General features: G+C 44.4%; 62 protein-coding genes, 5 tRNA genes and 1 other annotated feature (1 of these 68 running past the window's edge). Of the genes, 64 read left to right on the top strand and 3 right to left on the bottom strand.

Going from position 1 to position 57671, the window contains the following annotated elements:
• The 50 genes from Q5873_RS07855 to queF form a co-directional block, all read left to right on the top strand.
• Positions 1–147, top strand: partial view of an amidohydrolase family protein gene (locus Q5873_RS07855; RefSeq protein WP_303060264.1) — the final stretch only. Its footprint begins 654 nt before the window's first position; 147 of the gene's 801 nt are visible here — the last part of the coding sequence; the start codon falls outside the window, past its left edge; its stop codon occupies positions 145–147.
• A 137-nt stretch (positions 148–284) separates the two neighbouring features.
• Positions 285–2567: a hydratase gene (locus tag Q5873_RS07850; protein ID WP_303060262.1), complete on the top strand. Its 2283-nt coding sequence runs from the start codon at positions 285–287 to the stop codon at positions 2565–2567.
• A 593-nt stretch (positions 2568–3160) separates the two neighbouring features.
• Positions 3161–4576 (top strand): aspartate ammonia-lyase, encoded by a 1416-nt coding sequence (locus Q5873_RS07845; RefSeq protein ID WP_205088424.1) that lies wholly within the window; start codon positions 3161–3163, stop codon positions 4574–4576.
• 369 nt (positions 4577–4945) lie between these two features.
• Positions 4946–9118, top strand: a complete 4173-nt coding sequence (rpoB, locus tag Q5873_RS07840) for a DNA-directed RNA polymerase subunit beta (protein ID WP_303060260.1) — start codon at positions 4946–4948, stop codon at positions 9116–9118.
• A 34-nt stretch (positions 9119–9152) separates the two neighbouring features.
• Positions 9153–13364 (top strand): DNA-directed RNA polymerase subunit beta', encoded by a 4212-nt coding sequence (rpoC, locus tag Q5873_RS07835; RefSeq protein ID WP_303060258.1) that lies wholly within the window; start codon positions 9153–9155, stop codon positions 13362–13364.
• Positions 13365–13808: 444 nt separating this feature from the next.
• On the top strand, positions 13809–14054 hold the full coding sequence (locus Q5873_RS07830) for a ribosomal L7Ae/L30e/S12e/Gadd45 family protein (RefSeq protein ID WP_028255442.1): 246 nt from the start codon (positions 13809–13811) through the stop codon (positions 14052–14054).
• A 76-nt stretch (positions 14055–14130) separates the two neighbouring features.
• On the top strand, positions 14131–14505 hold the full coding sequence (rpsL, locus tag Q5873_RS07825) for a 30S ribosomal protein S12 (RefSeq protein WP_028255443.1): 375 nt from the start codon (positions 14131–14133) through the stop codon (positions 14503–14505).
• Positions 14506–14547: 42 nt separating this feature from the next.
• A complete protein-coding gene (gene rpsG, locus Q5873_RS07820; protein WP_028255444.1) occupies positions 14548–15018 on the top strand; it encodes a 30S ribosomal protein S7 in 471 nt (156 codons plus the stop codon).
• Between the two features lie 24 nt (positions 15019–15042).
• Entirely contained in the window at positions 15043–17118 is a 2076-nt protein-coding gene (gene fusA / locus Q5873_RS07815; RefSeq protein ID WP_028255445.1) for an elongation factor G, read from the top strand.
• A 57-nt stretch (positions 17119–17175) separates the two neighbouring features.
• Positions 17176–18363, top strand: coding sequence for an elongation factor Tu (tuf, locus tag Q5873_RS07810; protein WP_288759711.1), 1188 nt, complete (start codon positions 17176–17178; stop codon positions 18361–18363).
• Positions 18364–18529: 166 nt separating this feature from the next.
• Positions 18530–18841 carry a 30S ribosomal protein S10 gene (rpsJ, locus tag Q5873_RS07805; protein ID WP_028254690.1) on the top strand — a complete coding sequence of 104 codons (312 nt, stop codon included), beginning with the start codon at positions 18530–18532 and terminating at the stop codon, positions 18839–18841.
• Positions 18842–18856: 15 nt separating this feature from the next.
• Positions 18857–19498: a 50S ribosomal protein L3 gene (gene rplC / locus Q5873_RS07800; protein ID WP_205088360.1), complete on the top strand. Its 642-nt coding sequence runs from the start codon at positions 18857–18859 to the stop codon at positions 19496–19498.
• Between the two features lie 25 nt (positions 19499–19523).
• A complete protein-coding gene (gene rplD, locus Q5873_RS07795) occupies positions 19524–20147 on the top strand; it encodes a 50S ribosomal protein L4 (RefSeq protein WP_028254688.1) in 624 nt (207 codons plus the stop codon).
• A complete protein-coding gene (rplW, locus tag Q5873_RS07790; protein WP_028254687.1) occupies positions 20147–20431 on the top strand; it encodes a 50S ribosomal protein L23 in 285 nt (94 codons plus the stop codon). Before rplD ends, rplW begins: the two co-directional genes overlap by 1 nt.
• A 23-nt stretch (positions 20432–20454) precedes the next feature.
• Positions 20455–21285: a 50S ribosomal protein L2 gene (gene rplB / locus Q5873_RS07785; protein WP_028254686.1), complete on the top strand. Its 831-nt coding sequence runs from the start codon at positions 20455–20457 to the stop codon at positions 21283–21285.
• Between the two features lie 23 nt (positions 21286–21308).
• On the top strand, positions 21309–21590 hold the full coding sequence (gene rpsS, locus Q5873_RS07780; protein ID WP_028254685.1) for a 30S ribosomal protein S19: 282 nt from the start codon (positions 21309–21311) through the stop codon (positions 21588–21590).
• A gap of 16 nt (positions 21591–21606) precedes the next feature.
• The gene (gene rplV / locus Q5873_RS07775; RefSeq protein WP_028254684.1) at positions 21607–21942 is read left to right on the top strand and encodes a 50S ribosomal protein L22; all 336 of its coding nucleotides are present in this window, start codon (positions 21607–21609) and stop codon (positions 21940–21942) included.
• Between the two features lie 18 nt (positions 21943–21960).
• Positions 21961–22629: a 30S ribosomal protein S3 gene (gene rpsC, locus Q5873_RS07770; protein WP_288189984.1), complete on the top strand. Its 669-nt coding sequence runs from the start codon at positions 21961–21963 to the stop codon at positions 22627–22629.
• The gene (gene rplP, locus Q5873_RS07765; RefSeq protein ID WP_028254682.1) at positions 22629–23066 is read left to right on the top strand and encodes a 50S ribosomal protein L16; all 438 of its coding nucleotides are present in this window, start codon (positions 22629–22631) and stop codon (positions 23064–23066) included. Before rpsC ends, rplP begins: the two co-directional genes overlap by 1 nt.
• Positions 23056–23256 carry a 50S ribosomal protein L29 gene (rpmC, locus tag Q5873_RS07760; protein ID WP_028254681.1) on the top strand — a complete coding sequence of 67 codons (201 nt, stop codon included), beginning with the start codon at positions 23056–23058 and terminating at the stop codon, positions 23254–23256. Before rplP ends, rpmC begins: the two co-directional genes overlap by 11 nt.
• Positions 23257–23295: 39 nt before the next feature.
• Positions 23296–23556: a 30S ribosomal protein S17 gene (gene rpsQ, locus Q5873_RS07755; protein ID WP_028254680.1), complete on the top strand. Its 261-nt coding sequence runs from the start codon at positions 23296–23298 to the stop codon at positions 23554–23556.
• A 24-nt stretch (positions 23557–23580) separates the two neighbouring features.
• Positions 23581–23949 carry a 50S ribosomal protein L14 gene (rplN, locus tag Q5873_RS07750; protein WP_006555663.1) on the top strand — a complete coding sequence of 123 codons (369 nt, stop codon included), beginning with the start codon at positions 23581–23583 and terminating at the stop codon, positions 23947–23949.
• A gap of 17 nt (positions 23950–23966) precedes the next feature.
• A complete protein-coding gene (gene rplX / locus Q5873_RS07745) occupies positions 23967–24293 on the top strand; it encodes a 50S ribosomal protein L24 (RefSeq protein WP_028254679.1) in 327 nt (108 codons plus the stop codon).
• Between the two features lie 24 nt (positions 24294–24317).
• The gene (gene rplE / locus Q5873_RS07740; protein WP_028254678.1) at positions 24318–24857 is read left to right on the top strand and encodes a 50S ribosomal protein L5; all 540 of its coding nucleotides are present in this window, start codon (positions 24318–24320) and stop codon (positions 24855–24857) included.
• 17 nt (positions 24858–24874) lie between these two features.
• Entirely contained in the window at positions 24875–25144 is a 270-nt protein-coding gene (gene rpsN, locus Q5873_RS07735) for a 30S ribosomal protein S14 (RefSeq protein ID WP_028254677.1), read from the top strand.
• Positions 25145–25170: 26 nt separating this feature from the next.
• Positions 25171–25569, top strand: a complete 399-nt coding sequence (rpsH, locus tag Q5873_RS07730) for a 30S ribosomal protein S8 (RefSeq protein WP_028254676.1) — start codon at positions 25171–25173, stop codon at positions 25567–25569.
• A gap of 24 nt (positions 25570–25593) precedes the next feature.
• Entirely contained in the window at positions 25594–26139 is a 546-nt protein-coding gene (gene rplF / locus Q5873_RS07725) for a 50S ribosomal protein L6 (RefSeq protein ID WP_028254675.1), read from the top strand.
• Positions 26140–26170: 31 nt separating this feature from the next.
• Positions 26171–26533, top strand: coding sequence for a 50S ribosomal protein L18 (gene rplR, locus Q5873_RS07720; RefSeq protein WP_028254674.1), 363 nt, complete (start codon positions 26171–26173; stop codon positions 26531–26533).
• A gap of 18 nt (positions 26534–26551) precedes the next feature.
• Positions 26552–27052: a 30S ribosomal protein S5 gene (gene rpsE, locus Q5873_RS07715; RefSeq protein ID WP_288189983.1), complete on the top strand. Its 501-nt coding sequence runs from the start codon at positions 26552–26554 to the stop codon at positions 27050–27052.
• Positions 27053–27067: 15 nt separating this feature from the next.
• Entirely contained in the window at positions 27068–27247 is a 180-nt protein-coding gene (rpmD, locus tag Q5873_RS07710; protein ID WP_028254672.1) for a 50S ribosomal protein L30, read from the top strand.
• A gap of 22 nt (positions 27248–27269) precedes the next feature.
• Positions 27270–27710 (top strand): 50S ribosomal protein L15, encoded by a 441-nt coding sequence (rplO, locus tag Q5873_RS07705; RefSeq protein WP_028254671.1) that lies wholly within the window; start codon positions 27270–27272, stop codon positions 27708–27710.
• Position 27711: 1 nt separating this feature from the next.
• Positions 27712–28974 (top strand): preprotein translocase subunit SecY, encoded by a 1263-nt coding sequence (gene secY, locus Q5873_RS07700; RefSeq protein WP_288301525.1) that lies wholly within the window; start codon positions 27712–27714, stop codon positions 28972–28974.
• 12 nt (positions 28975–28986) lie between these two features.
• Positions 28987–29550: an adenylate kinase gene (locus Q5873_RS07695; protein ID WP_028254669.1), complete on the top strand. Its 564-nt coding sequence runs from the start codon at positions 28987–28989 to the stop codon at positions 29548–29550.
• 3 nt (positions 29551–29553) lie between these two features.
• Entirely contained in the window at positions 29554–30324 is a 771-nt protein-coding gene (gene map, locus Q5873_RS07690) for a type I methionyl aminopeptidase (protein ID WP_205088364.1), read from the top strand.
• 24 nt (positions 30325–30348) lie between these two features.
• Positions 30349–30567: a translation initiation factor IF-1 gene (gene infA, locus Q5873_RS07685; RefSeq protein WP_004695147.1), complete on the top strand. Its 219-nt coding sequence runs from the start codon at positions 30349–30351 to the stop codon at positions 30565–30567.
• Positions 30568–30591: 24 nt separating this feature from the next.
• Positions 30592–30705, top strand: coding sequence for a 50S ribosomal protein L36 (rpmJ, locus tag Q5873_RS07680; RefSeq protein WP_007391661.1), 114 nt, complete (start codon positions 30592–30594; stop codon positions 30703–30705).
• 22 nt (positions 30706–30727) lie between these two features.
• Positions 30728–31096 (top strand): 30S ribosomal protein S13, encoded by a 369-nt coding sequence (gene rpsM / locus Q5873_RS07675; RefSeq protein WP_028254667.1) that lies wholly within the window; start codon positions 30728–30730, stop codon positions 31094–31096.
• 17 nt (positions 31097–31113) lie between these two features.
• Positions 31114–31503 carry a 30S ribosomal protein S11 gene (rpsK, locus tag Q5873_RS07670; RefSeq protein ID WP_028254666.1) on the top strand — a complete coding sequence of 130 codons (390 nt, stop codon included), beginning with the start codon at positions 31114–31116 and terminating at the stop codon, positions 31501–31503.
• A gap of 82 nt (positions 31504–31585) precedes the next feature.
• Complete coding sequence (locus Q5873_RS07665; RefSeq protein ID WP_028254665.1) at positions 31586–32587, top strand: DNA-directed RNA polymerase subunit alpha; 1002 nt, start codon at positions 31586–31588, stop codon at positions 32585–32587.
• A gap of 14 nt (positions 32588–32601) precedes the next feature.
• Positions 32602–32937 carry a 50S ribosomal protein L17 gene (gene rplQ, locus Q5873_RS07660; protein WP_028254664.1) on the top strand — a complete coding sequence of 112 codons (336 nt, stop codon included), beginning with the start codon at positions 32602–32604 and terminating at the stop codon, positions 32935–32937.
• 413 nt (positions 32938–33350) lie between these two features.
• Positions 33351–34175 (top strand): energy-coupling factor transporter ATPase, encoded by an 825-nt coding sequence (locus tag Q5873_RS07655; protein WP_303060268.1) that lies wholly within the window; start codon positions 33351–33353, stop codon positions 34173–34175.
• Positions 34166–35041: an energy-coupling factor transporter ATPase gene (locus tag Q5873_RS07650; RefSeq protein WP_303060233.1), complete on the top strand. Its 876-nt coding sequence runs from the start codon at positions 34166–34168 to the stop codon at positions 35039–35041. Before Q5873_RS07655 ends, Q5873_RS07650 begins: the two co-directional genes overlap by 10 nt.
• Positions 35031–35831, top strand: coding sequence for an energy-coupling factor transporter transmembrane component T family protein (locus Q5873_RS07645; RefSeq protein ID WP_288301527.1), 801 nt, complete (start codon positions 35031–35033; stop codon positions 35829–35831). The genes Q5873_RS07650 and Q5873_RS07645 overlap by 11 nt, the downstream gene beginning before the upstream one ends.
• Positions 35828–36598, top strand: coding sequence for a tRNA pseudouridine(38-40) synthase TruA (gene truA, locus Q5873_RS07640; RefSeq protein WP_028254660.1), 771 nt, complete (start codon positions 35828–35830; stop codon positions 36596–36598). Before Q5873_RS07645 ends, truA begins: the two co-directional genes overlap by 4 nt.
• Before the next feature lie 36 nt (positions 36599–36634).
• Entirely contained in the window at positions 36635–37030 is a 396-nt protein-coding gene (locus Q5873_RS07635; protein WP_303060230.1) for a hypothetical protein, read from the top strand.
• Between the two features lie 150 nt (positions 37031–37180).
• Entirely contained in the window at positions 37181–37753 is a 573-nt protein-coding gene (locus tag Q5873_RS07630; protein ID WP_303060228.1) for a nitroreductase family protein, read from the top strand.
• A gap of 480 nt (positions 37754–38233) precedes the next feature.
• Complete coding sequence (locus Q5873_RS07625; protein WP_338117104.1) at positions 38234–39985, top strand: 2-oxoacid:acceptor oxidoreductase subunit alpha; 1752 nt, start codon at positions 38234–38236, stop codon at positions 39983–39985.
• Between the two features lies 1 nt (position 39986).
• Positions 39987–40865, top strand: coding sequence for a 2-oxoacid:ferredoxin oxidoreductase subunit beta (locus Q5873_RS07620; protein WP_028254657.1), 879 nt, complete (start codon positions 39987–39989; stop codon positions 40863–40865).
• Positions 40866–41051: 186 nt separating this feature from the next.
• On the top strand, positions 41052–41645 hold the full coding sequence (locus Q5873_RS07615) for a QueT transporter family protein (protein ID WP_303060225.1): 594 nt from the start codon (positions 41052–41054) through the stop codon (positions 41643–41645).
• Positions 41632–42129 (top strand): preQ(1) synthase, encoded by a 498-nt coding sequence (queF, locus tag Q5873_RS07610; RefSeq protein ID WP_276627072.1) that lies wholly within the window; start codon positions 41632–41634, stop codon positions 42127–42129. The genes Q5873_RS07615 and queF overlap by 14 nt, the downstream gene beginning before the upstream one ends.
• 210 nt (positions 42130–42339) lie before the next feature.
• Here the strand turns inward: queF and Q5873_RS07605 are convergent, their stop codons facing one another.
• Positions 42340–43353 carry a histidine racemase CntK family protein gene (locus Q5873_RS07605; RefSeq protein ID WP_303060224.1) on the bottom strand — a complete coding sequence of 338 codons (1014 nt, stop codon included), beginning with the start codon at positions 43351–43353 and terminating at the stop codon, positions 42340–42342.
• A gap of 277 nt (positions 43354–43630) precedes the next feature.
• On the opposite strand from Q5873_RS07605, the gene Q5873_RS07600 reads away from it, so the two are divergent.
• On the top strand, positions 43631–44734 hold the full coding sequence (locus Q5873_RS07600) for a DUF362 domain-containing protein (RefSeq protein WP_288301537.1): 1104 nt from the start codon (positions 43631–43633) through the stop codon (positions 44732–44734).
• A gap of 58 nt (positions 44735–44792) precedes the next feature.
• Entirely contained in the window at positions 44793–45227 is a 435-nt protein-coding gene (locus tag Q5873_RS07595) for a hypothetical protein (protein WP_276627063.1), read from the top strand.
• 211 nt (positions 45228–45438) lie between these two features.
• On the opposite strand, the gene rpsD is transcribed toward Q5873_RS07595, so the two are convergent.
• On the bottom strand, positions 45439–46026 hold the full coding sequence (gene rpsD / locus Q5873_RS07590; RefSeq protein ID WP_028254651.1) for a 30S ribosomal protein S4: 588 nt from the start codon (positions 46024–46026) through the stop codon (positions 45439–45441).
• Positions 46027–46387: 361 nt separating this feature from the next.
• On the opposite strand from rpsD, the gene Q5873_RS07585 reads away from it, so the two are divergent.
• The 10 genes from Q5873_RS07585 (at position 46388) to Q5873_RS07540 (ending at position 53593) form a co-directional block, all read left to right on the top strand.
• On the top strand, positions 46388–47281 hold the full coding sequence (locus Q5873_RS07585) for a LysR family transcriptional regulator (RefSeq protein ID WP_288189971.1): 894 nt from the start codon (positions 46388–46390) through the stop codon (positions 47279–47281).
• Positions 47282–47500: 219 nt separating this feature from the next.
• Complete coding sequence (locus Q5873_RS07580) at positions 47501–48772, top strand: MFS transporter (protein WP_303060221.1); 1272 nt, start codon at positions 47501–47503, stop codon at positions 48770–48772.
• A gap of 68 nt (positions 48773–48840) precedes the next feature.
• Positions 48841–49052: a binding site (T-box leader), on the top strand.
• Between the two features lie 157 nt (positions 49053–49209).
• Positions 49210–50622 (top strand): sodium:solute symporter family protein, encoded by a 1413-nt coding sequence (locus Q5873_RS07575; protein WP_205088372.1) that lies wholly within the window; start codon positions 49210–49212, stop codon positions 50620–50622.
• Between the two features lie 190 nt (positions 50623–50812).
• Positions 50813–50889, top strand: a tRNA-Pro gene (locus tag Q5873_RS07570).
• Positions 50890–50962: 73 nt separating this feature from the next.
• Positions 50963–51039: transfer RNA gene (locus Q5873_RS07565), tRNA-Pro, on the top strand.
• 5 nt (positions 51040–51044) lie between these two features.
• Positions 51045–51118: transfer RNA gene (locus Q5873_RS07560), tRNA-Gly, on the top strand.
• Positions 51119–51199: 81 nt separating this feature from the next.
• Positions 51200–51276, top strand: a tRNA-Arg gene (locus Q5873_RS07555).
• Positions 51277–51281: 5 nt separating this feature from the next.
• A tRNA-Val gene (locus tag Q5873_RS07550) sits at positions 51282–51357 on the top strand.
• Between the two features lie 90 nt (positions 51358–51447).
• Positions 51448–52800: an MATE family efflux transporter gene (locus Q5873_RS07545; protein ID WP_303060219.1), complete on the top strand. Its 1353-nt coding sequence runs from the start codon at positions 51448–51450 to the stop codon at positions 52798–52800.
• A 250-nt stretch (positions 52801–53050) separates the two neighbouring features.
• Positions 53051–53593 (top strand): hypothetical protein, encoded by a 543-nt coding sequence (locus tag Q5873_RS07540; protein ID WP_028254647.1) that lies wholly within the window; start codon positions 53051–53053, stop codon positions 53591–53593.
• Positions 53594–53789: 196 nt separating this feature from the next.
• Here Q5873_RS07540 and rocF read toward each other — a convergent pair whose 3' ends face one another.
• Positions 53790–54710, bottom strand: coding sequence for an arginase (gene rocF / locus Q5873_RS07535; protein WP_303060217.1), 921 nt, complete (start codon positions 54708–54710; stop codon positions 53790–53792).
• Between the two features lie 326 nt (positions 54711–55036).
• Between rocF and Q5873_RS07530 the strand changes: the two genes are divergently transcribed.
• Positions 55037–56587: a nitrite/sulfite reductase gene (locus Q5873_RS07530; RefSeq protein ID WP_303060215.1), complete on the top strand. Its 1551-nt coding sequence runs from the start codon at positions 55037–55039 to the stop codon at positions 56585–56587.
• Between the two features lie 24 nt (positions 56588–56611).
• Positions 56612–57313 (top strand): DUF554 domain-containing protein, encoded by a 702-nt coding sequence (locus Q5873_RS07525; protein WP_303060213.1) that lies wholly within the window; start codon positions 56612–56614, stop codon positions 57311–57313.
• Positions 57314–57671 lie beyond the last annotated feature (358 nt).

Below are 57671 nucleotides of genomic sequence, written 5' to 3'. Positions count from 1 at the left end.
TTATTATGGGGAAGTGATTGGCCACATACGCAAAATGAAAGCACTATGACATATGATCGTGCTTACGAAGCAATGAACGAGCTTATAGGAAGTGATATACGCGAAGATATTTTATCTACTTCTGTTGATGAGCTTATCTATCTATAACGATAAATAAAACCTATGATAGATACTAAGAATTAACTGTTTGTACTTATGACGAAGCGGCGCTAGGATATAGACAAGACATGGATATTGCGTTTTATTACGAAGGTAAGGTTAAACAGTAAACGGAGGGTGTACAGATGGTAACATTACTTTCAGACGGAGTCTTTCTTCGCAACGGAGAAGAATTAATAGAAGCTAAGAGCGTGCAGGCTCATGATGCGGGCTGGGATGCCAAGGAAGCCGCCAAACAGACGATGGCGTATCGGATTTTAAAAGCGCATCAGCAAGCGGATGGCATGGAGAATCTTAAATTAAAATTCGATGCATTGGCCTCGCATGATATCACGTATGTAGGTATTATTCAGACAGCGATTGCCAGTGGCTTAAATGAATTTCCTATCCCCTATATTTTGACAAATTGTCATAATAGCTTGGCTGCTGTAGGTGGCACGATTAACGAAGACGATCATGTATTCGGGTTGTCGGCGGTGAAGCGTTTTGGTGGCACGTATGTACCTCCGCATATGGCAGTTATTCATCAATACATGCGTGAAATGATGGCCGGTGGCGGTAAGATGATTCTTGGTTCCGATAGCCACACCCGCTATGGTGCGTTGGGGACAATTGCTATTGGCGAAGGCGGACCGGAGCTTGTTAAACAATTACTGGGTCGCACCTATGATATTAAACGCCCCGGTGTTATCGCTATTTATTTGAAAGGCAAACCGGGCCATGGTATTGGACCGCAGGATGTAGCGTTGGCCATTGAAAAAGCTGTCTTTGCTAACGGCTTTGTAAAAAATAAAATTATGGAATTTGTCGGTCCCGGTGTGAGCGAGTTGTCCGTTGATTTCCGTAACGGTGTGGATGTAATGAGTACGGAAACGACCTGTCTTTCCACCGTATGGCGCACGGATGACAAAGTGAAAAACTTCCTCGCCTTACACGGTAGACCAGATGCATTTAAAGAAATGAACCCCGGAGAGGTAGCTTACTATGACGGCGCTGTTGTGGTAGATATGTCCAAACTGGAATCGATGATTGCCATGCCGTTCCATCCGAGCAATGTATATACAATTAAAGAAGTAAATGAAGGCGGTAAGGAATTGCTTCGCCATATTGAAGAGCAAGCCGTTAATCAGTTAGATAATACGTCGTTAACATTGGGCTTGGCCGACAAGTATTACGATGGTAAGATGCATTGTGACCAAGGCATTATTGTCGGTTGCTCCGGCGGTTTGTACGAAAACCTGGTAGCAGCAGCCAATATTGTCGGCGGTAAAAGTGTGGGAAACGGACGATTTGCTTTTAGCGTGTATCCGTCCAGCCAGCCGATTTATTTAGAGCTTATGAAGAACGGTGCATTGGTTGATTTGATGGAAGCCGGAGCCATTGTACGCACGGCCTTCTGCGGACCTTGCTTCGGTGCCGGAGATACGCCGAATAACGAAGGCTTCAGTGTACGTCATGCGACACGTAATTTCCCGAATCGTGAAGGTTCGAAACCGGGGAACGGTCAGATTTCTTCCGTCGGCCTTATGGATGCTCGTTCCGTGGCAGCTACGGCGATTAATGGTGGTGCGCTTACCCCCGCTACGGAAGTAGCTTATGATGAAAGCGTACCGGAATACCATTTCGACGGTAAACCATACGAACATAAAGTATACAGCGGTTTTGGTCATGCGGACGCGAAGGAAGAATTGGTATATGCACCGTCCATAAAACCATGGCCGTCTATTAAGGCATTGAATGATAATATTGTACTAAAAGTAGCGGCGTACATTGATGATCCGGTAACGACAACGGATGAATTAATTCCGTCCGGTGAAACCTCTTCCTATCGGTCCGATCCGTATGCATTGTCTGAATTTGCTTTAAGCCGTAAGGTACCGGAATATGTTGGCCGTGCCAAAGAGGTACGCGCCATGGAAAAAGCGCGTCAAGAAGGTAAGTTAACTGAACTGGCAGATCTGTATGAAGCAGTAACAACGGCGATGCAGTTACAAGTAACACCGGAAGAATTTTGGAGCCATGCTTCCATCGGCAGTGTTATCTATGCGAATAAACCCGGTGACGGCTCCGCCCGTGAACAGGCCGCTTCCTGTCAACGTGTACTCGGTGGGGCTGCCAATATTGCCCGTGAATATGCGACGAAGCGCTATCGCAGTAATGTAATGAACTGGGGGATGCTACCGTTCCTTATCGATGAGACCGACAAAAATGCATTCGGTGTAGGTGATTATATTTGGGTGCCGAATGTACGAAAGATATTAGAATCCGGTGAAGATACGTATACGGCGTACGTCATCGATGCGAAGGGCCACACAAAAGAGATTACTTTGCATTTAGGTGAATTGGAAGCAGAGGAAAGACAGATTATGGCAGCCGGTTGCTTGATCAATCATTATGCCAACGCATAAGAGATAACGAGTTGAACTGTTGATAAGAAATAATAATTTAATAGATGTGACAAATTCATTGCACCGAATTCTCCTTGGTTCTCTGTAATGTGTTTGTATATAGAAGCTATATGGGTAGGATAGCTATGAAGGCCGGCAAGGGATTTAATCCCTTGCCGATTTTTGTATTTATAGTTATAGTTACATGAAGAATGCAGATGCGGTGAGAAAAATCGATAATATGTATCTCTCTTAACAAGTAAATTTATAATATGTGACTGGTAGTGGAAATTTGTAGTGTCCATTTTCTATAGACAACAGCAAACGAGGAAATGAATTTTTAGTAAGCCACTTGTATTTTTCTTTGATGCCGGAAAGGCATTCATTACGGATACAAGATACATAAGGCGTGACGCTTTATAAGTGGATTGAATTTAGTAAAAATAAGGATTTGTATCACTAAACGATATAAGTAAAATGGAAGCAAACTCTTTCTTTGTATTGTGTATACATGATATAATGATGCCATCTTAGAATACTAGTATTTGTATTAGGTATAGAACAGTAGAGAAGATGTACAGTGAGTACGGACGTAATAGAAAGAGGTTGACAGTATGCGTAAAGAACATGATTTTTTAGGCGAACTTGAAGTATCCGATGAATTATATTATGGTGTACAGACCCTGCGTGCCTTGGAAAATTTTAATATTACAGGTAAACGTTTGGATCGTGATTTTATTCGCTCCATGGCTATGGTAAAAAAAGCCTGCGCTTTGGCAAATATGAAAACGGGCCGCTTGGATGCCACGATTGGCAAAGCTATTGTACGAGCTGCCGATGAAATTATTGCCGGTGGCTTTGTGGATCAGTTCCCGGTAGATCCGATTCAGGGTGGGGCCGGTACATCCTTTAATATGAATATGAATGAAGTATTGGCTAACCGCGGTTTGGAAATTTTGGGCAAACCGAAGGGAAGCTATGATATTATTTCGCCTAATAATCACTGCAACATGGCACAGTCTACGAACGACTCCTTCCCGACAGCTATTAAGGTTTGCGCTATTTTGAAGAGCAAACCGTTATTGGCCGCATTGCAGCGTTTAGTTGATGAATTGGAACGCAAAGCGGAAGAATATAAAGAAATTCTAAAAATGGGTCGTACTCATTTACAGGATGCCGTACCGATTACATTAGGTCAGGAAATGGGAGCCTATGCTTCCGGGGTACGCCGTGGTATTCGTCGTATTCAGTCGGCTATTGCGGAAGCTCATATTGTAAACATGGGAGCTACTGCAGTTGGTACCGGTCTTAATGCGGAACCGTCGTACATTAAAGATGTTGTTGATGAATTGTCGGCTGTTGTTGGCGAAGAATTCCATACGGCAGATAATCTTATTGATGCTACGAACAATACGGATATTTTTGCCGATATTTCCGGTGGTTTGAAAGTTACAGCTTTGGTTTTGATTAAGATGGCTAACGACTTCCGTCTTATGGCATCGGGCCCACGTTGCGGTATTGGCGAATTGAAATTGCCCCCGCGCCAACCGGGTTCTTCTATCATGCCGGGCAAAGTTAATCCGGTTATTGCCGAAGTATTGAATCAAGTTTGCTACCAAGTAGTGGCCGATGATTTGGCAGTTACCTTAGGTGTAGAAAATGGTCAGTTTGAATTAAACGTAATGGAACCGGTTATTGCGTATAACCTTTTCAACTCCATGTGCTATCTTAAGAATGGTGTAAACACCTTTGTTGATAAATTGCTCATTGATTTACAGGTTGATCGCGAACAGTGTCAGCACTGGTTGGATCGAAGTGTTGGCATTGTAACTGCATTGTTGCCGCATGTTGGCTATGAAAATGCATCAATGTTAGCAAAAGAAGCCTACTCTACCGGTCGAGCTATTAAGGAAATTATTCTTGAAAAGGGATTGTTGTCCGAAGCCGATATGAACCACATCTTATCGCCGGCAGAAATGACGAAGCCGGGGATCGCCGGTGCGGATATTTTGAAGACACATGGCAACTAATATAAAGGTTTATATATAATATAATACATATAATATAAAAGCTCGGCGCAAAGGAGTAAAGTATAGCTTCCGTTGCGTTGGGCTTTTTTATACAAGTTCCTTTACAAAAGAAAAATATAATGGTATAATACTTAATTGCAAATGCACATGGTTTCGTGTGCGATGAATAGTAAGCTATAACATAGTTCGTGATAAGGGGAAATCTTCCAAGGTTGTGCTGATACATGTAAAGCAAGGTTCAAAAAAGAGAGAGGGCCTTGCTTATTTTGTCATTGTATGAGCAGGAAAACTGAGACCTGGATTATTGTCGTTTGTCATACCGTTATAGAATAGATGGTAAGCCAATGAATATGAGAGGTGAAAGCTAGTATGTTCAAACCTGAACAGGTAGGTAAGAGAACTCGTTACACGTACGCTAAGATTGACGAAGTCTTAGAAATGCCACATTTGTTGGACGTGCAGCGCAAGTCGTACGAGTGGTTTTTGGAGAGTGGTTTACAGAATATTTTTGACGATATTTCTCCGATTAAAGATAATTCAGGAAATTTAGTGCTTTCCTTTGAAGGCTTTAGCTTAGGTGAGCCTAAATATGATATTAATGAGTGCAAGAATCGTGATGCTACGTATGCGGCACCGCTTCGTGTCAATGTACGGTTAGTGAATAATGACCCGGAACATAGCGATATTAAGGAACAGGAAGTATTCATGGGTGACTTCCCGTTGATGACTGAAACCGGTACATTTATTATCAACGGTGCGGAACGTGTTATCGTATCTCAGTTGGTACGCTCCCCGGGTGTGTACTATGGTAAAAACATTGATACTATGGGGAACCGTTTGTATGATTCTACGGTTATTCCTAACCGCGGTGCATGGATAGAATTGGAAACGGATGCTAACGAAGTTGTGGCTGTTCGCATTGACCGCAATCGTAAGCTGCCGGCTACCGTGTTGGTACGTGCCCTCGGTTGGAGTACGAACGAATCTATTTTGGAATTGTTCTGGAATGGTCAAACCGATGAAGACGGGCATCCCGTATATGATGAACGCTTGATTCGTACCTTGGAAAAGGATACTACGGAATCCAGCGAAGAAGCATTGGTAGAAATTTACAAGAAGTTGCGTCCAGGTGAACCGCCGACAGTAGAAAGTGCACGTAACCTGTTCGATAATTTGTTCTTTGATCCGCGTCGCTATGATTTGGCACGCGTAGGTCGCTATAAACTAAATAAAAAATTAGGCTGGCGCCAACGTATTTTCGGTACAGTGTTGGCAGAACCGATTGTGAATACGGAAACCGGTGAAGTTGTACTTGATGCCGGTACATATATGGGTGAAGAACAAATTGAGGTAGTAGCCCAGAGCGGTGTATTTGCCGGTGAAGGTACTGCTGAATTTTTCGTAGAAAATCCGGAAGGTACCGTATCTAAGGTTATTTGCAATAACAGTAATCTTGAGTATGATCATCGCACGGTAACTCGTGAAGATATGTTAGCCAATATCAGTTACTTACTTAATTTGATGGATGGTCTTGGACATACCGATGATATTGACCATTTGGGTAATCGTCGTCTTCGTTGTGTAGGCGAATTACTTCAGAATCAGTTCCGTATTGGTTTGACCCGTATGGAACGTGTGGTTAAAGAACGCATGACAATTCAGGACGATGCGATGATTACACCGCAGGCATTAATTAATATTCGTCCGGTTGTGGCAGCGGTAAAAGAATTCTTTGGATCCTCCCAGTTATCTCAGTTCATGGACCAGACTAACCCGCTTGGCGAATTGACTCATAAACGTCGTTTGTCAGCTTTGGGACCTGGTGGTTTGTCTCGTGAACGCGCAGGCTTCGAAGTTCGTGACGTACACCATTCTCACTATGGTCGTATGTGTCCGATTGAAACACCGGAAGGTCCGAACATCGGCTTGATTTCGTCTTTGTCTAACTATGCGAAGGTAAATGAATTCGGCTTTATTGAAGCGCCGTATCGTAAAGTAGAAAAAATCTACGGCGCCGGTGAAGATGCCAATAAAGTAGTAAAAGTTCTTGTAACGGATCAGGTTGTATATATGACGGCCGATGAAGAAGAAGGCATGACTATTGCACAGGCAAACTCTGCATTGGATGCGGAAAGCTGCTTTGCAGATACACATATTGCGTGCCGTCGCGGTCATGAAGTCCTCGAAGTTACTCCGGATAAAGTCGATTACATGGACGTTAGCCCGAAGGAAGTTGTTTCCATCGGTACTGCTATGATTCCGTTCCTGGAAAACGATGATGCTAACCGCGCACTCATGGGGGCGAACATGCAGCGTCAGGCTGTGCCGTTGCTTCGTGCACAGGCTCCGTTGGTTGGTACCGGCATGGAATATAAAGCAGCATGTGACTCCGGCGTATGTGTATTGGCTAAAGAAGCCGGTGTGGTTACTCGTTGCTGGGGTAATGAAATCCATGTACTTCGCGATAACGGTCGTGTAGATGTATATAAATTGAATAAATTCCTTCGTTCTAACCAGTCCACTTGCTTTAACCAGAAACCGATTGTCTTCCGTGGCGATCGTGTAGTAAAAGGACAGGTATTGGCTGATGGCCCGGCAACGGACGGCGGCGAATTGGCATTGGGCTTTAACGTGTTGGTAGCCTTCATGCCTTGGGAAGGTTATAACTACGAAGATGCTATTTTGCTTAGTGAAGAACTTTGCAAAGAAGATATTTACACATCTATTCATATTGAAGAATACGAATGTGATGCACGTGATACTAAGTTAGGCGCAGAAGAAATTACTCGTGAATTGCCGAATACCGGTGATGATAACCTGCGCAACCTTGATGAAAACGGCATTATTTGCATTGGTGCCGAAGTACATCCGGGAGATATTTTAGTAGGTAAGGTAACGCCGAAGGGCGAAACAGAGCTGACTCCGGAAGAACGCTTGCTTCGCGCTATCTTTGGTGATAAAGAACGTGAAGTCCGTGATACTTCGCTTCGCGTGCCGCATGGTGAATCCGGTAAAATTGTTGACGTTAAGGTATTTACCCGTGAAAACGGCGATGAATTGAACCCGGGCGTAAACAAATTGGTTCGTGTATATATTGCGCAGAAGCGTAAGATTCACGAAGGCGATAAGATGGCCGGTCGTCACGGTAACAAAGGGGTTGTATCCCGTGTTATGCGTCAGGAAGATATGCCGTTCTTACCGGATGGCACCCCGGTGCAGATTGTATTGAACCCGTTGGGCGTACCGTCTCGTATGAATATCGGTCAGGTATTGGAAACTCACTTAGGCTGGGCGGTACAAGGATTGGGTATGCAGATTAAGGCTACAGACTTGCAGATTCAAAGTGTCTTGGATCGCGCTAAAGCAGATAGCCGTTACTGGGACACCATTGATCGCATTAAAGACTTGTATGCGGAAATTGATGACTTGAAGAAAAAAATCGGCGAAAATGTGACAGTACCACATCTTGATGTTGATGCGGAAATTACGACACGCCGTGAAGAATTATTGGATAAGATTCGCGAAACAGCCATGGCTGAACTCAATGCTTTGGGCGGCCGTGCTCGTTATGACGAATTAAAAGCTATCGAAAAGACGTATATTGATGCCGAAATCGAGTACTTCGACAATGAAGACGAAGAAGCACCGGAAATGGAAGAGGGCTTGAGAAACGAGCTTCAGGGTCTTAGTGCAGTCGTAGATATTTTGGATACTATCGATTCGGCACGTGCTAAACGTGAAGAAATTCGTAAGGATTTGGAATCTTACGGTTATGACTTCACTACTTATGGTATGCCGAAGCCGGATGTAGCCGGTATTCATATTGCTACACCGGTATTTGATGGTGCCCATGAAGGCGATGTGTTCGATACCTTACGCATTGCCGGTAAGAGTGATGACGGTAAAACAATATTATATGACGGGCGTACCGGTGAACCGATGGATAACCGTGTAACGGTAGGCTATGTATACATGCTTAAATTGCATCATCTGGTTGATGATAAGATTCACGCTCGTTCTACAGGCCCGTACTCCTTGGTAACGCAGCAACCGCTCGGTGGTAAAGCACAGTTCGGCGGTCAACGTTTCGGGGAAATGGAAGTGTGGGCGCTTGAAGCTTATGGTGCAGCTTACACGCTTCAGGAATTGCTCACTGTTAAGTCTGACGATGTCGTAGGCCGTGTAAAAGCATACGAAAAAATCGTGAAGGGTGAAAATATCCCTGAACCGGGGGTACCGGAATCCTTCAAAGTATTGCTGAAAGAACTCCAGAGTATCGGTCTTGATGTGAAGATTCTTAACGAAGACCAAGAAGAAGTTGTCATCAAGGAATTGGATGACGATGATGATGGTCGCGATGAACAAAACGAAGACGAAATTAAAGAAGTTATGGAGGAAGGCGACGTACAGCGCGGCGATGAAGCGATAGCTGATGATGCTATTATAGAATCGGCAGACGACGCTCCGAGTGACGAAGGTGATGACAGCATTATCAGCATGTTAGGCACCTATGATGAAGATACCTCCACAGATGAAGACTGATAATTGAGTATCCAAAAAGAAGGGAGCGATACTTGTGCTAGACGTAAATGAATTTGATTCCATGCGGATTGGCTTGGCCTCGCCTAAGCAAATCTTGGAATGGTCTTACGGTGAAGTAAAAAAACCGGAAACAATTAACTACCGCACATTGAAGCCGGAACGCGACGGTCTGTTCTGCGAACGCATTTTTGGACCGACAAAAGACTGGGAATGTCATTGCGGTAAATATAAGCGCATCCGTCATAAGGGCGTAGTGTGCGATAAATGCGGTGTTGAAGTAACACGCGCTAAGGTGCGTCGTGAACGTATGGGCCATATTGTGTTGGCCACGCCGGTATCTCATATTTGGTATTTCAAGGGCATTCCGTCCCGCATGGGTCTTATCCTTGATATATCGCCGCGTTCGTTGGAACGTGTATTGTATTTTGCTGCTTATATCGTAGTTGATCCTGGCGAAACTCCGTTAGCGAAACGTCAGCTTCTTACCGAATCGGAATATCGCGAATACGAAGCGCAATTTATGGATGAAAACTATACAATCAGCGGTAAGCAGGTAGCTCTTGAAACGGTGTCACAGCGTCGTGAACGCTTGGCTATCGTAGCGGAAGCTAAACGTAAGGAAGCTAAAAACGCCGCATTGGCAGCAGATACTTCTATTCCGGAAGAAGAAAAGGAATATGAAACGTTAAGTCGTGAAGAACGCTATGAGTTGGCAGCGTTGAACGAAGTGTCGTTTGCCTGCGTAGATATGGGGGCAGAGGCAATTAAAGAATTATTAAGCGAATTGGACCTTGATTTGCTTAATGCTGAGCTTCGTAATGAATTGGAAACGGCTACAGGTCAGCGTAAAGTTCGTGCCGTACGTCGTTTGGAAGTAGTAGAAGCGTTCCGCCAATCCGGTAACCGTCCGGAATGGATGATTATGGATGTGGTGCCGGTTATTCCGCCGGAGCTTCGTCCGATGGTTCAGCTCGACGGTGGTCGTTTTGCTACGTCCGATTTAAATGATTTGTATCGTCGCGTAATCAATCGTAACAATCGATTGAAACGTTTATTGGATTTAGACGCACCGGAAATTATTGTTCGCAATGAAAAGCGTATGTTACAGGAAGCCGTTGATGCGCTCATCGACAACGGTCGCCGCGGCCGTCATGTTACAGGTCCTGGTAACCGTCCGCTGAAATCCTTGTCCGATATGTTAAAAGGGAAACAAGGTCGTTTCCGTCAGAACTTGCTAGGGAAACGTGTTGACTATTCCGGCCGTTCCGTTATCGTAGTTGGTCCGGAATTGAAAATGCATCAATGCGGCTTGCCGAAAGAAATGGCGTTAGAATTGTTCAAACCATTTGTTATGAAGCGTTTGGTAGAACGCCAGCAAGCAAGCAATATTAAGGCGGCTAAGCGTCAGGTAGAGCGTATCGGTCCGGGCGTATGGGAAGCGTTGGAAGAAGTAATCAAAGAACATCCGGTACTTCTTAACCGTGCCCCGACACTGCATCGCTTGGGGATTCAGGCTTTTGAACCGATCCTTTGGGAAGGCCGTGCTATCAAGCTTCATCCGTTGGTATGTACTGCGTTTAATGCTGACTTTGATGGTGACCAGATGGCTTGTCACTTACCGCTTTCTGTAGAAGCGCAGTCGGAAGCACGTACATTGATGTTGTCTTCGCATAACATCTTGTCAACTAAAGATGGTAAGCCGGTTGCGGTACCTTCTCAGGATATGATTCTCGGCACCTACTATCTGACCGTAGTACGTCAGCATACGAAGGATAAGGCTAAATATTTCGCTAATTACGATGAAGTCATGCTGGCATATAACTCAGGTATTATCGGTTTGCAGGATATTTTATATATTCGTCTTGAAGGCTATGGCCGCGTAGAAACAACGGCTGGCCGATTGATTTTCAATGAAGCTTTATATCCTGAATTGCGTCAATTTGAGCGCCAGGAAGACGGTCACTACACATTGGGCCGCGTTATGGATAAGAAAATGGTAGGTAAACTGGTTGACCAGTGCTTCCAATTATTCGGTAACGAAAAGACGGCGGAACTTCTCGACCGCGTAAAATCATTGGGCTATTCCTTTGCACGTCGTGCGGGTATGACAATCGCTATTGCCGATATTAAAGTACCGGAAGAAAAAGCACCGATTTTGAGCAAAGCTGATGAAGATGTAGATAAAGTATCTCGTCTCTATCGTCGCGGTTTGATTTCCGAAGATGAACGCTATCGTAAAACAATTCAGCTTTGGACACAGGCTACGGAAGATGTAACGGATGCTATGATGGACAACATGATGCGTGACCAGGAAGGCTTTAACCCGGTATACATGATGGCTATTTCCGGTGCCCGCGGTAATAAACAGCAGATTCGTCAGTTGGCTGGTATGCGTGGTTTGATGGCAGACCCGTCCGGTCGAATCATCGACTTGCCAATTAAGGCTAACTTTAAGGAAGGTCTTACCGTATTGGATTACTTTACCTCTAGCCATGGGGCACGTAAAGGCTTGGCCGATACGGCTCTTCGTACGGCAGACTCCGGTTATTTGACCCGTCGCTTGGTTGATGTATCGCAGGATGTCATCGTCCGTGAAGAAGATTGTGACGTTGTGGGTATTGATTTGGTGCGTGAACGTGCGCGCTTGGCAAGCTCTACTCGTCAGGCAGTTAACCTTTTAAAGGATAAATTGATTGGTCGCGTTCTTGATAAAGACGTTATTGTTCCGTCTACAGGAGAAGTTATTGTTCCGGCGGAAACGATTCTCACTGAAGAATCCTTGGAATTGTTGGTAGAACATAAGGTGGCGGATATTTCATTACGCGGTGTTCACCTTGGTAATGACAGCGATATGAACCACACTAACCTTGTACAGAACATTAAGCTTGGTGAAACGGATGAAGGCATTCGTGAAACTCTCCGTGAGACCATGGTTCATAACATGTTGGGCAAGGATACGGTAAACGCTGTTATCGATGGTGAAGGTAATGAAATTGTTCCTGCCGGCGTAGCATTAACAGAAGAAGGTATAGAAGCAATTCTTGATAGCGATGTAAAAGAAGTACAAGTACGCAACAATGATATTCACGGCATTGAAGTAGAAGCTATTGTCGAAGGTGCCGGCATCATTGAACCGTTGAAGGATCGAATTGTAGGCCGTACGGCAGCAGAAGAATTGATTAATAAAGATACCGGTGAAGTTATCGTACCGCTTAACGGTGAAATTACGGAAGAATTGGCAGATGAAGTCGTTAAATATTACGATACTGTCAAGATTCGTTCCGTGTTGACTTGCCGCTCCCCGTATGGCGTTTGCATGAAGTGCTACGGTCGAGATCTCGGTACAGGTAACCAGGTACAGGTTGGTGAAGCCGTAGGTATTATTGCGGCACAGTCTATCGGTGAACCGGGTACACAGCTTACGATGCGTACATTCCATACAGGCGGGGTTGCCGGTGACGATATTACTCAAGGTTTGCCGCGTGTCGAAGAATTGTTTGAAGCACGTCGCCCGAAGCGCCATGCTATCATCAGCGAAGTAGAAGGGGTAGTACGTGTTGTACCTAATGATAATAAGAAGGGGACAAATACAATTTTTGTAACCGATAAAGACGGCGTAGAGCAAGATTATCTTATTCCGTACGGTGCGCGTATCATCGTTAAGGACGGAGATCATGTAGCTTTGGGTGGTCGCCTCACGGAAGGTTCCATTAATCCGCATGATATTATGCGTGTAATGGGCACGGAAGCAACGCAGCGTTATCTTGTTTATGAAGTACAAAAAGTATATAAATCGCAAGGTGTAGAAATCAACGATAAGCATATTGAAGTTATTGTACGTCAAATGCTTCATAAGGTTAAGGTTGAAAGTGCCGGTGATGCTGATCTGTTGCCGGGCGATCCTGTAGATGTGAATACCTTTGAAGCCGAAAATCGTCGTTTGATTATGAATGGTAAACAACCGGCTACAGGTAAACGTATCTTGTTAGGTATTACTAAAGCAGCATTAGCTACCGATAGCTTCTTGTCAGCCGCTTCTTTCCAGGAAACGACTCGTGTTCTTACCGATGCAGCTATTAAAGGCAAGATTGATCCGTTGTTGGGCTTGAAAGAAAACGTTATTATCGGTAAATTGATTCCTGCCGGTACCGGCATGAGTCGCTACCGTAAGATTCGCGTTGTAAAAAAAGAACCACAGATTATTGATGTTCCGTCAGAAACGATGGACGACAGTGCAGACGCATAGGAACCTAGAATTGTGAGTGGCACATAGTCTAAGTGGTTTCTTGGCAATGGCTAGGAGAGTAGCTATAAGAGTGAGTCACGTGAGGTTCTTGAAGACTAGCCGAGCGTATAAATTTAGAATCTTATATAATAAAAAGAGAAGTACAATCACTGGATTGGCTTCTCTTTTTGTATTTATTTTGCAAGGAAGTTATGCGTGAAAAGCAATATTGATGTTAAAATTGAAATATTATACGAATATTGGCGCAAGATTTGCATAAAATGGGAGAAAATATTCATTGAAAAATAAAATTGAACCGCACGGAAAAGTGTACATATAAAAGCCAGTGTTTATGCGGAAAAACAGCGATTAATTTTGTTGACAACAGTCGGGGATGATGCTAAACTGTTATAGTGCTTACGGAAGAGTGTGCCCATGAGCATAATAAAGACAAGGAGCGAGGATATGGAACTCAGTATTCTGACATCGTCTGCGAAGACAATTGGTGCTAAACAAACTTCAAAGGCAATAGCACGAGATGAAGTAGAGTTGGTATTCGTTGCTAACAATAGTGATGATCGAATTGCGTTGCCTATTCTTGAACTTTGTGAAGTACACGGTGTTGCCGTTGATAGAAATCATTCGATGGAAGAACTTGGTAAAGCAGCTAACATTAAAGTGAAGGCGGCAGCAGTAGGTGTGCTTAAATAAATTTGGTAATATCCGGTACAGCTCATGTTGTACGGGATCAATTATAAATCTAATTGTTTGGAAAGGAGGTGCCCAAATGCCGACAATCAATCAGCTAGTACGTAAGGGTCGCGAAACATTGACTCGTAAATCCACGGCTCCGGCATTGAAAGAATGCCCGCAAAAACGTGGTGTATGTACTCGTGTATATACAGCTACTCCGAAGAAACCGAACTCCGCACTTCGTAAAGTTGCCCGTGTTCGTTTGACAAATGCTATCGAAGTAACTGCATACATTCCGGGCATTGGACACAATTTACAGGAACACAGTGTAGTACTTATCAGAGGCGGTCGTGTTAAGGACCTTCCGGGTGTGCGTTATCACATCGTTCGCGGTGCATTGGATACAGCCGGCGTACAGAATCGTATGCAGAGTCGTTCCAAGTACGGCGCAAAAAAAGCTAAGAAATAATTGGCTTAACAGTAACACACATCGTTAAAGGAGGAAATTGATATGCCAAGAAAAGGCCCTGTGCCGAAGCGTGACGTACTTCCGGATCCGGTGTACAACAGCAAATTGGTTACACGCTTCATCAACAAAGTAATGTATGATGGCAAAAAAGGCATTGCCGAATCCATCGTATATGATGCATTTGAAATTGTTCGTTCCAAAATGGGTCAGGACCCAATGGAAGTTTTTGATCAGGCTCTTAAAAACGTTATGCCTGTATTGGAAGTTCGCGCTCGTCGTATTGGCGGTGCTAACTACCAGGTTCCGGTGGAAGTTCGTGCCGATCGTCGTTTATCCCTCGGTATTCGTTGGATGGTAAACTACGCTCGTCTTCGTGGTGAACGTACTATGAAAGAACGTCTTGCCGGTGAATTGATGGATGCGTTCAACAATACTGGCGCAGCAATCAAGAAAAAAGAAGATACTCATAAGATGGCAGAAGCCAATAAGGCATTTGCACATTATCGTTGGTAATTAGTTAAAGAGGAGTTGACATTAGTGGCAAGAGAATTTTCCTTGGAGAAAACTCGCAATATCGGTATCATGGCTCACATCGATGCCGGTAAAACTACCACGACGGAACGTATTCTTTACTACACAGGCCGAGTTCATAAAATCGGTGAAGTACATGAAGGTGCTGCTACGATGGACTGGATGGCTCAGGAACAGGAACGTGGTATTACGATCACGTCCGCTGCTACTACTTGCCACTGGAAAGATCATCGTATTAACATCATCGACACTCCGGGTCACGTTGACTTTACTGTGGAAGTAGAACGTTCTCTTCGTGTATTGGACGGCTCCGTTGCAGTATTCAGTGCTAAGGGCGGCGTTGAACCGCAGTCCGAAACTGTATGGCGTCAGGCTTCTACCTACGGCGTACCGCGTATCGCTTATGTAAATAAGATGGATACGGTAGGTGCTGACTTCTTCAACGTAGTAAATATGATGAAGGAACGCTTGGGTGCAAACAGTGTTGCTATCCAGGTGCCAATCGGGGCAGAAGATACCTTTAAGGGTATTATTGACCTGATGACAATGAAAGCCGAAATTTATACCAGCGATGACGGTAAAGAATATGAAATTACCGATATCCCGGCAGAATATCAGGAAATTGCCGAAGCTCGTCGTGAAATGATGGTTGATGCTATTGCTGAAACCGATGATGAAATCATGATGAAATACTTGGAAGGCGAAGAAATTACCATCGATGAATTGAAGGTAGCCCTTCGCAAAGCTGTTTGTGAAAACAAATTGTTCCCGGTATTGTGCGGCTCTTCCTATAAAAACAAGGGCGTACAGATGCTTTTGGATGCTGTAGTAGATTACATGCCGGCTCCGACTGACATCCCGCCGATTAAAGGTGTTAACCCTGAAACGGGTGAAGAAGAAACGCGTCCGTCTTCTGACGAACAGCCGTTCTCTGCATTAGCCTTCAAAATTATGGCTGACCCGTATGTTGGTAAATTGGCCTTCTTCCGTGTGTACTCCGGTACTTTGGAATCCGGCTCTTACGTTTATAATTCTACAAAAGGTAAGAAAGAACGTATCGGTCGTATTCTTCAGATGCATGCCAATAGCCGTCAGGAAATCGAAAAAGTTTACTCTGGTGATATTGCAGCAGCAGTAGGCTTAAAAGATACAACTACCGGTGATACGTTGTGTGATGACAAGGCTCCGGTAATCCTTGAATCCATGGAATTCCCGGAACCGGTTATTTCTGTTGCGGTTGAACCGAAAACAAAAGCTGACCAGGAAAAAATGGGTATTGCCTTAGCTCGTTTGGCTGAAGAAGACCCGACATTCAAAGTTCGTACTGATGAAGAAACCGGTCAGACTATTATTTCCGGTATGGGCGAATTACACTTGGACATTATCGTTGACCGTATGAATCGCGAGTTCAAGGTTGAATGTAATGTTGGTAAGCCGCAGGTTGCTTATCGTGAAACGATTCGTAAATCTGTTAAAGCACAAGGTAAATTCGTTCGTCAGTCCGGTGGTCGTGGTCAGTACGGTGACTGCTGGTTGGAATTGATTCCGCAGGAACCGGGCGCAGGCTTCGAATTTGAAAACAAAATCGTTGGCGGTGCTATTCCTCGCGAATACATCGGACCTGTTGAAGCAGGTGTTAAAGAAGCAATGGAATCCGGTGTTATCGCCGGTTATCCGATGGTAGACATTAAGGTAATCGTATTTGACGGTTCCTATCATGATGTTGACTCTTCGGAAATGGCCTTTAAAATTGCTGGTTCTATGGGCTTCAAAGAAGGTGCTCGCAAAGCTGATCCGGTTCTCCTTGAACCATATATGGCAGTAGAAGTTGATGTACCGGAAGAATACATGGGCGACGTAATCGGTGACCTTAACTCCCGTCGTGGCCGCATGGAAGGTATGGAAGCTCGTAATGGTACCCAGCATATCAAAGCCTTTGTTCCGTTGAGCGAAATGTTCGGTTATGCAACCGACTTACGTTCCAAGACACAGGGCCGTGGTAACTATAGCATGGCTGTTGACCACTACGAAGAAGTACCGAAGAAAATCGCTGAAGAAATTCAGGCAAAGAAAAACGGTTAATCCTATAAGGGTTACAATATTTAAGAAAATTTTAATTATCCGGGAGGACAATTCAAAATGGCAAAAGCAAAATTTGAACGTACTAAACCGCATGTTAACATCGGTACCATCGGTCACGTTGACCATGGTAAAACTACCCTTACCGCAGCAATCACTAAAGTTCTTGCTGAAAAAGGCCAGGCTCAGTTCCAGGACTACAGCATGATCGATAAAGCTCCGGAAGAACGTGAACGTGGTATTACTATTAACACTGCACACGTTGAATATGAAACGGACAGCCGTCACTATGCACACGTTGACTGCCCGGGCCATGCCGACTATGTTAAGAACATGATCACCGGCGCTGCTCAGATGGACGGTGCTATCCTCGTTGTATCCGCAGCCGACGGCCCGATGCCGCAGACTCGCGAACACATCCTCTTGGCTCGTCAGGTTGGCGTACCGGCTATCGTTGTATTCCTCAACAAAGCCGACATGGTTGACGACGAAGAATTGTTGGAACTCGTAGAAATGGAAGTTCGCGAACTTCTTTCTTCCTATGACTTCCCTGGCGATGATGTGCCGATTATCGTAGGCTCCGCTTTGAAAGCCCTCGAAGGCGATCAGAAATATGTTGATAAGATCATCGATCTTATGAACGCTGTTGACGAATACATTCCGACTCCGGAACGTGACACCGATAAGACCTTCTTGATGCCGGTTGAAGACGTGTTCACTATTACCGGTCGTGGTACGGTTGCTACCGGCCGTGTTGAACGTGGCGAAATCAAAGTGGGCGACACTGTTGAAATCGTTGGTTTGCAGGAAAAACCGTCCCAGTCCGTTGTAACCGGTTTGGAAATGTTCCGCAAAACTTTGGATTCCGCAGTAGCCGGCGATAACGTTGGTGCTCTTCTTCGCGGTGTTGACCGTAAAGACATCGAACGTGGCCAGGTTCTTGCTAAACCGGGTACCATTCATCCGCACACTAAGTTCAAAGCTGAAGTGTACGTATTGACGAAAGAAGAAGGCGGTCGTCATACTCCGTTCTTCTCCAACTATCGTCCGCAGTTCTACTTCCGTACAACGGACGTAACCGGTGTTATCAACTTGCCGGAAGGCACTGAAATGTGCATGCCTGGCGATAACATTACTATGGATATCGAATTGATCACTCCGATCGCTATCGAAGAAGGTCTTCGTTTCGCTATCCGTGAAGGTGGCCACACTGTAGGCGCCGGCGTTGTAACCGCTATCGAAGCGTAAGATGCCAACAAGCCGTAACGGCTAATATAACCCATGCAGCATTAGAGCGGCAGTACCTGCCGCTCTCGTGTTGTGTATAAACTATGATATAGAAGGTTGCCCCTGTGGGGGAGAATTTCTATGGAGCAGTTCATTCTGGAAATGAACGACAGGAGGAAAAGTACTAATGGCAAAACAGCAGAAAATTCGTATTCGCTTAAAAGCATACGATCACAAAGCACTCGATCAGAGCGCAGCAAAAATTGTAGATACAGCAAAGCGCAACGGCGCACTGGTTTCCGGTCCGATTCCGTTGCCGACAGAAAAGAGTATCTTCACGATTCTTCGTTCTCCACATGTTAACAAGGATTCCCGTGAACAGTTTGAAATGCGTACGCATAAGCGTCTGATTGATATTCTTGAACCAAATTCGAAAACAGTAGATGCTATCACCCGTCTTGATTTGCCGGCTGGTGTATCTATTGAAATAAAATTATAATAAGGAGGTGCGATTATGTCTAAAGCTATTTTGGGTAAAAAGTTAGGAATGACCCAAGTCTTCACGGCTGAAGGTCGATTAGTTCCTGTCACTGTAGTGGAAGCTACCCCTAGCGTAGTAGTGCGTGTTAAGACCGTTGAATCCGATGGCTATGACGCAGTGCAGCTTGGTTATGGCTCCATTAAAGAAAAACATTTAACTAAACCTGTAAAAGGCCAGTTCGACAAAGCCGGTGTAGCTCCGGTTAAATATCTTCGCGAACTTCGTCTTTCTGAAGCAACTGATTACACAGTGGGCCAAACTCTGGCAGCTGATATCTTCGCAGAAGGTGAGTTGGTAGATGTTGTAGGTACAGGTAAAGGTAAGGGATTTGCTGGTACGATTAAGCGCCACAACTTCCATCGTGGTCCTGTAACTCACGGTTCCAAATCTCATCGTGAACCCGGTTCCATCGGTCCTATGATCTCCGGTGGCGGCGGTAAGGTATACAAAGGCAAAAAGCTTCCTGGACAAATGGGTGGTGGCAGAGTTACCGTACAGCGCCTAACTGTAGTAAAAGTTGATACCGAACGTAACTTGTTATTGGTTAAAGGCGGTATTCCGGGTGCCAAAGGCAGCCTTGTAATGGTTCGCAACACGGTAAAACCTGTTAAATAACTAATTGTCGAAAGGAGGAGCTCTAATGCCAACAGTAGCAAAATACAATATGTCCGGCGCTAAAGTCGGTGAAATACAGTTAAATGATGCAGTATTCGGCGTAGAAGTTAATGAAGCCGTTATGCATCAGGCCGTAGTTCGTCAGTTATCTAACGAACGTCTCGGCACACACGCAACTAAAACCAGAGGCCTCGTTCGTGGTGGCGGCAGAAAACCTTGGAAGCAGAAAGGTACTGGCCGTGCTCGCGTAGGCTCTACTCGTAGCCCGTTATGGGTTGGCGGTGGTACCGTATTTGGTCCGCAGCCGCGCAGCTATTATAAAGCTATGCCTCGTAAGGCTAGACGTCTTGCGGTTAAATCTGCTCTTAGCGATAAGGTAAACAGCAATGAATTAATCGTTCTCGACGAATTGACAATGGCAGCACCGAAAACTAAAGAAGTATTGAATCTTCTCAATAATTTTAATACTGGTGATGCCAAAGTTCTCTTTATCACCGAAGGTGATATCAATGTGGAACGTTCCGCTCGTAACATTCAGGGTGTAAAAGCTTTAGGGTGTGAAGGCTTAAATATTTTCGACCTTCTTCACTATGACAAGCTCTTCATCACGGAAGGTGCGGTAGCCAAGATTGAGGAGGTGCTCGCATAATGGAATTACGCGATGTTCTTATTCGTCCGATCATTACTGAAAAAACTACCTTGCTTATGGAAGAAGGTAAATACACATTCCGTGTGCCTTTGACTGCTAATAAAGTGCAGATCCGTCAAGCTGTAGAAAAGATCTTCAATGTGAAAGTAGATAAAGTAGCTACTATCCGAGTTCTTGGTAAAGTAAAACGCATGGGTCGTAACCAGGGTAAACGCAGTGATTATAAAAAAGCTATCGTAACCTTGAAGGCCGGCGAAACCATCGAATTCTTTGAAGGTGTTTAAGAGTCTAGTAAGGAGGCCCCATAATGGCAATTAAATCATTTAAACCGTACTCCGCTGGTCGCCGGTTTATGACTGTATCTGCCTTTGCGGAAATTACTGCAAGCAAACCTGAAAAATCCTTGCTCGCTAAGGTTTCTCAGACAGGCGGTCGTAACAACACCGGTAAAATGACTGTACGTCACCAGGGTGGCGGTCATAAACGTCAATATCGTGTTATTGACTTCAAACGTACGAAAGATAATATCCCGGCAAAAGTAGCTACAATTGAATACGATCCGAACCGTAGTGCTCGCATCGCTCTTTTGAACTACGCTGACGGTGAAAAGAGATATATTCTTGCTCCGCAAGGCTTACAGGTTGGTGACACTGTATTCAGTGGTCCGGAATCTGATATTAAACCTGGTAACTGCTTACCGCTTCTTAACATTCCTTTGGGTACTCAGGTACACAACATCGAAATGAAGATTGGCAAAGGTGGTCAGATCGTTCGTTCCGCAGGTACTTCCGCTCAGCTCATGGCTAAGGAAGGTTCCTATGCACTTCTTCGTTTGCCGTCCGGTGAACTTCGTCGTGTGCACATCAACTGCCGTGCAACGGTAGGTGTTGTAGGTAACATCGATCATGAAAACATTACCATTGGTAAAGCTGGTCGTCATCGTTGGATGGGCGTTCGTCCAGGCAACCGCGGTGTTGTTATGAACCCGTGTGATCATCCGCATGGCGGTGGTGAAGGTAAGTCTCCTGTTGGTCGTAAACATCCTGTTACACCTTGGGGTAAACCGGCACATGGTGTTAAAACTCGCGACAAGAAAAAAGCTTCTAACAGCTTGATCGTTAAACGTCGTACAAAATAGGATAAGAGGAAGGAGATAAGACAGTGTCCAGATCGATAAAAAAAGGTCCTTTCGTCGCAGCATCTCTTCTCAAGAAAGTAGAAGCTTTGAACGAAACTAATGATAAGAAAGTTGTAAAAACCTGGTCCCGTGCATCTACTATTATCCCGAGCTTTGTTGGCCACACGATTGCTGTTCATGATGGTCGCAAACACGTGCCTGTATTTATTACAGAAGATATGGTAGGTCATAAATTAGGTGAATTCGCTCCGACTCGTACTTTCAAAGGTCATGTTAAGAGCGAAAAAACCACCGGCAGCAAGTAATAGGAGGAATTAAGTAATGGAAGCAAAAGCAATCGCTAGACATATACGTATCGCGCCTCGTAAAATCCGAATTGTTGCTGATTTGGTACGCGGCAAAAATATCGGCGAAGCATTTGCCATCTTGAAGTTCACTCCGAAAGTTGGCGCCGATGTAGTAGAAAAAGTATTGCGCTCTGCTGTAGCAAATGCAGAACACAATTTTGATATGAATGTAGACAATCTTTATGTATCCGAAATCTTCGTTGATCAGGGTCCGACAATGAAACGCATTCATCCTCGTTCCCGTGGACAGGCTTTCAAAATTTTGAAACGCTCTAGCCACGTAACAGTTGTTGTTAAAGAAAGAGCTTAATAGAAGGAGGGAAATATAGTGGGTCAGAAAGTTAATCCCCATGGTTTGCGTGTCGGTATCGTAAAAGATTGGGACGCAAAATGGTATGCTGATAAAGATTACGCTGCAAACCTTCATGAAGACGTGAAGATTCGTAACTTCTTGAAGAAAACCCTTTTCATTGCAGGAATTTCCCGCATTGAAATTGAGCGTACAAATAAACGTATTAAGTTGGTAATTCATACGGCTAAACCGGGTATGGTAATCGGTCGTGGCGGTGCTGGTATCGAAGATATCCGCAAGGCATTAAAACGTTTTACTGACAAACAAATCGATGTTAACATCGCTGAAATCAAACAGGCTGATATGGATGCTGTACTTGTTGCAGAAAACATTGCTGGTCAGCTTGAACGCCGTATTGGTTTCCGTCGTGCTATGAAACAGGCTGTAGGCCGTACAATGCGCCTCGGTGCTAACGGTATTAAGGTTATGGTAAGCGGTCGTCTCGGCGGTGCCGAAATCGCTCGTAGCGAATCCTATCGTGAAGGTAGTATTCCTCTTCATACTTTACGTGCAAATATCGACTATGGTACAGCAGAAGCTCATACTACCTATGGTTGTATCGGCGTAAAAGTATGGATTTACAAAGGTGAAGTATTGCCGGAGGCAAAACAGGCACCTGCTAAAAAGGAAGAAGGTGACAACTAATGCTTATTCCAAAGCGCGTAAAACATCGTAAACAGTTCCGCGGTCGTATGAAAGGTCGCGCAATGCGTGGTAATAAAGTTGCTCACGGTGAATTCGGTCTCGTAGCATTAGAGCCATCTTGGATTACTAACCGTCAGATCGAAGCTGCCCGTATTGCAATGACTCGTTACATTAAACGTGGCGGTAAAGTTTGGATAAAGATTTTCCCGGATAAACCAATCACTGCTAAACCGGCTGGTACTCGTATGGGTTCCGGTAAAGGCTCTCCGGAATACTGGGTTGCAGTAGTAAAACCGGGCCGTGTAATGTTTGAAATGGACGGCGTTTCCGAAGAAGTAGCTCGTGAAGCTATGCGTCTTGCTGGCCACAAGCTTCCGATCAAAACTAAGTTCGTTGTTAAGGGTAAAGAATTGGGTGGTGACGTAAATGAAGGTTAAAGACATTCGCAACATGAGCGCTGCCGAAATGGAACAAAAGGTTTCCGGACTTAAGGAAGAGTTGTTTAACCTCCGTTTTCAGCTCGCAACTGGTCAATTAGAAAATCCGATGCGTATTCGCGAAGTTAAGAAGACAATCGCTCGTATCAAAACGGTACAGCGTGAAGCTGAGCTTAACGAAAACGCTTAATAACAGGTTTTGTACGGATTGAAAAGGAGGCTAAAGGTCGTGGCAGAAGAAAGAAATGTACGCAAAGTCCGTGTAGGCAAAGTTGTAAGTGACAAAATGGACAAGACTGTCGTTGTGTCTGTAGAACGTAAAGTGCCGCACGCATTATATAGCAAGCCGATGGTAACAAGCAAACGCTTTAAAGCTCATGATGAAAATAATGAATGCCAGCTCGGCGACGTAGTTAAAATTGTAGAAACTCGTCCGCTTTCCAAAGATAAACGTTGGAGAGTTGTCGAAATTCTTGAAAGACAGAAATAATCAGTGATGTAAGGAGGAAAAACGATGATCCAGCAACAAACAATTTTGAATGTTGCCGACAACACTGGTGCAAAACGTATTATGTGCATCCAGGTTTTGGGTGGTTCTTACCGTAAATTCGGCAATATCGGTGACGTAATCGTTGCTTCTGTAAAAGATGCATCACCCGGTGGCGTTGTCAAGAAAGGCGACGTAGTTAAAGCCGTTATTGTTCGTTCTAAGAAAGGTATCCGTCGTCAGGATGGTTCCTATATCCGTTTTGATGAAAACGCTGCGGTAGTTATCAAAGATGATAAGAGCCCGCGCGGTACTCGTATTTTTGGACCGGTAGCTCGTGAGCTTCGTGAAAAAGACTTCATGAAGATTATCTCCCTCGCTCCGGAAGTATTATAAGAAGGAGGAACGCGACGATGTCCCAGAAGAATCTTCTCATTAAAAAAGGCGATACAGTTGTTGTTATCTCCGGTAAAGAAAAAGGGAAGCAAGGCGAAGTTATCGCTGTAGAACCTAAGAAGGAACGCGTATTCGTTAAAGGTCTTAACCTTGTAAAACGTCATACGAAACCGTCTCAGGCTAACCCACAGGGCGGCATTATCACTAAAGAAGCCGGTATTCATGTATCCAACGTAATGGTGCTTGATCCGGAAACGAAACAGCCGACCCGTATTAAGAAAGTTGAACAGAATGGTTCTTTCGTGCGTGCAGCTGTTAAGAGCGGCGCTGTACTCGATAAATAATAGGGAAAGGAGGGCTATGTAAACATGTCTCGTTTAAACGAAAAATACACTTCTGAAATTCGTCAGGCTTTACAGGAGAAATTCCAGTACAAAAATGTAATGGAAATTCCTAAGATTGAAAAAGTCGTTATTAATATCGGCGTAGGCGACGCAGTCGGCAACGCTAAAGCATTGGAAGCAGCTGTTAATGATCTTACGATTATCGCTGGTCAGAAACCTGTAATCACCAAAGCTAAAAAATCTATCGCTAACTTCAAAGTGCGTGAAGGTATGGCATTGGGTACGAAAGTAACCCTTCGCGGCGAACGCATGTATGAATTCCTCGATAAATTAATCAATGTGGCATTACCTCGTGTACGTGACTTCCGTGGCGTAAGCGCAACTGCATTTGATGGTCGCGGTAACTATGCATTGGGTCTTAAAGAACAGCTCATCTTCCCTGAAATTGAATATGATCAGGTAGAACGCGTAACCGGTATGGATATTATCGTTGTTACCACCGCTAAAAATGACGAAGAAGCTCGCGAACTCTTAAGACTCTGCGGTATGCCTTTTGAAAAATAATTAGGAGGAACAGATAGATGGCTAAAAAGTCTATGATCGAACGTGAAAAGAAACGCGCAAAAATGGTTGCTAAATATGCAGCTAAGCGCGAAGCGTTGAAAGCAGCAGGGGATTATGAAGCATTATCCCAACTTCCGGCAAATGCATCTCCTACTCGCTTGCACAATCGTTGCAATTTAACGGGTCGTCCGCATGGTTACATGCGTAAATTCGGTATTAGCCGTATTGCGTTCCGTGAATTAGCATACAAAGGACAGATTCCTGGCGTTAAAAAAGCCAGTTGGTAATGATTACGGGAGGAGGTTTTTAGAATATGGTAATGACCGATCCGATTGCGGATATGCTTACACGTATTCGTAATGCAAACGCAGCGCTTCATGAAACGGTTGAAATTCCGTCTTCTAAGATGAAAGCAGCCGTTCTGGAAATCCTTAAAGAAGAAGGTTTCGTAAAGAGCGTTGAAACCGTTGAAAACGGTAAACACACGAATTTAAAAGTTACATTGAAATATGGTTCCAATAACGAAAAAGTAATTACCGGTATTAAACGTATCTCCAAACCGGGTTTACGCGTATACGCTAAGAAGGAAGAACTTCCTCGCGTATTGGGCGGTTTGGGTATCGCAATTATTTCAACGTCTAAAGGCGTTATGAGCGACAAACAGGCTCGTAAAGAAGGTCTTGGCGGCGAAGTAATCGCTTACGTATGGTAATCAGAGCAATAGGAGGTAGAAATAATGTCACGTATCGGTAGAATGCCTATCGAGATCCCGGAAGGCGTTACAGTTACTTACGAAAACCACGTAATGACTGTTAAAGGTCCTAAAGGCGAATTATCTCGCGAATTGCATCCGGACATGAATATTACTGTAGAAGGTAATGTAATTACAGTAACTCGTCCGAGCGATGACAAAGCTCATCGTTCCTTACACGGCTTGACTCGCGCTCTTGTTGCTAACATGGTGACAGGCGTAGCAACCGGTTTTAGCAAAACTTTAGAAATTAACGGCGTTGGTTACAGAGCGGCAAAACAGGGCAACAAGCTCGTGCTGACTCTTGGCTTCTCCCATCCGGTAGAAATGGAATCTCCGGAAGGTATTACCGTTGATGTACCGGCTCCGAATAAAATTGTAGTATCCGGTGCTGATAAAGAAATCGTAGGCGCTGTTGCGGCTAATATCCGCAAATGGAGAGAACCGGAACCGTACAAAGGCAAAGGTATCCGCTATGAAGGCGAATTCGTTCGTCGTAAGGCTGGTAAGGCCGGCGCTAAAGGTAAATAATATCAACAGGTAATAGAAAGGAGTGACAACCTTGGCTCGTAAATCCACTAGAAACATTGCTCGAGCAAAACGCCATCTTCGTCTTCGTCGTCACATTTCCGGTACGGCAGAACGTCCGCGTTTGAATGTATATCGTTCTTTGAGCAATATTTACGCACAGGTAATCGATGACGTAGCAGGCAACACCTTGGTGGCTGCCAGCTCTCTTGATAAAGAATTAAACTTAACCTACGGCGGTAACGTTGCAGCAGCTAAAGCCGTTGGTGAATTAGTTGCAAAACGTGCTCTCGCTAAAGGTATTGATACAGTAGTATTTGACCGTGGCGGTTATATTTATCATGGTCGTGTAGCGGCCCTTGCAGAAGGTGCTCGTGAAGCAGGCTTGAAATTCTAAGAAGGAGGAACTTGAGACATGGCGAGAATTGACTACACCAGTCTTGACTTAAAAGAAAGAGTAGTATTCATCAACCGCGTAGCCAAAGTTGTAAAAGGCGGTCGTCGTTTTTCCTTCAGCGCACTCGTTGTTGTCGGTGACGGCAACGGACATGTAGGCGTTGGTTTGGGTAAAGCTGCGGAAGTTCCGGAAGCTATTCGTAAGGGCATTGATGATGCTAAGAAAAACCTTATCCACGTTGTTATTAAGAACGGTACCATTCCTCACACTGTTACAGGTACATTCGGTGCAGGCCGCGTATTCTTAAAACCGGCAGCTGAAGGTACTGGCGTTATTGCAGGTGGCCCGGTTCGTGCCGTATTGGAATTGGTAGGTGTACGTAATATCCTTACTAAATCTATCGGCTCTTCTAACCCGAACAACATGGTTCGCGCAACGCTCGAAGGTTTGGCACAGCTTAAACGCGTTGAAGATGTAGCAGCTCTTCGTGGTAAAACTGTAGCTGAAATTTACAACTAAGGGGGATTGACTGTAATGGCACAGGTAAAGATTACATTGACCAGAAGCTTGATCGGTCGCCCGGAAGATCAGCGTGCGACAGTAAAAGCTTTGGGCTTGAAAAAGACTAACTCTCAGGTAGTGAAAGACGTTACCCCGCAAATTCAGGGTATGCTTCACAAAGTTAGACATTTAGTTACTGTAGAAGAAGTGTAAGATAGATAAGGAGGTGCACTGAATGAAACTTCATGAATTAACTCCTGCAGCTGGTTCCAAGAAAACCAGAACTCGTGTAGGTCGTGGTCTTGGTTCCGGTTTAGGTAAAACATCCGGTCGTGGACAGAAAGGTCAGAACTCCCGTAGCGGCGGTGGCGTTCGCTCCGGTTTCGAAGGCGGCCAGATGCCTCTTTATCGTCGTTTACCGAAACGCGGCTTCAAAAATGTATTTGCAAAAGAATACGCAGAAGTTAACGTATCTCAGTTGAACCGTTTTGAAGACGGTGCAACCGTTGATCCGGTAGCTCTTATTGAAGCAGGCATTCTCAAGAATGTACGCGACGGTATCCGCATCCTTGGTAACGGTACTTTGGAAAAGAAATTAACCGTTATCGCTAACGGCTTTACTAAATCTGCCGAAGAAAAAATCGTAGCAGCAGGCGGAAAAGTAGAGGTGATCTAGGGTGCTAGAAGGCCTCTCGAACATCCTCAAAATAACGGAGCTTCGTAACAAGGTAGCCTATACGTTACTTATGTTTATCGTGTTCAGGGCAGGCGTTCACATCCCGGTTCCCGGCGTAGATGCTTCGGTTATTGAAAGCTTATTTACCGCGGGCGGTTTATTTGGTCTATTAGATCTATTTGCCGGCGGTGCGCTCAGTAAATTCTCTGTATTCGCTATGAGTATTACTCCATACATCAATGCGTCGATTATTATGCAGCTTTTGACTGCAGTTGTTCCGACCTTTGAACAGTGGAGTAAAGACGGCGAAGAGGGACGAAAAAAAATTGCGAAGGTTACGCGTTATGGTACGGTCATCCTCGGCTTTATTCAAGCCTTTGGGATGAGTTACGCATTGCGCGCCAACAATGCATTGATCGATAATAGTATGTTATCGGTTATCGTGATTTCCATTATCTTGACAGCAGGTACTTGCCTCTTGATGTGGATTGGTGAACAAATCACCGCACATGGCATCGGCAATGGTATTTCTCTTATCATTTTTGCCGGTATCGTTGCTCGTTTCCCATCCGGATTCAGTACTATTTATCAGTACTTACAGGTAGGAACGATTAACATTTTCCAAGCAATTTTGTTTGCTATTATCGCTATTGCAATGGTTGTATTTGTAATAGCGGTTACTCAAGGCCAGCGCCGCATTCCTATCCAGTACGCGAAACGCGTGGTAGGTCGGAAGATGTACGGTGGTCATTCGACTTTCCTGCCTCTTAAAGTCAATCAGGCAGGTGTTATCCCCATTATCTTTGCGTCATCCGTTTTGATGTTCCCGGTAACGTTAGCGCAGTTCGTTCAGGTTGACTGGGTCAAATCTATTGCTAACTATTTTACTTGGGGGACGCCGATACAAACAGTTCTCTATGCTGTGCTGATATTTATGTTCACCTATTTCTACACGGCAATATCGATTAACATTACGGATATGGCAGATAATATGAAAAAATACGGTGGATTTATCCCAGGTATTCGCCCGGGTAAACCTACTGCTGATTACGTAGATCGGGTTATGACTCGTATTACGTTTGCCGGTGCTATTTTCTTAGCATTCATTGCCATTTTGCCGAACTTCATCGGTGGCATTACTGGTATCGAAGGGGTCTACTTTGGTGGTACCGCCCTTCTTATCGTAGTTGGTGTTGCACTTGATACAATGCAGCAGGTTGAATCGTTAGTTTTAACCAGACATTATAAAGGTTTCGTGAAGTAGGAGGGAAACAAGATGCACATTTTATTAATGGGACCTCCGGGTGCAGGTAAAGGCACTCAGGCAGTTCGTTTAATTGAAAAATATGGTATCCCTCAAATTTCAACCGGAGATATGTTCCGCGCTGCGGTGAAGGAATGTACCCCTCTTGGACTTGAGGCTAAGAAGTATATGGATGCCGGTCAATTAGTGCCGGACAGTGTTACTGTCGGCATCGTTCGCGAACGTTTGGGCAAGGATGATTGCAAAAAAGGATTCATCCTTGATGGCTTTCCGCGTACGACTGCGCAGGCAGTTTCCTTGGATGCCATTTTAAAAGAAATGGGAATTGTTCTTGATGCCGTTGTGAACCTCAATGTTCCTTCTGACGAACTGGTACGACGCATCAGTGAACGTGCACGTCTTGAAAATCGTGATGATGATAAACCGGAAACAGTACAGAAACGTCTTGCTGTATACGAAGAATCCACAAAACCGTTAATTGACTACTATCGCAATAGCGGTTTGTATGTGGAAATTAACGGATTACAGGATGTGGACCAAGTATTTACAGATATCGTTAAGGCGTTGGAGAAATAATCAATGATTATTTTAAAATCGCAGAATGAAATAGAGTATATCCGTCAGGCATGCCGACTTACAGCAGATACGCTGACCCAACTAATAGCAGCAGCTAAACCGGGCATTACGACGCTTGAGTTAGATCAGATTGCCGAAGAATATATTCGCAGCCACGGCGGTGTGCCGAGCTGCAAGGGTTACTATGGGTTCCCCGCAACGATTTGTGCGTCTGTTAATGAAGAGGTTGTACATGGTATTCCAAGTGCTAAGCGCAAGCTTAAGCATGGTGACATTTTGAGTATCGACTTAGTGTCATCTGTTAACGGGTATCACGGTGATTCTTGTGTGACTGTGCCTATCGGTCATGTAAAACCGAAGGTGCACCAGTTGCTCAAGGTTACGGAAGAAAGCCTCTTTAAAGGCATTGAACAGGCCGTCGTTGGTAACAGAGTCGGAGATATATCGCATGCGGTACAGTCGTATTGTGAAAAATTCGGATTTGGAGTTGTGCGCGATTTCGTTGGTCATGGCCTTGGTCGTGAAATGCACGAAGATCCGCAGATTCCTAACTATGGCCCTGCGGGGCATGGCCCCATCCTAAAACCGGGAATGGTGCTGTGTATCGAGCCGATGATTACGATGGGAACATACGAAGTGGAAGTTCTCGGAGATGATTGGACTGCCGTTACTCTTGACGGTAAACCGGCGGCTCACTTTGAACATACAGTGGTTGTTACGGAAAACGGCCCTGAAATATTAACTATGCGTGATGAACCGCGGTTAATACGATAACCAGGTAACCGGAGGAATAATGATATGTCAAAAGAAGACGTTATTGAAGTGGAAGGTACGGTAGTTGAGGCATTGCCGAATGCCATGTTCCAAGTAGAACTTGAAAATGGACATATAGTGCTTGCCCATGTGTCAGGTAAAATGCGTATGAATTTTATTCGTATCCTTCCCGGTGATAAAGTTACTATGGAACTGACACCATATGACTTAAATCGTGGTCGCATTACCTATCGCTTCAAATAAGCGCGCGCCACAAAGGAGGTACTTATGAAGGTTAAACCATCAGTTAAAAAGATATGCGAAAAATGCAAAATCATTAAACGCAAAGGCCGTGTAATGGTAATTTGCGAAAATCCGAAACATAAACAGAAACAAGGTTAATTGATAGGAGGTGGATGAATAGATGGCACGTATAGCCGGTGTAGATTTACCACGTGACAAACGTGTTGAAATTGGTTTGACATATATTTACGGTATTGGGTTGACGCTTTCCAAGGAAATCTTGGCAAAGACCGGTATTAACCCGGATACTCGTGTTCGCGATTTAAGCGAAGACGAAGTAGCTAAGATTCGTGGTCTTCTCGACGAAGAATACAAAGTAGAAGGTGACCTTCGCCGTGAAGAAGCTCTCAACATTAAGCGCTTGATTGAAATCAACTCCTATCGCGGTAAGCGTCATCGTATGGGTTTACCATGCCGCGGACAGCGTACTAAGACGAATGCTCGTACTCGCAAGGGTCCTAGAAAAGCAATCGCCGGTAAGAAGAAATAATAAAGGAGGGATACAGCGTGGCTAAGAAAGTTGTAAGAAGCAAAAGAAAAGAAAAGAAACATATTGAGTCCGGAGCAGCGCATATTCGCTCCACATTCAATAACACTATCGTAACCATCACCGATATCAACGGTAACGCGCTTTCCTGGGCATCTGCCGGTGGTCTTGGTTTCCGTGGTTCCCGTAAGAGCACTCCGTTTGCTGCTCAGATGGCTGCCGAACAGGCTGCTAAAGCAGCTATGGAACATGGCTTACGTCAGGTTGAAGTATTCGTTAAAGGTCCGGGTGCAGGCCGCGAAGCAGCTATTCGTGCATTGCAGGCTGCTGGTTTGGAAGTTAACAGTATTAAAGATGTTACTCCGATTCCGCACAACGGTTGCCGTCCTCCGAAACGTCGTCGCGTATAATTTATCGATTGGCGACTGTGTTTAAGATGGTTGCTGTGATATACTATACTTATGGGGCGTTTTTTATAGGAGGATTATCCTGATGAGCGAAGAAAAAAAACTCAAAATCGAGAAAGTTGATATGAGCGACGACGGTCGCTACGGTAAATTCGTGTGCGAACCGTTGGATCGTGGCTATGGTATTACTCTCGGTAATAGCTTGCGTCGGATTTTACTTTCGTCCTTGGATGGAGCGGCTATCACTTCCATAAAAATCGAAGGTGTTCTTCATGAGTTCTCTACCATCCCGGGAATTCGCGAAGACGTAACGGATATAATCCTTAACCTCAAACAACTGTGCCTTCGCCTCGAAAGCGAAGCACAGGTTCCGTTGGATGTTCACATCGATATCCAGAAGAACGGAGTTTTAACTGCTGGTGATTTGATTCCTCATTTTCCACCAGAGGTTGAAATTTTAAATCCTGAGCTCGTAATTGCTACTATGGATGAGGTGGCTCATCTGGTAATGGATGTGCGCATAGATCGTGGTAAGGGCTATGTGCCGTCCACGAAGAATAAGAGAGAAGACGATGTAATCGGTCGTATTCCGATTGATTCTATTTTCTCGCCGATTCTTCGAGCAAAATATGAAGTTGGCGATGTACGTGTAGGTAATGAAATGGACTTCGATAAGCTTACGCTCGAAGTTTGGACTGATGGCTCCATTACCGCAGCAGATGCGGTAGCAAAATCAGCAGCTATCATGATTAGCTACTTGGGCAACTTCACTAAATTGGCACATTCCGTTGATACGATTAATCTTGGTACTGATGAATACGAAGGTGAAGTGGTATCTACGGATACGGAAGAAGTCGTTGAAGATGACGGCCCGTCCAAGATTCCAATTGATGATTTGGAATTATCCGTACGTGCATATAACTGCTTGAAACGTGCAGGCATTAATACTATTGCGGATTTGCTTGATAAATCCGTTGAGGACTTAGGTAAGGTCCGTAACTTGGGTAAGAAATCCATCGATGAAATTGAAGAAAAGCTTCAAAACCATCCGTTGGGCGGCTTCTCTCTCAAGAAAAAAAGCGAATAAGAGGAGGATGACTAATGTACAGAAAATTAGGCCGAGACAGCTCCGCGCGTAAGGCTTTGTTCCGCGGAATGTTAACATCTTTCTTCCAATATGATCGTATTGAGACCACTGAAGCTAAAGCTAAAGAATTGCGCGGCTTGGCTGATCAGATGATTACTTTGGCTAAACGCGGCGATCTTCACGCTCGTCGTCAGGTTCTCGCATACCTCATGGACGAAGATGTTGTTAAAAAATTATTTGACGAAATTGCTCCGAAATATGCTGAGCGCCAGGGTGGTTACACTCGTGTAATTAAAACTGGTCTTCGCAAAGGCGATGCCGCTCCGCAAGCTATTATCGAGTTAGTCTAGTAATTATACACATAATAAACGGTGTTGCTCTATGGCAGCACCGCTTTTTATTCTGTATAAAAATTATTTTTGCAGAGGTTCTGTCTTTGCTATAATGAAAGAAATGTATGTACTTGGTTAACCTACAAATTTTTATTAGGTTAACGAAGTATGGACATTTATTATGAAAACGGTGTATAGTTGTTTTGTTAATCTAAAAACTATGTGAGGATGCATTGATGGGAAAGCGAGATACCAAACAAAGAAATATAAGTCATCGAGGCAAGAAAGAAGTCGGTTGCCGAGAAGAACAGAAAATTAGCTATCAAGAAGAAAAGCAGACTAACTATCAAGAGGAAGCGAGTAATACGAAGCCGATACAGACTATAAAAAATAGTGACTCTTTTTGCGAATATAAGATAGATAAAGAGGTTATGATTGACGTATCGCATATGAGTCATGTGTATACCGATGAAATGGGAAATCCTGTTCATGCCCTCAAGGATGTAGATGTAACTATATATAAAGGCGAGTTTGTAGCGATTATCGGCACTAACGGTAGTGGCAAAAGTACATTGGCCAAGCATTTTAATGTGTTACTCACGCCCAGTGAAGGAACCGTTAAAGTTTTGGGAATGGATACACAGGATCCGGCGCACATTTGGGATATACGTCAACATGTGGGCATGGTATTTCAGAATCCGGATAATCAAATTGTTGCTGCTGTTGTTGAAGAGGATGTGGCATTTGGACCGGAAAATCTTGGCATTGAACCAAGTGAAATCAGACGTCGCGTAGATGAAGCGTTGAAGGCTGTCAATATGAGTCAATATGCACTTCATGCACCACATTTATTGTCCGGTGGGCAGAAGCAGCGGATTGCTATTGCCGGTGTATTGGCGATGAAGCCGGAGTGTATTATTTTAGACGAGCCTACGGCTATGTTGGATCCACGAGGACGAAAAGAAGTACTCGACACAGTACGACGTCTGAATAAGGAAGAAGGTATTACGGTTGTCTATATCACTCATTTTATGGAGGAAGCTGCTGTAGCTGATCGTATCGTGGTAATGAAGAATGGAGTTAAGCTACAAGAAGGTACACCGCGTCAGATTTTTGAACAGGTAGATACGTTAAAGCAGTTGGGACTGGATGTGCCGGTGGCAGCTGAAGTTGCTTCGGAGTTGATAAAGAGAGGTCATGCGTTACCGAAAGGTATTATTACGAATGAAGAATTAGGAGATGTGCTATGTCGATAGTTTTGGACAACATATCATATGTATACGGTGCTCATACGCCATACGAAAAAAAAGCACTGGACGGTATAACATTAGAAATTCATGAAGGTGAATTCCTGGGCATCATCGGTCATACCGGTTCGGGTAAGTCAACATTGGTGCAACATTTAAATGGCTTACTCCATCCCACCTCGGGAAAGGTAACAGTCAATGATGTTGATTTAGCAGATAAAACGGAAGAGGCGCGCAATATGCGCCATACGGTGGGCATGGTTTTTCAGTATCCGGAGCATCAACTCTTTGAAGAAACAATTGCTAAAGATATTGCATTTGGACCTCGCAATTTAGGATTGTCAGAAGAAGAGGTAGACGAGCGCGTACGCGAAGCAATGAAGTTTGTCGGTCTTGACTATGATACATATGCGGAGCGCTCACCGTTTCATTTATCCGGAGGACAGATGCGACGAGTAGCGATTGCCGGCGTCGTAGCGTTAAACCCATCATACTTAATCTTGGATGAACCATCGGCTGGACTTGATCCGTTTGGTCGTGAAGAAATTTTTGATGAAATCATTCGTCTGCATAAAGAGAAGGGCATTACGGTAGCATTGGTGTCTCATAACATGGAAGATATTTCTCGAATGGCGACCCGCCTCATCGTATTAGACGGCGGTCATGTTATTTTAGATGACGAACCGCTGACCATATTTATGCATCACCGTGAAGAGTTACAAAAAGCAGGTGTGGATGTGCCCCCGGTGTCTGTATTGATGGAAACATTGAAGCATCGCGGATTACCGGTTTCTACGGAAGTTCGAAATGTGGACGATGCGGTAATGGCTATTGAAAAGGCTTTGAAGGAACAGGAGGTACACCATGCTGAGTAATATTACTATTGGGCAGTATTTCCCGGGACAATCCTTTATTCATAAAATGGATCCGCGTGCGAAGATTTTAGCGACTATGATTTTTATTGTGGCTATTTTCTTAGCGGAAACCGTAGCATCCTATGCGGTAGTAGCCGGCTTCACGATTGTAACGTTGGCTGTATCACGATTGCCTTGGCGATTGGTTTGGACATCAATTAAACCATTATGGATTATTATCGTATTTACTATGGGAATTCACGTATTTACAACGCCGGGGACTATGTTGTGGCAATACGGATGGCTTCACATTTCCGAAGAAGGTGTGCGCATGGGATCCATGATGGCCGCGCGTTTAGTATTTCTTATCGTATTCTCATCGCTATTGACATATACTACATCGCCGATTCGATTGACTGACGGGATTGAACACTTATTGGCACCATTCAAGAGGTTTGGTGTACCAGCGCACGAGTTGGCTATGATGATGACCATTGCTTTGCGATTTATTCCTACCTTATTGGAGGAAACCGATCGTATTATGAAGGCACAAGAGTCACGCGGCGCAGATTTTACAACGGGCAGCATAGTCAAACGGGCGAAACATATGATTCCTTTATTAGTACCTCTTTTCATCAGTGCCTTTCGTCGGGCCGACGAGCTAGCTGTGGCTATGGAAGCTCGTTGCTATCGCGGTGGCGAAAATCGAACTCGCATGAAGGAACTGGTGATTACCGGCTATGATTACATCGGCATGGCATGTATCATAGGCGTTACTCTACTCTTAATCGTTATGCGGTGGTTCGTATGAGGAACATTCGATTGATTGTGGCCTATGATGGTACCGAGCTGTGTGGCTATCAGAGGCAAGCAAATGATGTGACGGTGCAAGGTTGCTTGGAAGAAGCACTGAGTAAAGTATGCAATGAGTCAATCAGTATATATGGTGCGTCGCGTACTGATGCGGGAGTGCATGCAAAGTTTCAGGTCATTACCTTTTTTACAGAAGGGCGAATTCCCGTAGAAAATTTAACGAGGGCGTTAATTGCGCACTTGCCACCGTATATCGTAGTACGACGAGCAGAAGAGATTCCTTTGGATTGGCGGCCTCGGTGGCGTATTCTGGGTAAGGAATATGTGTATACCATTCATAACGACAGCGTGCAGGATCCGCTGGGCATGCGTTACCATTGGCATGTGAAAAAGCCGTTAGACGTAGAGCGCATGCGTGAAGCTGCGCGGCTATTGGAAGGCACACACGACTTTACTTCTTTGCAAGGTGCCAACTCAACACCGGCGAATCCGGTTAAGACATTATTTCGTGTGGCCGTTAAACAGAACGGACCGCACATTACGTTGCATGTAGTTGGCGATGGATTTTTGTATCATATGGTACGAAATATTGCGGGCCTCTTGGTTGATGTAGGTTTGGGGAAGGTGGAGCCGGGACGTATACCGGAACTACTGGCAGCTAAGGATCGTCGTAAACTGGGAAAAACAGCGCCGGCACAAGGCCTTTGTTTAGAAGAAATATTTTTTGACAGCGTTCGGCTGGATGTGGTAGTGTCTGAATTATAAGGGGATGAAGATGTTAGCTTATAAGGAGGACACAATATGGATGCCCGAGCTTATGTGAAAGATACCCTGCTCTTGCTTAATGAGTTGCATGCAGAAGGAATCATTGAGAAAATGACGAATCGGTTTGCAAATACCTATACGCAAAAAAGCGATAGGCATATATTGTCCTATGATATGTTTATATCTCATTTGCAAGCGTTACGTTCAGCAATGTCTCGATTGATGGTCACCGTGTTGGGCGCAGCGGCTTATGAGGAGACGGTTCTTACGCATCATCATGTAAAGGTGTGGAAGAAATCAGAGGCTACACCCAGTGAGGTAGAGGTGTATGCACATTTTGCGGTTGGTGAAGATGGCATACAATCCTGTGAGGAAGTATCGAGAGTTATCCGTGGCAGCGTAGAGGATGCCGACCTTAGCCATCGACAATAAAGAGAATAGTGTAGTTAGTAAATGATGTGATTGGTATTATATTTGGTTATTATTATGTTTGGGAGAACTCGAAAGGGTTCTCCTTTTTTGATAGAAACAGGTCATAATATAGTTGAAACTGCGTAACGATGGTAAGAAGGAGTTGATCTTATGATAGATATGATAGCAGCTAAACGTCGTAGTATTCGGAGATTTACGGGAGAGAGTATTGCTGAAACGACGATACGAGAATTACTTGTTACGGCAGGGCGCGCACCGTCGGGAAAAAATAGGCAGCCTTGGCATTTTACCGTAGTGACTGGTAAGGCGAAGCGCGAACTGGCAAGTATATTGTGGCAAATGGCTACCGATAAAGAAAGTTGCGGCGAAGTATTTGGTAGCTTGCGCATCAGTGCACGGGCTATAGCAGAAGCCGGGGCTGTCATATTGGTAGGTAATCGGTACGCTCCATTAGAACAAGATTACAATGACAAACGCTATCGTCGCGTGATGGACACACAGTCGATTGGTGCTGCAATTCAGACAATACTATTGGCAGCGACGGAAAAAGGATTAGGTACTCTGTGGATTTGTGACGTATTTCAATGTGAAGAGGAGATTCAAAGCTGGTGGGGACGTAACGATGAATTAGTGGCGGCCATTGCCATTGGTGTGCCGGCAGAAGCACCGTATCCACGGTGGCGTGAAGATGTGGATACATTGATGGATTGGCGCAGTGAATAGTCATTGGTACTAACATTGAGTAAGCAGCTAATAGAACTGTAATTGGAATATTAAATAGCAATACAAGTGGTATATTAATTTGTCATAGCAGCCGGTACTCTCGTTGAATTGTACAAGAAATTCTTACAACAGAGAGTAAATAATCTGGTAAGACGAATAAATATTCTTTTGGTATGACCCTGTCTTTGAATACTATGAGCATTTGGCGGGGACGGTAAAAATAAGAAAAGCTTGATAGTGCGTGCTTTAACGGGAACAGGCAATAATACAAGGCAGTGTATATCCTATAGAATCAATATGAGCCTGCCTTTGCGTCCTATGCATGGAGGCCTTCTATGACTGATTGTGCATGATTGCTAATTTTACATAAAAATGCTATTATTGGTGTAGTTGAAAGATTGGATTAGTATACATTTTTTTACATACATTGTTGAACAGTCTTTCTAAGTCCAATGTGAAATCCTAAGGAGGGTGAATCTCTTGCAAAAACGTAAAGATTTTATCTGGAAAATGGGCGGCCAGCAAGGTGAAGGGATTGAAAGCTGTGGCGAAATCATGGCGACAATCCTCGCAAAAGAAGGCTATTCTTTATATAGCCAGCGTTTGTTCGCATCGCGTATTAAAGGTGGTCATACGACCTTCGCTTTGCGCATTGCGTTAGAACCGATTATGACCGTTGGTGAAAAAATCGACTTCTTGGTAGCACTTGACCAGGAAACTGTTGATAAACATGGTGAAGAAGTGCGTGAAGGCGGCTTTATTATTTGCGACAGCAAAGTAAATCCGGACTTCTCTAAATTTGATGGCGCACCGATCACCTGCTTGGCATTGCCGATTACCGAAACTGCTATGAAACAGGGATCGCTGTTGATGCGTAACATCGTAGCACTCGGTATGTCCGTTGCTTTGTTGGGCTTTGACAAGACGCCGTTCAGAACGGCGATTGCCGCAAAATTTGCGAAAAAATCGCAGGATATTGTAGACAAGAACCTTAACGCCTTTGAAGATGGTCATGCATTGGTATTGGCTAGCAAGGGCGATGTAGAAATCGAAACATTACCGGTACCGCAGCCGAAGGATCAGATGTTCCTTCTCGGCAACGAAGCATTGGCATTAGGTGCTATTGCTGCCGGATCTCGTTTCATGGCTTCCTATCCTATTACGCCGGCTTCGGAAGTTATGGAATACATGATTAAGAAAATGGATAAAATCGGTGCAACCGTTGTACAGACGGAAGACGAAATTGCCGCTTGCATGACGGCTATGGGCGGTGTATATGCCGGTGTTCGCGGTTTCACATGTACATCCGGTCCGGGTCTCAGCCTTATGGCAGAATCCTTATCCATGGCTTCCATGGCCGAGTTGCCGATGGTTGTTATTGACGTGCAGCGCTCCGGCCCATCCACAGGGATGGCAACAAAGGTAGAAACCTCTGACCTCAACGCAGCATGTCATAATGCTCATGGCGATTATGCGAATATCGTTATTTCCCCGACCAGCATCGAAGAATGCTTCTACGAATTACAGAAAGCATTTAACCTTGCCGAACAGTATCAGTGCCCTGTTATCTTTATGCCTGATTTACAGCAAGGTCTTAATAAGCAGTCGGTACCGAGCTTTGATCTCAACCGCGTGCCGATTAACCGCGGCAAGTTGATGAAGGAAGAAGACCTTCCGGAATTGGAACGCCCGCACTACTTCAAACGCTTTGAACTCGTAGAAGACGGTATCTCGCCGCGTACGATTCCAGGCATGAAGAATGGTTTGTTCCTTTCCACGGGTCTTGAACACAATGAAGAAGGTAAACCGGCAGAAGCACCGTCTATGCACGTATCGCAGACGGATAAGCGTCTCCGTAAATTAGAAACGGTAGCCGATAACTATGAACCGTTCCTTAACAATGCTAAGCATGACGAATGTGACGTGCTCGTTATCGGTATTGCTTCCAGCCGCGGTGCTATCGAAGAAGCGGTAGCCGAATTGGAAGCAGAAGGCCATAAAGTTAACCATTTACAGCTTCGTCTTATCAAACCGTTCCCGACGAAACAGCTTTTACCGTTCTATCAAAATGCGAAGAAGGTTGTTATTTGTGAACAGAATGCTACTGCACAGTTGGCAGACATGTTCCGCATTAACATGCCAGAAAAACGCAAAATTCACAGCTGCCTGAAATATGACGGTAATCCGTTTACGGCATCCTATGTGAAGAAAGCTATCAAGGAGGTTTTATAAGATGACAACAGCTAACGATTACAGAAATGATATTCGTCCTAACTGGTGCCCGGGCTGCGGTCATTACGGGGTGCAGGCAGCTATTGCCGATGCAGTGGCTGCACTGGATATTTCTCCGGAAAACTTGGCCGTTATTTCCGGTATCGGTTGTTCCAGCCGTATCGGCGGATACTTCTACACTTACGGTGCTCATACGACGCACGGTCGTGCCTTGCCGTATGCACAGGGGGTTAAATTGGCCAACCAGGATCTGAACGTTGTATGTGCCGGCGGTGACGGTGATGCGTTCGCTATCGGTATGGGGCATACCATTCACGCCTTCAAGCGCAATGTAAATATTACGTACATTGTTATGGATAACCATGTATATGGCTTGACGAAAGGTCAGACATCTCCGCGTTCCGATATTGGTTTTGTAACGAAGACATCCCCGCATGGATCCTTCGAATCTCCGTTACCGATTTGCGAAACAGCAATCGCATCCGGTGCTACCTTTGTAGCGCAGAGCTATATGGTTAACCGCGCCGAATTGGTTGAATTGATTAAACAGGGCATGCAGCATGAAGGCTTCTCCTTCATCAATGTATTCAGTCCGTGCGTAACGTATAACAAACGCAATAGCTATGACTGGTTCAAAGAACACTTAACTTCTTTGAGCACTGTAGAAGGATATGATCCGACAAACCGCGTACAGGCATTGCAGACATTGGGCGCTCACGAAGGTTTGGTAACCGGTTTGATTTATCGTGATGATACCAAGCCGTCCTTTGAAAAAGCAATGGCAGCTGTTAACGGCGGTCCGCATCCGCGTGCATTGGTTCATGACGTTGTAAAACCGAATGCCGATGTATTTGCTGATCTTTGTAAAGAATTTAAATAAGATAGGATAAGCAGTATACAGTGTTGCTTATGAAAAAAAGGTCTCCGGTGTGTGCCGGAGACCTTTTTTGTATGACGGTTGCCAAGAAGAAGGAGATTCGCTATAATATAGACATTGTCTCGCGCTTGTGCGAGCAAGACAGTTCGTAACCATCCTGTCTATAAATAAAACTAAGGAGAAAAACAAATGAACAGAGTATCACACACGAGAAAACTTACTATTTCGGGAATTTTGTTGGCATTGTACATCGTCATCATGATGGCCACGCAAGGATTTGCTTTTGGTCAATACCAGGTGCGAATTGCAACGGCGTTGTACGGTTTGGCGGCATTATTCCCTTTTTCTGTGCCTGTATTCGGCTTGGCAAACTTAATCAGCAATATGATTATGGGCGGGCTGGGACCGATTGATGCCATCGGCGGTTGTATAGTGGGTCTTCTCAGTGCCGGCGCAGCGGCATGGGGAAAGCGAATGGGACTTGGTAATTGGATAGTTATTCCTATCATTACTTTTATCCCGGGATTAGTTGTACCCCTTTGGCTGGCATATTTACTTCAGGTACCGTACATCATATTGGCAAGTAGTCTGCTAGTGGGCCAAGTCATCTGCGGTATTGTCAGCTATATATTAGTAAATGCTATTGAGCGTGTCCACGGTACTATGGCTAAAGAGACGGCACCAAATCAGTATGATGCTATGGTAATGAGTAGTCACGAAGGTGTAATAGCAGCGCATGATGAGTTTACATCCAAGGAGGTAAGAAGCTATGGCAAGCGGTAGAACACAAGAGGAATTGCAGGGCGTTCATGGATTGGGGCATCATACTACCTATCCGACCGATTATGCACCACAGGTATTGGAATCGTTTCCGAATAAGCATCCGCAGAACGATTACTGGGTAAAGTTTAATTGTCCTGAGTTTACGAGCCTATGCCCGATGACGGGGCAACCGGATTTTGCAACCATATACATTTCGTATGTACCGGATGAACGACTGGTAGAAAGTAAATCTTTAAAGCTATATCTGTTTAGCTTTAGAAATCATGGTGACTTTCACGAAGATTGTGTAAATATCATTATGAAAGATTTAATTGCATTAATGTCGCCGAAGTACATTGAAGTGTGGGGGAAATTCACACCCCGCGGCGGTTTGTCGATAGATCCTTATGCCAATTACGGAAAGCCGAATACTGACTGGGAACGAGTGGCAAAGGAACGACTGCAGTTTCATGATATGCAGCCGGAACGGGTAGCATATAGATAGCAACATGTTGGCCTATGGCAATATGCAGTGAGACAGGTGTAGTGTAGGTAGATTAAGAAATATATAATAGCATAACGTGTCAATAGGTACATAAGAAAAGACATAGTCACTATCGGACAATAGTAACTGTGTCTTTTTCATTATACTCACATGTAGTATCTGTATACTATATGTGTAAACATCTACGATACCCAATGACAGTGATGTTTATTATAAAAAAGCGTCTCCGATGGCCGTGATTTGCACAGGTCCATCCAGATAATACTGAGGACATAATGATTGATCATCATGGCTCACCGTATGCCAACGCTGATGAACGGTTAAGGTGCCGCCGGGTTGATGCAAGGTAAGTGATTGATTGCCCCGGTGAGAACTTAATAAGGCCGCCCCCACAGCTGTAGTGCCGCTGGCACAGCTTTGCTCCCAAAAGATGGATTCGGTAGCATCTACATATACAACCGGCACCATCTCTTGGCGTATAGTATCATAGAACATGATGCCGAAGGCAGCTGCTGTTTCTTGGTGTTTTAATTGAGAAAACAGTGAATCGAATAATCGGTGTAACGTAGGGCGTACAGCATCTGCTAATAATCCCTCGGTATGAAAGGCATTACCGACGATAGATGGGGATAGCTCATACCATGCACGTATGGGAACAATATAATGAGTAATTCCGGGGAAGGTAACACGGTGTAATGGTAGGGTCCATGTATCAAACGATATATGTATTATGTCAACGGTTTGCGGTGATGGCATATGGGCCTCTGCATAAAATATAAAGGGATGATCGGTTGGTCGCACGATACAGCGAATAGGAGCGGATGACCCGGAACAATATACCAATGGTTGATAGCTTCCGTCAGCTTCGGGCGCTAGCATCCGTGCGTAGACTGCATAAGACGCAGCAGACCGTGTGGCATTGCCACAAAATTCTCCGCCCATCATGGTCAATCGAATCGGGATTTCTCGAGGGCTGCCGTTAGAAGGATAGCTAAGGAAGCCGACCTGTTCGGCATGCAGATGGTTATATGCCATCAATTGATTGGCTATGGTTGGTCTGGCTTCGTCTTCTATCGGCGTATCGACGAGAATAGTAATGTTGCCGGCCGGATTTACTTTTATGAAATGGAGTGAGACAGACCGGGGATGGCTATCTTGTTTCGATGACACTGTGGATGCAATCGTCTTGGCAGTACGTGATGTGTCCTGGTAATTTGATGACATGGACAAAACCTCCTTTGCTGAGGGGAAGCTATAATGAAATGTAGTGAACTTTCTTTCAGTGTACCATAGAAATGGGCGTATCCATAGTATTCTCTTTGGAATTTGCGCATACCTATGCATGAAAAGTAATGGCACATTCTTCTAAAATAGATTACAATATATATGTATTGTAACCAGAGATAATGAAGTTGGCATGTGCCGACAGCAGGTTTAACCGAGCTGTGTTGCACTCCGCTTATAAGTAGGTATTATGGTAGAAAGAGGAGATGACATAGGTATGTCGGATGTATTTTTTACAAACTTGCGCACCCGCGTCGGTGAAAGTTTATTGGATAAAATGGAACGCTTGGTACGAAAAGCCGGAATCGGAGAAATTGATTTTGCTAATAAATATGTAGCTATCAAGATGCATTTCGGTGAACCGGGGAATTTGGCATATCTGCGCCCGCAATATGTAGCGCGCTTGGTAAAAATTATTAAAGAACTCGGTGGTAAACCGTTTTTGACGGACTGCAATACATTGTATGTAGGCGGTCGTAAGAACGCGCTGGATCATATCGAGTCAGCGTACCAAAATGGGTTCAATCCGTACAATACGGGAGCCCACATTATTATTGCCGACGGGTTGAAAGGGCTTGATGAAATTAAAGTGCCGGTGCCGGATGGCAAATACGTGAAGGAAGCAAAGATTGGCCGCGCGTTGATGGAAGCGGATATTGTTATTTCGCTGACACATTTTAAAGGACATGAATCCGCCGGCTTTGGTGGCGTCATTAAAAACTTAGGCATGGGCGGTGGATCCCGTGCCGGCAAAATGGAACAGCACAGTGCGGGTAAGCCTTTCGTTCAGCAAGAGCTTTGTATTGGATGCGGTCAGTGTGAAAAATACTGTGCCCATGATGCGGTGCATGTAACCAATCGTAAATCGTTTATTACGGAAGAAAAATGCGTAGGCTGTGGCCGTTGTGTTGGTGTATGCCCGGTGGATGCGATTTCGCCGATGTGGGATGAAGCCAATACGGTACTCAGCGAAAAGATGGCGGAATACACGGCTGCCGTAGTGCGTAATCGTCCTCGTTTTCATATCAGCTTTGTTGTAGACGTATCGCCGTATTGCGATTGCCATGGTGAAAATGATGTGCCTATCGTACCGGACGTGGGGATATTTGCTTCCTATGATTTGGTAGCTTTGGATCAAGCGTGCGTTGATGCGGTTAATAAACAGCCGATTATGCCGGGCAGTATGTTGGATGAAAAAGAAGAACACGGTTGGGATCATTTCCACGATGTGTCACCGGATACCGACTGGGAAGCAGCTTTAAAACGCGCCGAAGATTTAGGGTTAGGAACGCGTGCGTATCGTCTGGTAGAGGTAAAATAAGTAACGTGGAATTGGGTGTCGTGTAGATGTAGTGGTTGTAACGAAAGGCGATTAGACTATGAAATGGGTAGGTAAACGAATGGCAGTGTTGGCGATGATGGTGTCAGCACTGGGGATCGGAGCGGCGTCGGCAGACATGCCGCTAAACGGACCGGATTGGAACAGTTATAATGAAAGTCATACATTTGCGGCTACGGCTATGCATCAAGGCTTCTATACTGTATATACGGTGCCTACTGTATCGGTTGATTATTCTGAGCCGCCGGTGTATGTATTTTCCGTAAACTCTATGGAAGTGCGACCGGATGGTGATCGATTGTATAGCGGCCGCGCAGTGTATAAATTGAATTACGCTACGAAGGAAGCATGGATTCTTGATATTCGCAGCGAAAAGGCGCCGTACTGGCAGCCTATTCCAACAAACAGTGTGACCAATAAGGTAGTATTGAATAAGTTGTCCAAGCAAGCATTGGGAATTCCGTTTGTGGAATAACGCGAATAGAGAAGAGACTCGGGAAACCGGGTCTCTTTTTTTATAACCGAATCAAAAAAACCATGCCAACACGTTTTGTTGGCTAACCGGTAAACAGTGGTCGATGGAAGGGATATGAAGGATATGAAGGGATACAGTATGACTGCCGTAGTAAACAGAACACAAAAAAGCCGCCGAGCATATGCTCAGCGGCTTTTTGAACATCATCAAATTATTTGCTGTACAATTCGACGATAAGAGTTTCGTTAACTTCGATCGGAAGTTCTTCACGTTCCGGCATACGAGTGTAGGTGCCTTTGAAAGCGTCAAGATCTTTTTCGATGTAAGGAAGTTCGAAAGAACGAAGTTCCTGGAAGTTAGTTTTGAACATTTCGTTGTCACGAGATGCTTCGCGAAGTTCGATAACATCGCCCGGTTTGCAGTGGTAGGACGGAATGTCAACACGACGACCGTTAACCAAGATATGACCATGGTTTACCATCTGACGAGCCTGACGGATGGAGTTACCGAAACCAATGCGGTATACCAAGTTGTCGAGACGGGATTCTAACAATTTAAGCATGTTTTCACCCGTAACGCCCGGCATCTTCTTAGCTTTATCATAATAGCGTACGAACTGGCGTTCAAGCAAGTTGTAGTATGCTTTAACTTTCTGTTTTTCTAATAACTGTGTGCCATATTCAGACATTTTTTTCTGTCTCTGGTCTTTTTTTACACGTTTTAACGCTTTGGAATGACCGAAAACGTTTACACCGAAACGACGGCAAAGCTTAAAGCGTGCTTCTCTTCTCGTTGCCATGTGATTATCACCTCATATAAAATTTTTAAACCTGTACCACATATAGGTACCCGATAATAATATCATATTTAACGGATACCTGGCAAGGTATTAATTGAATATAAGGAATAAGGCGCCGAGAATAGAAGGACATAAAGAGAAAATATAAATTTTTTAGATATCCCATATAAAATGCATGAGTGAATTAGAATCATATGCTATAATAAGAAAAGAATACATACAGCCGGTAATATTATCATTTAAGTTGATAGTTAATGGTTAAGTTGATAATTGACGGCTGTAATTGTGGTGATGATGCTTAAGTGGCTGCATAAAGAGGCAGTAGTCTGTTTGGTAGGTTGTGAACGAGGAGCGGATAATTATGGATGAATTACCGACTTTACAAGAATTACAAAGCTTTATAACATATAGCAAAATGGGCAATTTTACGTTGGCCGCACAGGCAGCGAACATTACCCAGTCTGCCTTCAGTGCGCAGATGAAAAAATTGGAACGCTTGGTAGGGGTACGCCTTATTGCGCGTTCTACCCGCGGTAGCCAGTTAACGCCGGAAGGTGAAAAATTTTTGCCGGAAGCAGAACATATTATTGAAACATTGGAGAGAGCAATCCATAGTATTCGCCTTGCCAATAAGTTAGAACGCCCAATTTTGAACGTTGGCATTTTGCGGAGTATCGGCGATGTGCGCATGAACCAGTACGTTGCATACTTTCAACAGCGCAACCCGGACTTTTCCATTTCCGTATACGATATGGAAGAGGAAGAGATGCTTTTGGATCTTAGGGAAAACCGCATAGATATCGGCACCTGTTACTTGCCGAACAACAAGGACATGAGTGCCTATGAAAGCGTGGCTTTGCGCGAGGACTCAGTAGCTTATTTTGCACCTAACCGTGAAGTAGCGGAACCGATTACCTGTGAAGAAATGTTGACCTATCCATTGGTTATGTACCCGCCGAAATATTTCATGAGTCAGCGTCTTAAGTTTTATTTTTCGGAAGAAGGGCGTCAAGCATTGCCGCAGACCATCCGTTTGTCAAACCCCTACGCAATGATTGATTATTGCAAGAAAAATTCCGCAGGCGCATTAATATCCAAGAGCTTATTGGAGTCCTTAGGAGAAACGGAAGGCATTTATCCGTTGGCTAAACCGTTGTTGTTGCAGGTATGCTTTGTATATCGTAACAATAACTCAAAGTGGGAAACAATGAAAACCTTTATGGATTATATCGGTCAACAAGCCAATACGTTGTAATATATTCTCCTGTTATGAAAATATATACAGATGTGATTACACTCGGCATCCTTTTTTAGGGTGCCGAGTTTTTATTATCATAAAAATTTATATCAAATATATGTAAGTTGAGTTATACATTAAACCAAATAAAGACTATAATCGTTGGCGTTACGTAACAATGATAATAAAAATATTTGATTTAGTATGATTGAGATTTTACAGAGTGAGGATGATAGCATGAACAGCAGCAAAGACAGGCTGTGGACCGCTGCCTTTATATTGGACACGGTCGTTAACTTATTGATTTATCTAATTTATTATTTGTTAATGGTTATTATTACCGTGGTAGCAAAAGACAATCTGCAAGCTTCGTTGGCTGAAGCCGGATTGGCATCGGGTATTTTTATTTTAGGCACCTTAGTGGCTAGGCTGTTAGCCGGCCGTTTCGTTGAGGAATATGGTTGCAAGAAAATGCTATATGCCGGTTTGGGCATCTATCTGATTACTACTGTATTTTATTTTTACATGCCTAATCTGTGGGTGCTGTATGTGGTGCGCTTGCTTAACGGTATTGGTTACGGCGTGGCTTCAACGGCAACCAGTACGATTGTGGCAGCGATTGTTCCGGCATCGCGCCGCGGTGAAGGCATTAACTATTACGGCCTAAGCACTAGTTTGGCAGCAGCAGTGGGACCGTTCTTGGGGATGCTTCTTATCAACTTGACTGGATTTTATTTCATTATCAGCTTATGCGTATTTTTGATTGTTCTCTGTTTGTTGGGAACGATGGGAATTCAATTCAACGAACGGGCATTGCACAATGATGCGGCAGAAGAACGACATGGCATGCGCATTTCGGATTATTTGGAACCGTTGGTAGCACCAATTGCCATCGTTGGTCTTTTTATGGGCTTTTGTTATTCCAGCGTACTCAGCTTCATGGCTGCATATGCCCGCGAAATTAATTTAGTAGAAGCGGGTACTTTTTTCTTCGTCGTTTATGCCGTCGTTATTACTGTAACGCGTCCGCTGTTGGGTATTGTCTTTGATCGAAAAGGTGAAAACTTTGTTCTCTATCCATGCTACATTGCATTGGCTATCGGCTTATGGCTGATCAGTACGGCGCAGTCCAGTGCAGCCTTGCTGTGGGCCGGGGTATTCGTCGGCCTTGGCTACGGTACATTTATGTCAAACGGACAAGCTGTTTGTGTCAAGCTTGTACCGCTGAATCGTGTAGGGGTAGCTACATCGACTTACTTTATTACCTTGGACCTCGGCCTTGGCGTAGGTCCGTACATGCTTGGCTTTGTTCGTCCTAGTCTCGGTTTCTCCGGTGTATATGATGTAACGGCCGTGGTCGCTTTAGGATGCTTTGTCCTGTATTATCTTTTATACGGACGCCATGTGGAAAAACCATCGCAGGATATGGTGCAAGGTGAAACCGGAAACGCAGTGGATCACGATGCAGCAGATGTAGCCTTGTGTGGTAAAGAGCAAGCGCAACATTAATATTTGCCGATAAATCTATTGACAAGAAACAGTTGTTTCAGTAGAATATAGCTATCAATTACAAATGTATAACAGTGATGATAGAAGAAAGTAGTTGTCTTGCTTGTGCGCAGAGAGCCGTTGGTTGGTGAAAAACGGAGACGAGGGGGCAGTGAAGTTCCTTCTTGAACTGCATGGCTGAATTAAAGTAGGTTGTGCCGGCGTAGCTGTCGTTACTAAAGCTGTGAGTTGGTCGATTCGAGATAAGTAGGGTGGTACCGCGGATATATCCGTCCCTTGGGTGCCACCCTTTTTTTGTAGAATCGTCAATGAGGGTGGTACCGCGATTCGTCATCGTCCCTTGGAGGGGGCGATTTTTTTATTGGTAATTGATAGTATGGTTGAAAAAGACGAGAGAAGACACACTGCTAGCCCCGGCGGTGGAAAGGAGAACACACATGATAGTATCGGCAGTGGTAGTAGGATTGTATGTATTGGTTTTGTTGTTAATTTCGTTGGCCGCTAAACGGCTCAGCACGGGGAATGCAGAGAATTATGTATTGGCGGGACGGCGTATGACAACGCCGTTGATTACGGTATCGATTGTAGGCTTAGCCGTCGGCGGTGCGTCTACCATCGGCGTAGCGGAACAGGCGTATGTGCATGGCATTTCTGCCGGCTGGTATACGGCGGCTTGGGGGATCGGTGCTATTGTCATGGGAATGGTAGTAGCCAAGCGGTATCGGAGACTCAATATTACAACGATCCCGGAAATGTTGGAACGCTATTACGATAAGAAGAGTATGATAGCCGGAATTGCTATTCAGATTTTAGTACAGCTTTGTGTAATGAGTTTGCAGTACGTAGCTGGTGGCACCATTTTGGCAGCATTGTTACCAGGTATTTTTGATATGACCACAGGAATGATCATGAGTGCTGTTGTATTTATCGGCGTTACGATGATGGGCGGTATGTGGTCGGCCAGCATTTCTAATTTACTTAATGTTACGTTAAAATATGCGGGTATAGCTTGTGCTGCATATGTAGCGGTACAGTTAATGGGCGGTACGGCGGCTATTGCACAGGCAGCCCCCACAGCGGTTACGCTGGATCTGGTAGACGGCGTAGGCAGTATGACAATTCTTACTTGGATTGTTACCTTGATTACCGTAAATTTATCTTTGCAAAGTATTATTCAAATTTCCTTAGGTGCTAAAACCGTAGGAGTAGCTCGTAAAGGATTTGTGTTGGGCGGTTTGCTGATGTTGCCCATAGGTTTCGTCAGTGCTTACCTCGGTGTTATTGCTTCGGAACTATATCCCGGTATGAGTCCTACCTTGGCATTACCGCAGTTGATTATGTCATTGAACCCGCTGCTGGCAGGAATTACGTTGGCGGCTTTATGGGCAGCGGATGTAAGTACGGCATGTAATTTACTCTTAAGTTCGGGCACATTATTTTCGCAAGACATTTACAAACGCTTTATCAATCCTTCCGTAAGTGAAGCTAATTACACGCGCATTACGAAAGCATCGGTTGTGGCCATGGGATTGTTAACATTTGTGTTTGCTCTTACCATTAGCGGAATTATTGCTACGCTGATGCAGGGCTTGAGTTTGATGGCTGCCTTTTCGGTGATTGTATTGATGACACTTTTTGCTCCGCGTTATTGCAGTAAGGAAGGTGCATTCTATACATTGGTAATGGCAGTGATTACTCTGTTGGCATGGAATTTTGTGCCCGCTGTCAGAGTGGTGCCGCATGTGATTTATTTGGAATGGATTGTTTGCGGACTGACCTTTGGTGTTAGTGCGTTGGTCAGTCGCCGACAAATTGTAGTGGACGAAGAATTGGAACACGCATCCGTCTAATATATAAGAAGCGATTAAATTAACATACAATAAAGGCTCTTGGTAGCTATTGGGGGATAGCTGCCAAGAGTCTTTGCTATTTGTGAAAAGAAAACACATGGGTTGAAAGTGTGGCAGAAGAAATCATCAAATAAATTTAAAAAGGCACTTGCATTGCCCTATATGATATGCTATACTATCAATGTTGTTGCGGGACGTAGCGCAGTTTGGTAGCGCGCCTGGTTCGGGACCAGGAGGTCGCAGGTTCAAATCCTGTCGTCCCGACCACTTTTTATACGAGTGGTTATGATAACTTGATACGATACAAGCGGTTCGCCGGAATAGAGGTAACTGCAAATATCGGGGCATAGCGCAGTTTGGTAGCGCACCTGGCTTGGGACCAGGGGGTCGCAGGTTCGAATCCTGCTGCTCCGACCACGTATGCGGGTGTAGCTCAATGGTAGAGCCCCAGCCTTCCAAGCTGGTCGCGAGGGTTCGATTCCCTTCACCCGCTCCATTTTTTTATGCGGATAAAATGATATATAGTATAGATATGACGGTGATATATGTATTGAGCATATATCATGTTGTAGTATATGGTCCAGTAGCTCAGTTGGATAGAGCAACGGCCTTCTAAGCCGTGGGTCGGGGGTTCGAATCCCTCCTGGATCACCAGACATGGACGATTAGCTCAGCTGGGAGAGCGCCTGCCTTACAAGCAGGATGTCGGCAGTTCGATCCTGTCATCGTCCACCATGGCTAAGAGCCTTGCATGTATGTGCGGGGCTCTTTTTGTATGATTGGGTACTGACAACCGATTACAGGTGAAAAGTAGGAAGTGAGTGTATGGTGGGACCATCGCGTATTGATATGCTTCATGGGCCGCTATTGCGGCCTTTGTTTAATTTTGCTATTCCGGTAGCGATGATTGGCATATTGCAGCAATTATTTAATACAACAGATATTTTTATTTTAGGACGTTTTGTGGGGACGGCCGCATTATCGGCAGTGAGCAACGACATACCTATTATTGGCATATTGGTTACCTTATTTATCGGTGTTTCCTTAGGTTCCAATGTTGTCATTGCACGCTACATGGGAGGCCGGAGATATCGGGCGGCTTCTGTGGCGATTCATACCACATTGGTACTGGCGGCATTGATAGGCATTGGTTTTACTGTGCTAGGTGAGATGCTGGTTACGCCGGTTATTCATTATATGGATGTGCCGCCGGAAGTAATTGATGATGCAGAATTATATCTGCGGGTGTTCCTATTGGGAATGCCGGGAATGGTCATGTATGATTTTGTGTCGGCGATTTATCGAAGCTACGGAAATGTACGAACTCCTTTATTGGCGTTGCTACTGGCCGGTATCTGTAATGCCGTGGCAGATATCATTGTGGTATCCCTTGGGTGGGGGTTATTAGGTGTAGTCGGTACTACGGTGGCAGCCAATTATGTGGGACCGATTCTACTGTTGCGGCTATTGCGATATGGGCACGGTGTGCTTCATATCTATCCCGGTGCGTTTCATCTTAATAAGGCAGATGTAAAAGAAATTTTGCGCATTGGCATTCCGGCGGGATTGCAAGGGATGGTATTCAATGTGGCCAATATGATTATTCAAGCAGCGATCAATAACCAAGGAGCTGAGGCTATGGCGGCTTCCGGTGTTTCCCTGGTTATGGAATTGAACACCTATCCGTTTATCATCGCCTTTGGACAGGCGATTACAACATTTACGGGACAAAATAATGGGGCTGGTAATGAAAAACGCAGTCATGAGGTGGCTTATTACGGAACATTGTTAAGCTTTGGCTTTACCGCTGGTATGACCGTGGTGGCCTTGCTATTAGCACGAGTATTTCTTCAGTTCTTCGGACTTGATGAAGAAGCCGTTGAGTTAGGTGTGACCAGATTGTATTTGATTGTGGGCTTTTACTTTCTGTGCACGATTTATGAAAGTTTATCCGCTTCGATGCGTGGCTTTGGACATTCCCTGGCACCGGCTATTGCCATGACCATTGGCATTTGCATGACTCGCGTTGTTTGGATTTATACAATCTGTGAAATGTATCCTTCGTTCACGATGATTATGTATTGCTATCCTGTCAGCTGGCTAGCCGCAGATATTTTAATTGGTGCTATGTACTGGCGCATGCGTATGCGATTGAAAAGACGGATGGCTATTGCATAAAGAGAAACGTGCAGCAGAGGCAAGTACAGCAGAGGTAAGTATAGTAAAGGGAAATATAATAAATGGAAATATAATAAAGTAGTAAGAGCGTACAAGATGAAATTACAGTAATCGTGTGTAGGATCGCTGTAATAGCCGATAAGGCGGCAACAGATGAAGATATTCATTTCTGTTGCCGCCTTTTATATTGGAATTTGTGGTAATATATAGGTAACCGAATTTTGGTGTTAGTTAAAGGAGGAGTATGAACATGAAAACGGTTAGGATTGTCGTATCTATGTTAATGGTATTGTGTTTTGGCGTGTTTATGGCATCAGCTTCGTCAATAGTGGGACATAAGATTCCCGATAATTATATGACGGTGTTAGGGGTGCCTATGGGCGCTAAAAAGGCAGACATAATCAGAAGCTTAGGCGAACCGACGAAAACTCAATTTCGCCTTGTACGTGGCGAAGGGACATATATACTAAGCTATGGAGGAACGGATTTTTATTGTTTGAAAGGTGAGGAAACGGAAGATAATGCTCAATTAGTAAGGGTGATTCTTACAAATCGTGATGCAGCTATAGTCGGTAATATAGCGGTAGGTGATTCTATTACAAAACTGGCAGAAGCAGATATTTTTGATTTCCAACCGGATAGAGTACATCATTCCGATAAGGATAGAAGAAAAGCGACGATTTTTTATGGGCAATATATCCCACGAACTGATTATATGTCAGGCATCTGGTTTCAATTGTATAAGAACAATAAGGGTGAGTATATAATAACCGAGATCGATATTGAACGATAATGTAAAATGGATGGGGAATAAAAAGAATTGCTGAAATGATAAATCTATATGATGAAAATTACATAACCTAAGGAAAACGTTAAATGATCTAAAGAAGAATATAGCCCTGTATACGTGGTGTAGCAACTTTTTATGAATATTGCCAACCATATGCAGGGCTGTTTGTATGTTTAGATACTTTTAATAATTACCTATTTTATATTAACTCATCAATCTCGGAGCTGTACATAATACGCTTGCCGAAGAAGGATTCAATGAGTTCAACGGCGAGTTCGCCTGTTTTATTTTGAAAATCTAGAATTGGATTTACTTCAACAACTTCCAAGGAAGTAATGAGTGGTCCATATGTAGAAATGTATTTCATAATAAAGTGTGCTTCGCGGTAGGTTAAGCCGCCGCGTACAGGAGTGCCGGTACCGGGTGCTTCGCTGGGATCGATAGCATCCATGTCGAAGCTGATGTGAATGCAGGAAGATACTTTTTCCAAATATTGCATAGCTTCTTGCATGACATGTTGAATACCGTAGAGCTCGACTTCTTCCATCGTGTATACAGTGACGCCGTGTTTATGAAGAAGCATAACTTCACCGCCGTCAAGATCGCGAGCACCAACGATGACGACGCGCTTAGGATCGATTTTTCTTCCCGGCCGTTGGATATGAATAAAATCCTCATCACCGATACCGCAGTTGATAGCCAAGGGCATGCCGTGTACATTTCCTGTCGGTGAAGATTCCGGCGTATTGAAATCGCCGTGAGCATCTACCCAAAGTACGCCCATTTTCGGTTCATCACAGGCCAGCCCGGCAATAGAACCGATGGCAATGGAATGATCCCCGCCCAAAATCAAAGGAAAGCTATCCTCTTTATAGATTTGATAGACTTCTGCTGCCAATGTTTGACACACCGTTAAGATTTCTTCACGATAGCGCATGTTTTTATTAGCCGTATTCATACCGACGGGGACATGAATATTGCCTCTATCTTCGACAATTTTGCCCATAGCTTCTAAGCGATTGACCAAGTCGGCGTGGCGGATAGCCGCAGGGCCCATATCGGCACCGCGTCGTCCGGCCACGAGTTCCATGGGAACTCCTAAAATTGTAATATTTTTCACTCGTGTTAACACCTCCGCATCAAAATAGATATATGTAGGGAGTGACAGAAGAACCACTCTCCTTAACAGCTCGGAATAGAGCTTACACCTGTAATATAACGAAAAAAGATAGGAAAAGTAAAATACGAATGTAGAATGATATTGTACAAAATTAATATAATACTGGCTATGATATCGCAAAGTTGCATTTAACTTTACCTATGATTTGCAGTAAAATAAAATCATATAAGCTTAGGTAAGTGGATTATATAGGTCGGCGTATAGTGAGATAGCAGTCGCGTAATCCATTGTACAGGTTAGTAGTAGGTAGAAGAGGAGATGGAATTATGGCAGGTGTCAGTGAATCCGTAAAAGCAGCGCTTATTGAGGGGTATCCTAAATTTGCGGAAGCAACAAAACAATTTTTTGATAAAACATTAGCGCCCGGTGATTACAAAAAGATTTCCGGCGGTCAAGGGTGCTATGGCGAACATGGGGCTAACAGCGTAATGCTGCGTCTTCGTTTTGCCGGTGGTGCTATCGACAAAACACAGATTAAATTTTTAATTGATGCGATGAAGGAGCATCCGATTACATTCACGCATATTTCGACGGGACAATCCTTACAGCTTCATCACTTAGATGCTGATACGGTGATTGACTTATTCCCGAAAGCACATGCTGCAGGCATTTATACCCGTGGGGCCGGTGGGGACAATCCGCGTAATATGACGGGGGCTCCTCTTCGCGGTGTAGGTAAGGGCGCAGCCTTTGATGTGACTCCTTATTTTACAGCGGCACAAAATTATTTGATGACGTTGGTTACGACGTTAAAATTACCGCGTAAATATAAAATTGCGTTTTCCTCCGGTTGTGAAAACGAAGGTCATGCTACGTGTAAAGAATTAGGATTCATTGCCGAACAGGATGGAACATTCACTGTATATGCCGGCGGTGGTTTGGGTGCCAATCCGAGAGTGGCTACGAAGGTGGCTGCCGGCGTAGATCCTAAGGACGTGCTGTACTATATGTATGCTATGGGCAAGCTTTACGAAGATTTTGGCGATTACAAAAATAAAGCGCGTGCTCGCAGCCGTTACATTGTAGAACGCTTAGGGGCCGATGAATTTATTCGCGTGTTTAACGAATACGTGGCTAATGCAAAAGAAACTCAGCAGCTCGACATTGTACCGGAAGAAGCCGGTGTCACTAAACAGGGTACCGGTGTGCCTACGACGAAGCGCGCCGCGGAACAAGAGCAGCCGGGATTATATTATGTAAATTATCATCCGTTCGGCGGCGATCCGGATGCGAAGACCTTCTTGCGTTTGTTGGAATATATTTATCCGTTGCAGGATGTTACGTTGCGTCTTAATACGGATGAATCCATGTATATTATTAATCTGAATGCCGAAGAAGCCGATGAAGTGGCTAAGATTGTGGAAGCCGATAATGCTACCACCGATTTTGATACGTCCATTTCCTGCGTTGGTTGCACGGTATGTCAGATTGGTTTGCGCGATTCTTCCGGCATGCTTGCCAAGATTCGTGACGCCGTGGTAGCAGCTGGCGACGTAGATGAAGCTCTGTTACCGCAGATCCGTGTATCCGGTTGTCCGAACTCCTGCGGTGCTCATGAAGTAGGTCTTCTCGGATTACAAGGCTTTAGTAAAAAAGTAAATGATGCGGTGGTGCCGGCCTTTGCTCTTAGCATGGATGGCAGTTGTGACTTGCACGATACAAAATTGGGTAATCGTGTAGCGGTAATTACCGAAGAAGAACTACCGGTATTCTTTGTTGAGTTGGGTCGCGTGTTGACGAAGGCGAAGACTTCGTTCGCACCGTGGTATGCAGCACACAAGGATGAATTTATGGCCTTGGTTAAAAAATTTGACTAAGCCGATTGGTGTGAGCGTGCATCTATGATTGGAACTTTTGTAAATGTGGCAGCCATTATCATCGGTAGCCTTATCGGTAGCGTCATAAAGTCAGGCTTAGGCGAGAAGTATCAAACAATGCTGTACGATGCCATGGGGATGGCCGCAGTTGGTTTGGGACTGGCAGCGGTTATTCAAAACTTACCGCACAGTACCTATCCGGTTCTTTTCATTGCCAGTTTGGCTATCGGTGGAACATTGGGAACCTGCTGGGATTTGGAACAGCGCTTTAAAAATATAGTGGTACGCGTTGGCAAGCGTGGAGAAGGAACGGATGCGAATCGGTTGGGCCAAGGTTTGGCAACGGCGATTATGTTGTTTTGTATCGGTACCTTGTCGATTTTAGGGCCTATTAACAGTGCCCTTTACGGAAATCACACATATTTATTTACCAATGCGACGCTGGACTTTGTTACCTCCATGGTATTGGCGACTACTTATGGATTGGGGATAGCTTTCGCCGCTGTCGTTCTCTTTGTGTGGCAAGGGTCCCTCTATTTGTTGGCGCATCAGTTGGTGACGGTTCTTGACTCGGTGCTTATGACTGAAATCTCCATCGTCGGTGGGTTCTTGATTTTCGGATCCGGTCTTGCTATCTTGGGCATCAAGCCGATTAAAAGCGTGAATATGTTGCCGGCATTGCTCGTACCCGTCATTTGGGTAGTCATCGTTAGCTTGTGGAAGTAAATAAAAAATAAAGTGATACTCATATATCTAAGAGGTCAGGTCTTGTGAATGACACTCTTGCGATGTATGAGTATCGCTTTTTGTTTTGAGGAATAGATGGCTTTTGAGGGAATAAAAAAGTTTAATGGATGTTAATGATAGAGTATTTGATGATGTGATGTAACTATCTTGCTAGTCTAGTTGATGAGCAGATGAGTAGAATCAGACTTTTGTGTAGATAGTTACTAGAACACCTTTAATTCCATAGTGTAAGTTATATGGAGAAGTATAATTTTGGCCCATGCGTTAAAGAGATTTTTATTATGGTTAATTGTAAAATGAAACTGAACACATAAAAAATCCATAGTGACTACGCCGT

Source organism: Veillonella magna, from assembly GCF_959600285.1.
Taxonomy (GTDB): Bacteria; Bacillota; Negativicutes; order Veillonellales; family Veillonellaceae; genus Veillonella_A; species Veillonella_A magna.
This window is presented reverse-complemented; position numbering and strand designations above follow the sequence as displayed.

What these genes read in the sequence shown, in the direction of transcription:
- rplV (WP_028254684.1), top strand. Translation starts at nt 21,607, where the DNA reads ATGGAAGCAAAAGCAATCGCTAGACATATACGTATCGCGCCTCGTAAA.
- tuf (WP_288759711.1), top strand. Translation starts at nt 17,176, where the DNA reads ATGGCAAAAGCAAAATTTGAACGTACTAAACCGCATGTTAACATCGGT.
- rplC (WP_205088360.1), top strand. Translation starts at nt 18,857, where the DNA reads ATGTCTAAAGCTATTTTGGGTAAAAAGTTAGGAATGACCCAAGTCTTC.
- Q5873_RS07580 (WP_303060221.1), top strand. Translation starts at nt 47,501, where the DNA reads ATGAACAGCAGCAAAGACAGGCTGTGGACCGCTGCCTTTATATTGGAC.
- Q5873_RS07600 (WP_288301537.1), top strand. Translation starts at nt 43,631, where the DNA reads ATGTCGGATGTATTTTTTACAAACTTGCGCACCCGCGTCGGTGAAAGT.
- rpsD (WP_028254651.1), bottom strand. Translation starts at nt 46,026, where the DNA reads ATGGCAACGAGAAGAGAAGCACGCTTTAAGCTTTGCCGTCGTTTCGGT.
- Q5873_RS07530 (WP_303060215.1), top strand. Translation starts at nt 55,037, where the DNA reads ATGGCAGGTGTCAGTGAATCCGTAAAAGCAGCGCTTATTGAGGGGTAT.
- Q5873_RS07575 (WP_205088372.1), top strand. Translation starts at nt 49,210, where the DNA reads ATGATAGTATCGGCAGTGGTAGTAGGATTGTATGTATTGGTTTTGTTG.
- rpsL (WP_028255443.1), top strand. Translation starts at nt 14,131, where the DNA reads ATGCCGACAATCAATCAGCTAGTACGTAAGGGTCGCGAAACATTGACT.
- rpsJ (WP_028254690.1), top strand. Translation starts at nt 18,530, where the DNA reads ATGGCAAAACAGCAGAAAATTCGTATTCGCTTAAAAGCATACGATCAC.
- Q5873_RS07645 (WP_288301527.1), top strand. Translation starts at nt 35,031, where the DNA reads ATGCTGAGTAATATTACTATTGGGCAGTATTTCCCGGGACAATCCTTT.
- Q5873_RS07615 (WP_303060225.1), top strand. Translation starts at nt 41,052, where the DNA reads ATGAACAGAGTATCACACACGAGAAAACTTACTATTTCGGGAATTTTG.
- rplN (WP_006555663.1), top strand. Translation starts at nt 23,581, where the DNA reads ATGATCCAGCAACAAACAATTTTGAATGTTGCCGACAACACTGGTGCA.
- Q5873_RS07830 (WP_028255442.1), top strand. Translation starts at nt 13,809, where the DNA reads ATGGAACTCAGTATTCTGACATCGTCTGCGAAGACAATTGGTGCTAAA.
- Q5873_RS07545 (WP_303060219.1), top strand. Translation starts at nt 51,448, where the DNA reads ATGGTGGGACCATCGCGTATTGATATGCTTCATGGGCCGCTATTGCGG.
- rplW (WP_028254687.1), top strand. Translation starts at nt 20,147, where the DNA reads ATGGAATTACGCGATGTTCTTATTCGTCCGATCATTACTGAAAAAACT.
- Q5873_RS07850 (WP_303060262.1), top strand. Translation starts at nt 285, where the DNA reads ATGGTAACATTACTTTCAGACGGAGTCTTTCTTCGCAACGGAGAAGAA.
- Q5873_RS07665 (WP_028254665.1), top strand. Translation starts at nt 31,586, where the DNA reads ATGAGCGAAGAAAAAAAACTCAAAATCGAGAAAGTTGATATGAGCGAC.
- rplB (WP_028254686.1), top strand. Translation starts at nt 20,455, where the DNA reads ATGGCAATTAAATCATTTAAACCGTACTCCGCTGGTCGCCGGTTTATG.
- rplD (WP_028254688.1), top strand. Translation starts at nt 19,524, where the DNA reads ATGCCAACAGTAGCAAAATACAATATGTCCGGCGCTAAAGTCGGTGAA.
- rplQ (WP_028254664.1), top strand. Translation starts at nt 32,602, where the DNA reads ATGTACAGAAAATTAGGCCGAGACAGCTCCGCGCGTAAGGCTTTGTTC.
- rpmD (WP_028254672.1), top strand. Translation starts at nt 27,068, where the DNA reads ATGGCACAGGTAAAGATTACATTGACCAGAAGCTTGATCGGTCGCCCG.
- rpsN (WP_028254677.1), top strand. Translation starts at nt 24,875, where the DNA reads ATGGCTAAAAAGTCTATGATCGAACGTGAAAAGAAACGCGCAAAAATG.
- infA (WP_004695147.1), top strand. Translation starts at nt 30,349, where the DNA reads ATGTCAAAAGAAGACGTTATTGAAGTGGAAGGTACGGTAGTTGAGGCA.
- rplF (WP_028254675.1), top strand. Translation starts at nt 25,594, where the DNA reads ATGTCACGTATCGGTAGAATGCCTATCGAGATCCCGGAAGGCGTTACA.
- rplE (WP_028254678.1), top strand. Translation starts at nt 24,318, where the DNA reads ATGTCTCGTTTAAACGAAAAATACACTTCTGAAATTCGTCAGGCTTTA.
- rplX (WP_028254679.1), top strand. Translation starts at nt 23,967, where the DNA reads ATGTCCCAGAAGAATCTTCTCATTAAAAAAGGCGATACAGTTGTTGTT.
- rpsE (WP_288189983.1), top strand. Translation starts at nt 26,552, where the DNA reads ATGGCGAGAATTGACTACACCAGTCTTGACTTAAAAGAAAGAGTAGTA.
- Q5873_RS07595 (WP_276627063.1), top strand. Translation starts at nt 44,793, where the DNA reads ATGAAATGGGTAGGTAAACGAATGGCAGTGTTGGCGATGATGGTGTCA.
- rpmJ (WP_007391661.1), top strand. Translation starts at nt 30,592, where the DNA reads ATGAAGGTTAAACCATCAGTTAAAAAGATATGCGAAAAATGCAAAATC.
- Q5873_RS07540 (WP_028254647.1), top strand. Translation starts at nt 53,051, where the DNA reads ATGAAAACGGTTAGGATTGTCGTATCTATGTTAATGGTATTGTGTTTT.
- rpsG (WP_028255444.1), top strand. Translation starts at nt 14,548, where the DNA reads ATGCCAAGAAAAGGCCCTGTGCCGAAGCGTGACGTACTTCCGGATCCG.
- rpsH (WP_028254676.1), top strand. Translation starts at nt 25,171, where the DNA reads ATGGTAATGACCGATCCGATTGCGGATATGCTTACACGTATTCGTAAT.
- Q5873_RS07695 (WP_028254669.1), top strand. Translation starts at nt 28,987, where the DNA reads ATGCACATTTTATTAATGGGACCTCCGGGTGCAGGTAAAGGCACTCAG.
- rpsM (WP_028254667.1), top strand. Translation starts at nt 30,728, where the DNA reads ATGGCACGTATAGCCGGTGTAGATTTACCACGTGACAAACGTGTTGAA.
- truA (WP_028254660.1), top strand. Translation starts at nt 35,828, where the DNA reads ATGAGGAACATTCGATTGATTGTGGCCTATGATGGTACCGAGCTGTGT.
- Q5873_RS07635 (WP_303060230.1), top strand. Translation starts at nt 36,635, where the DNA reads ATGGATGCCCGAGCTTATGTGAAAGATACCCTGCTCTTGCTTAATGAG.
- rpmC (WP_028254681.1), top strand. Translation starts at nt 23,056, where the DNA reads ATGAAGGTTAAAGACATTCGCAACATGAGCGCTGCCGAAATGGAACAA.
- Q5873_RS07620 (WP_028254657.1), top strand. Translation starts at nt 39,987, where the DNA reads ATGACAACAGCTAACGATTACAGAAATGATATTCGTCCTAACTGGTGC.
- rplO (WP_028254671.1), top strand. Translation starts at nt 27,270, where the DNA reads ATGAAACTTCATGAATTAACTCCTGCAGCTGGTTCCAAGAAAACCAGA.
- Q5873_RS07605 (WP_303060224.1), bottom strand. Translation starts at nt 43,353, where the DNA reads ATGTCATCAAATTACCAGGACACATCACGTACTGCCAAGACGATTGCA.
- Q5873_RS07525 (WP_303060213.1), top strand. Translation starts at nt 56,612, where the DNA reads ATGATTGGAACTTTTGTAAATGTGGCAGCCATTATCATCGGTAGCCTT.
- Q5873_RS07845 (WP_205088424.1), top strand. Translation starts at nt 3,161, where the DNA reads ATGCGTAAAGAACATGATTTTTTAGGCGAACTTGAAGTATCCGATGAA.
- Q5873_RS07650 (WP_303060233.1), top strand. Translation starts at nt 34,166, where the DNA reads ATGTCGATAGTTTTGGACAACATATCATATGTATACGGTGCTCATACG.
- rpoB (WP_303060260.1), top strand. Translation starts at nt 4,946, where the DNA reads ATGTTCAAACCTGAACAGGTAGGTAAGAGAACTCGTTACACGTACGCT.
- queF (WP_276627072.1), top strand. Translation starts at nt 41,632, where the DNA reads ATGGCAAGCGGTAGAACACAAGAGGAATTGCAGGGCGTTCATGGATTG.
- Q5873_RS07630 (WP_303060228.1), top strand. Translation starts at nt 37,181, where the DNA reads ATGATAGATATGATAGCAGCTAAACGTCGTAGTATTCGGAGATTTACG.
- Q5873_RS07585 (WP_288189971.1), top strand. Translation starts at nt 46,388, where the DNA reads ATGGATGAATTACCGACTTTACAAGAATTACAAAGCTTTATAACATAT.
- map (WP_205088364.1), top strand. Translation starts at nt 29,554, where the DNA reads ATGATTATTTTAAAATCGCAGAATGAAATAGAGTATATCCGTCAGGCA.
- rplP (WP_028254682.1), top strand. Translation starts at nt 22,629, where the DNA reads ATGCTTATTCCAAAGCGCGTAAAACATCGTAAACAGTTCCGCGGTCGT.
- Q5873_RS07655 (WP_303060268.1), top strand. Translation starts at nt 33,351, where the DNA reads ATGATTGACGTATCGCATATGAGTCATGTGTATACCGATGAAATGGGA.